Consider the following 42,734-nt stretch of genomic DNA (forward strand, 5'->3'; position numbering starts at 1 on the left):
GCAAGACTTCCGTCCCGGCCATTGCCGAGCAAAGCCGGAATGTGCATGGTTCTGGCGACAACATGATAAAGGAGCAGGCGATGATCCCGGTTTTCGACGGCCATAACGATTTCATCCAGCGCGTCGTCGCGGCGGGAGCGAATGGCTCCCAGGTTTGGCTGGAGGGAGATGGCACTGGTCATCTGGACTTGCCGCGCATGAAGGCAGGCGGAATGATCGGTGGCTTCTTTGCGATGTGGGTGCCCTCGCCGAACGGACCCAATGACGACGAGGCAATAAGGCTGATGCAGAACCCGCCCTTCGCGATGCCGTTGCCCGATGAGATCCCGCATGATCGCGCCCTGCCACATGCCTTCCAGCAAGCCGCCGCTCTGCGCGCATTGGAACGGACGGGCACGCTGGACGTCGTGACCTCGGCCGCCGGGCTGCGCCAAAGCGTGGCAGAGGGGCGTATCGCCGCGATCATGCATATGGAAGGGGCCGAAGCGATCCGCGACATGGATGCGCTGCATCTGTGGCACGCGGCGGGCCTGCGCTCTCTCGGGCCGGTATGGTCGCGGCCCACGGCCTATGGCCACGGAGTGCCTTTCGCTTTTCCATCCTCGCCCGATACGGGTCCGGGGCTTACGGATGCGGGACGGGCGTTGGTGCGTGAATGCAACCAGTTGCGGATCATGCTGGACCTGTCGCACCTGAACGAAGCTGGGTTCAACGATATCGCCGCGCTATCCGATGCTCCGCTTGTTGCCAGTCATAGCTGCGTCCACGCCATCTGCGAAAGCGCCCGCAACCTGACTGACCGGCAGTTGGAGGTGATCGCCGATAGCAAGGGGCTGGTTGGGCTGAATTACGCATCAAGCTTCCTGCGCCCCGATGGCAAGCGTTTTCCGCTGGAGGAACTTGATGTGATGCTTCGGCATCTGGATCATCTTCTGGAAATTCTGGGAGAAGACGGAGTTGCCCTTGGCTCGGATTTCGACGGAGCATTGATGCCGCGTGACCTGGCCGATGCGGCCGCGCTGCCGAATCTTCTGCGAGCGATGGAACCGCACGGCTACGGAAATGATCTGATCACGAAAATCGCCAGCGAGAACTGGATCTCACTGCTGGAACGCAGTTGGGGCGCGTGATTCCAACGCGCCCCCTCATGTAAAAACCATCGGGAAAGAATCAGGTGACCGGGAAAACCTTACTCGGTCACCGCAGAGCCTTGCGGGTCATCGCCGGTATCGGCCTGCGCGACGGCCATCATTTCGGCAAGCTCGGGATCGGCTTTGAGATCGGCAACCGAATATCTCGATGTCAGATTTGCGGGTGACAATTCGATATTCTTGACCACCTGCGGCCCCGGCGCCGCCGGCCCATAGGTCCGGCCACTCACCGCGAAATAAACCGCGCCGGAATTACCCGTCCGCAGAGTCGGAGCCTCTTCGAGTTTGGGCAGGGTGAACCGCTCGCCCGCATCCATGATTTTTTCCAGCAATACTGTTCCATCGGCCGAGGTCACACGAACCCATGCCGGGCGCGAGGCCAGCAATTGCAACTCGGGCGCATCCGGTGCGACGGTCCGGACCGCGATCTGTTCATCCGGCATTTGCGGGCCATATTGCATGGCCTGCGCCAGCACCGTGTTTGCGCCAGAAGTTTGCACCGGACTAACCTGTGTCTCGGAAACGGCAGATGAAGAAATGGAAGCCGCTTCAACGATGTCGGACAGGTTGGGATCGATCGAGGCGATCGGCCCATCCCGGGAATTCAGGACAGGCGCTTCCAGGATTTGCGGGCGATAGACGCGATCAAGCGCCTCTGGCTTGGGCAGATTGCTGACCAGAGTGCCGGCTTCCTCTGCCGTCATCTCCGAACCGGGCAGGCTTGCGCTCTGTGTCGGATCCAGTTCTACCGAAATCTCCGGGGCGTCATCCCCCGGCGCAAGCGTCACCCTTTGAATTTCCTGCAACGCGGTCCAACCGCCATAGGCAAGCCCACAGACAAGTACGGCCAGAACCAGAATCGAGCCGATGGCCTTTGGCTCGACCTCGGACCAGAAGCTTTGCCGCTGAGGGATGAAAAGCGCATGCGGATTCGCCAGTGCCTCGGCCGGATCGGATGGCCTGCGCGCGGGCTTGGGACCTGATGCAGCCGGAGCCATGCCATGAGTCGGCTGGAAGCCCGATTCGAGACAGAACCGGCGGAAGGTCCAGTCGGTATCCATATGCAGGTAGCGCGCATAGGACCGAACATAACCCGCGATAAAGCTGGGTGCATCGAAGGCACTGATATCACAGTTTTCTATCGCCGCGATATAAGAGGCGCGAATGCGAAGCTCCCGCTGTACATCCAATAGCGATTTACCCAGCGTGGCGCGTTCGCCACGCATGATATCGCCCAAGCGCGTATCGTCATCGAAGAAAAGACTGGTTTCCTCGATATGCGAAACTTCATCTGCCGGACTATCTGCCCGCAGTCTGCTCATGCTTTCTGCCTCTTCCCGTTTACTAGGTCACGCGAATCACTGCGACACTCACTTGTAAGTACGGGGATTTTATCACGGCTGCGAGAGCAGTTCACCAGTTGATATCATCAAGCACTCAATTCAGCGCGATTTAATGCACATTGTGACCAGAGTGCGTCCATGGCACGCACCAGATGATCGATCTGCTTTGGATCATGCACTGGCGATGGGGTAAAACGCAGGCGCTCGGTCCCGCGCGGAACGGTCGGGAAATTGATCGGCTGCACATAGATGCTGTAATCGCGCAGCAGCATGTCCGACAGAGACTTGCAATGCACAGGATGACCGACATGGACTGGCACGATATGGCTGCCGTGGTCGATGATCGGCATTCCCAATGATTTCAAGCGCATCTTCAGGATTCTTGCATGCAATTGCTGCGCATCGCGCAGCTCTTGTCCGCCCTGCCCCTTGAGGAAGCGGATCGAGGCGGCGGCCCCTGCAGCAACGGCGGGCGGCAGCGAGGTCGTGAAGATGAACCCCGGCGCATAAGAGCGTACGGCATCGCACATCCGGTTCGACGCCGCGATATAGCCGCCAAACACGCCGAATGCCTTGCCCAGCGTTCCATTGATGATATCGATTCTATGCGACAGGCGGTCACGTTCGGCCACGCCGCCACCGCGCGGGCCATACATGCCCACGGCATGAACTTCATCCAGATAGGTCAATGCGCCGAATTCTTCGGCCAGATCGCAGATTTCGGCAATCGGCCCGAAATCGCCATCCATGGAATAGATCGATTCAAAAGCGATCAGCTTGGGTGCGGCGGGATCGTCAGCCTCCAGCAACTCGCGCAGATGCACCAGATCGTTATGCCGGAAAATCCGCTTGGCGCCGCCGTTGCGCTTGATCCCCTCGATCATCGAGGCATGGTTCAGGGCGTCGGAATAGATGATCAGGCCGGGGAACAGCTTGGGCAGCGTCGAAAGCGTCGCGTCATTGGCGATATAGGCGCTGGAAAACACCAATGCGGATTCTTTACTGTGAAGATCAGCCAGTTCGGCCTCAAGCCGCTTGTGATGGACCGTGGTGCCCGAGATGTTCCGCGTGCCCCCCGAGCCGGCGCCGACAGCATCGATCGCCTCATGCATGGCCGAAAGCACGACCGGGTGTTGACCCATGCCCAGATAATCATTGCCGCACCAGACGGTAATCTCCTGCTGCTTTCCGTCCGGGCGTGTCCAGACCGCCTGAGGGAACCGACCCTTCGCACGCTCGATATCGATAAAGGTGCGATAGCGTCCTTCCTCGTGTAGCTGTTCAATTGCCCGGTCCAGAGCAGCGTCGTAATTCATATCTGGCGTTTCCCTTGCCTTGCCTGCTGGGTGCGATCATTCTTCCGATCAAGCGCGCTTGCCGTTGATACCTGCCGATTCCCGAAAATGACAGGTAAAAATTGTCGCAGCACAACTAAAGGCCAATACGAAAAACCAAGTGTTTCAGTCGGAAAGGATATGGAAATGACGGACAAGGCACGACTCGACGAAGTGCTTGCACAACTTGACGCTGGACAGGACGACGCCTTGGCGCGGCTGCTGGACTTTCTGCGCATTCCGTCGGTTTCGACCGATCCAGCCTATCGCGGCGATGTCCGCAAGGCGGCGGAATGGCTTCAAGGCGAATTGCAGCAACTGGGTTTCGAGGCTAGGGTTCACGATACGACCGGGCATCCGATGGTCGTTGCCCACTCGCCCCGGGGCAATGCGCGTTCGCTGCTGTTCTATGGTCACTATGATGTGCAGCCGGTCGATCCGCTTGAACTCTGGGACCGTCCGCCCTTCGAACCCGAGCTCCAGACAGGCGATAACGGCAAGGTAATCCGTGGGCGGGGCGCCTCTGACGACAAAGGCCAGCTGATGACCTTTGTTGAAGCGTTCCGGGCGTGGAAAGCGGTGCATGGCAGCCTGCCCACCGACCTTATCCTGCTGTTCGAGGGCGAAGAGGAATCGGGTTCACCCTCGCTGCGTCCCTTCCTTCGGGAACATGCCGACGAGCTGCGCGCATCGCTGGCGATGATCTGCGACACCGGCCTGTATTCGGATGGCCGCCCCGCCATCACCACCCAGCTTCGCGGGCTTGTCGGCGAAGAGGTCGTCATCCGCGCTGCCGACCGCGATCTGCATTCGGGCATGTTCGGAGGTCTGGCCGCCAATCCGATCATGATCCTGGCGCAGGCTCTTGGCGCGTTGAAAGACAGCGACGGGCGGGTCACCCTGCCCGGCTTTTATGATGGTGTGAACGATCTTGACGACTCTCTGGCGCGGGACTGGGCGGCGCTTGGTTTCGATGCGACGGATTTTCTGAGTAAAGTCGGACTGAGCCAGCCTATCGGTGAAAAGGGCCGGACATCGCTGGAAATGGTCTGGAACCGCCCCACGGCCGAGATCAACGGCATCGCGGGGGGCTATGCCGGCGACGGGTTCAAGACGGTTCTTCCCGCAGAGGCCCGCGCCAAGGTCAGCTTCCGCCTGACCGGCAAGCAGGATTCTGAAAAGATCCGCGCCGCCTTCCGTGAGCATATCCGCGCCCATGTCCCGGAGGATTGCAGCGTTGAATTCCACGAGCATGGCGGCGGGCCGGCCAGTGTCATGGATATTTCCGATCCGGCATTCGCCCTGGCCAAACAGGCACTGACCGATGAATGGGAACGCGAGGCGGCCTATATCGGTTCGGGCGGCTCGATTCCCATCGCGGGGGATTTCAAACAGATCCTCGATATGGATTCGATGCTGATCGGCTTTGGGCGCGACGACGACCGGATTCATTCCCCGAATGAGAAATACGATGTCGAAAGTTTTCAGAAAGGCGCAAGAAGCTGGGCCCGCATTCTTGCATCCTTACGCTGACATTCATCCATCGGCATGATCCGGGTCCGGTCAGCAATTGTGCATCCGCTCCGGCTCATGCCGCGATGGCACTCGGAAATCACTTGACTTATCGCCCGCCACCCTCCATCTGAGCCAAGTCGCCGCTCGCTGCCGCGTGAGCAGCCGCGTCTTTAACGCTACAAGCCGCGACATATCATCCAGTTTCCCATTCACGCGGGGAGGCATGCGGGCATCCTCGTATCGCGCCCGCACCACTCGTGTTTACCGCAGCTTTACGCCGCGGCATCTGCCCACGCGTCCGATACGGGGGATGCGGGGATGAAAGTATTTTATGGAACAGAACAGACCACGCCGCCAATTCCGCGGCAACAAAAACACCCCCCGCCCCGCCCGGCATCACGCCGCTGCGAATGAGGGCCGCCGGGCGCCGTCGCGCGATCCGCTTCCAACCGGACCCTTCGCGGAGATGGGGATCGATCCGCGCATCAATGCGAATATCGTAGCAATGGGGCTGAACCAGCCCACACCTATCCAGGATCAGGCCATTCCGGCAGTCGTGGAAGGCCGCGATGTGCTGGGGCTGGCGCAAACCGGCACGGGCAAGACCGCCGCTTTCGGCCTGCCGATGCTGACACGGTTGATAAAGCATGGCAGGAAACCCGATCCGAAGACCTGCCGCGCATTGATCCTTGCGCCGACCCGCGAACTGGCAACCCAGATCGCACAGAATATCGATGCTTATGCCGAAGGCACCCCGATCCGCAGCTTTCGTGTTGTCGGCGGCGCCTCGATCAATGTCCAGACCGAACGGCTGTCGCGCGGGGTCGATGTCCTGATCGCCACGCCGGGCCGTCTGATCGACCTGATCGAGCGCCGGGCGATTTCGCTTGAAGCCACCACCTATCTGGTGCTGGACGAGGCCGACCAGATGCTGGATATCGGCTTTATTCACACCTTGCGCCGCATCGCGAAGATGCTGCCTCCACAGCGTCAGACATTGCTGTTCTCGGCCACCATGCCCAAGCTGATGTCCGAACTGGCCGCCACCTATCTGAAGGATCCGGTTCGCGTGGCGGTGAACCCTCCGGGCAAGGCCGCCGAAAAGATCGAACAGGGCGTGCATTTCGTCACTCAGGGCGACAAGGCGGCGTTGCTGGCCGAATATCTGTCCAAACATCCGGGCGAATTGGCGATGGTCTTCGGCCGCACCAAGCACGGCTCGGACAAACTGGCGAAACTGCTGGACAAATGGGGCTTCAAGGTCGCCGCGATCCACGGAAACAAGTCTCAGGGTCAGCGGGAACGTGCCCTGCAGGCGTTCCGCAAGGGTGAAACCCAGATATTGGTGGCGACCGACGTGGCCGCGCGTGGACTGGATATTCCCGAGGTTGCGCATGTCTATAACTATGACTTGCCGAATGTCCCCGAGAATTATGTCCACCGGATCGGCCGCACTGCCCGCGCCGGGCGCGATGGCCGGGCCGTGGCATTTTGCGCTCCGGCAGAAGTCGGAGAGCTTCGCGCAATCGAAAAAGCGATGAAATCCGCAATCCCGGTGATCGGAGGCGAGGTGCCCGCAAATATCCCCCGGGCCGAGCGCAATCCGTCACGGAACCGGGGCAGACCGGGCAATAATGGCGGGCAGCAACGTCCTGCCCGCCGGCCTTCCCGTCAGCCCAAATCGCAGAAGGCCAAGGGCTGATCAGCCCTTGCCGCCTGCCAGTCGCGCCGCCTCTGGCAGGCGGCGCAGACGCAGCATCGCCCATATCCCGACCAGCGGGCCGGGCAGCAATACGACGTATGCCCATTGCCATCCGCCCAGAAACGCCGCGACATGCGGCATCATCCAGATGGTGAATACGGTCAGTGCGAACCCGACGCTGACCTGAATCGTCAGTGCCGTGCCGACAAAGCGCGGATCCGAAAGTTCAGTCACCGCCGCCGAATATTGGGCGCTGTCCCCGATGATCGAGATCCCCCAGATAATCGCGATCAGAGCCAGCAGCCAAGCGGGACCGTCAAAGGCAAAACCGATCAGCAAGGCGCAGGCCCCCGATATCGCCATCATTCCCGCAGTTGTCAGGCAACGCCCGATCCGGTCCGACAGCATGCCGCCAAGCACGCATCCGATTGCCCCCGAAGCAACGACCAGAAACGCAAAGAACGAAGGGGATCCCAGCGTGGCCGTCCCCTCTTGTCTGGCCGCAGTGGCAAAGGCCAGGAACCAAGCCCACATGGCATAAAGTTCCCACATATGGCCGAAATAGCCCAGATTGGCCAAGAGCAGGCTCCGCTCGCGGAAGGTGGCAAAAGCGCGTCGCGGATCGAACACGGCACGGCCGAACGCATAGGGACCTTCCTTCACCAGAATAGCGAATATGATCACCGACAAGACCGCACCGGCGCTGGACAGGATGACCACAACGCGCCAATCCAGTCCGTCGCTGACGGCCCTGAACAGATGCGGCATGGACGAGCCAAGCGTTACCGCACCGATCAGCACGCCCATTGCCAACCCGCGGCCGTGCACAAACCAGGTTGCCATCAGCTTCATCGCGGGCGGATAAACTCCGGCCAATGCCATGCCGGTCACGAAGCGCGCGATAACGGCCACCGTCCAGCCCGGCTGTGCCAGCAGGACCGCATTGGCAGCCCCGGCAAGAAGGGCGGAAATAGCGATAAGCCGGGTCAGGCGCATGATATCGGGAAGGTTGACCAGCGATGCCGCAATCGCGCCGAACACGAAGCCCAGTTGAACGGAATTCGTCAGCCAACCGGCCTGTGCCGGCGTCAGCGACCATTCGAGAATCAGCTGAGGCATAATCGCCGTTGCCGAAAACCAGCAGGTCATGGCCCCGACGACACCGCTGCTTAACAGCACAAGCGCCCACCAGCGCCCTTGGGCTGGCGTTGCCATCACAGCGCTCAGTCTTCTTCTTCGTCAAGCGGCCGTTCGGGACGCGGAGGGCGGCCGATAATATCCCGCAATGCGTCAAGCTCGATGAAATTATCCGCCTGGCGGCGCAATTCATCTGCGATCATAGGCGGTTGGGACCGGATAGTGGAAACCACGGAAACCCGGACCCCCCGGCGTTGCAGCGCCTCGACCAGCGGGCGGAAATCCCCGTCGCCCGAAAACAGCACTGCATGATCAAGACGCGAGGCCAGTTCCATGGCATGGACGGCAAGTTCGATATCCATATTGCCCTTGACCTTCCGGCGGCCCATGACATCGGTGTATTCCTTGGCCGGCTTGGTCACGACGCAATAACCGTTATAGTGAAGCCAATCGACGAGCGGACGAATAGGAGAATATTCCTCTCCTTCGATAAGCGCGGTATAATAATAAGCCCGCAACAATTTCCCGCGACGATCGAACTCTTGACGCAACAATTTGTAATCAATGTCGAAGCCCAGGGATTTCGCTGCTGCGTAAAGGTTGGCACCATCTATGAAAATCGCCAACCTGTCGTCCTTGTAAAACATTTTTGTTGCCTTCAATCGAAAGGTGTTGGGTGAATAGACGTCCTTCGGCTGCCACATTATGCTGCAAGCAGACAGACAAGCGCCATCCTACGACATGAGGTTTAAGCAGGTTCAGATGATCAAACATAAACTTGCACTTATTGCCCTTGGCGCCAACCTGCCTTCTGCCATCGCCAGCGCGAGTGAAACGCTGCGTATGGCGGCATGTATTCTGCACGAAAAACGAGATACTACAATAAGCGCATGCAGCCGATTTTGGAAAACTCCGGCGGTTCCTGCAGAATCCGGTCCGGATTTCATAAATGGTGCAATTATTTTACGTACAATCCTGAACCCGCATGAGTTACTTACCCGGCTTCATGAAATCGAATCGCAATTCGGCCGTGATCGCAGCACGGGGCGCTGGTCGTCGCGCGTGATGGATCTGGACCTTATCGGATATGAAAACCTGATCCTGCCGGATCCGGAAACTCATCTACAATGGGTCCAGCTGTCGCCCAAGCGCCAGTTGACCGATACGCCCGACACCCTGATCCTGCCGCATCCGCGCCTGCAGGATCGCGGTTTTGTCTTGGCGCCTCTGGCGGAAATCGCGCCGGATTGGATCCATCCCGCAACAGGGCGCAACGTCGCGGAAATGCTGGCCGCGCTGCCGCGCTCGGCACTGGCGGGAATGACGCCGTTCGAGATACAGGAAACGCCAGTATTGCCTTGACATTTCGTACCATGATCGCCAGATATTCTGTTTCGTTCTAGAACTCCGATTCGTAACTCTACAGGTGAAGAATGGCCCGCGTAACAGTCGAAGACTGCGTCGACAAGGTTCCCAACCGCTTTGATCTGGTGATGCTGGCCTCGCATCGCGCGCGCGAAATCGCGTCAGGCAGCGCGGCCACGGTTGATCGCGACAACGATAAGAACCCGGTCGTCGCGCTGCGCGAGATCGCCGACGAAACCCAGCCGGTCGATGATCTGCGCGAACGGATGATCGAAGCCAGCCAGACCCAGATCGAGGTGGATGAACCTGAAGAGGACGCCATGGCGCTGCTGCTGGGCGCCGAAGTGGACCGCCCCAAACCCGCCGATGAAGAATCCGAAGAGCGGATGCTGCGCATGATGCTGGAAGCCAGTCAGCGCAGTTAAGCGGATCGCGGGGGTCTTCGTCATAGCATGATCGACGTCGAAGACCTTATCGCGCTGATTCGTAACTACAATCCGCGCAGCAACCTGCAACTCATCCGGGATGCCTTTGAATACGGCATGCGGATGCATGAAGGGCAGTTCCGCCAATCGGGCGAGCCCTATTTCACCCATCCCATCGCCGTCGCCGCCATTCTTACCGAAATGCGCCTGGATGACGCGACGATCGCCACCGCGCTTCTGCATGACACGGTCGAGGATACCCGCTCGACCATGCCCGAGGTCGAGGCGATGTTCGGGCACGAGATCGCCAAGCTTGTCGATGGCGTCACCAAGCTGACGAATTTGCAGCTCAGCTCTGCCCAATCCAAGCAAGCCGAGAATTTCCGCAAGCTTTTCATGGCGATGTCGCGCGATCTTCGTGTGATATTGGTCAAGCTTGCCGACCGGCTGCACAATATGCGCACGATCCGTTCGATGAAGCCGGAGAAACAGCTTCAGAAAGCCCGCGAAACCATGGATATCTATGCCCCGCTGGCCGGGCGGATGGGGATGCAGTGGATGCGCGAAGAGCTTGAGGATCTGGCCTTCAAGGTCATAAATCCCGAAGCCCGGAACTCGATCATCCGCCGCTTCGTCAGCCTTCAGAAGGATTCCGGCGACGTGATCAGCCAGATCACCGCCGATATCCGCACCGAACTCGAGCGCGAGGGGCTGGATGCGGATGTCTTTGGCCGCGCGAAGAAACCTTTTTCGGTTTGGCGCAAGATGCAGGATAAACAGCTTGCGTTTTCCCGTCTTTCAGACATTTACGGCTTTCGGATCATCACCCATACCGAAGGCGATTGTTATCGCGCCCTTGGGCTGATCCATCATCGCTGGCGGGCTGTGCCCGGGCGCTTCAAGGATTATATCAGCCAGCCGAAATCGAATGGGTATCGCTCCATCCACACCACCGTTTCAGGACGTGACGGCAAGCGGGTCGAGGTACAGATCCGCACCCGGCAGATGCATGAGGTCGCCGAGGCCGGGGTCGCCGCGCATTGGGCATATCGTGACGGCGTGCGGACCAAGAACCCCTTTGCCGCCGATCCCGCCGACTGGCTGGAGAAACTGACCGCTCAGTTCGACGGCGAGGATCACGATGAATTTCTCGAGAATGTCAAACTCGAGATGTATCAGGATCAGGTCTTCTGCTTCTCGCCCAAGGGCGACGTCATCCAGTTGCCGCGTGGCGCCACGCCGATCGATTTTGCCTATGCCATTCATACGAGGCTGGGTCATGCCTGCGTCGGCGCGAAAGTCGACGGTATCCGCGTGCCGCTGTGGACCAGGCTCAAGAATGGTCAATCCGTCGAAATCATCGCAGCCTCGGGCCAGCGTCCGCAGGCAACATGGCTGGACGTCGTGGTCACGGGTCGTGCGAAAGCGGCAATCCGGCGATCCCTCCGACAAGAAGACCGCGATCGTTTCATCCGGCTGGGACGCGAACTCCTGCGTGTCAGTTTCGAGCATGTCGGCCGCAAGGTAACCGACAAGGCGCTGCGTACTGCCGCGAAACAGATGGGCGTGGAAGATGCGGACGAGCTGCTTGCCCGGATCGGCAGCGCCGAGAACTCTGCGAAAGAGGTTCTGGATGTCCTTTACCCGGATCTGGCCGACAGTTCCGACGAGTTGGATGGCAGCCGCCCCATTGCAGGGCTGGACGCCGATCAGCATTTCACTCGCGCGCCCTGCTGCAGCCCCCTGCCCGGCGAACGGATCGTTGGCATCACCTATCGCGGCCGCGGGGTGGTAATCCATGCGATCGACTGCCCCGTATTGGCGGAATTCGAGGACAATCTGGATCGCTGGATTGATCTTCGCTGGCAGGAGGGGCGCCATCCTCCGGCCTATTCAACCACGCTGCGCCTGACCATCCGGCATGACGCGGGTGTGCTTGGCCGGATATGCACGCTGGTCGGACAGCATGGCGCGAATATATCGAACCTTGAATTCCTGGACCGCAAACCAGATTTCTACCATATCTCGCTTGAAGTGGAATTGCGGCACCATGAACATCTCCACGCGCTTCTGACCGCGCTCGAGGCGGAAAGCGACGTGGCGCAAGTTGCCCGGTTCCGCGATCCGTCGCGGAAGCCGTAAGCAGGTTGTGACAGAATATTCGCAGGCAGGGATAAACAGGCAAGAGGATCGGAGTTCAAGGTGTTCAAACGCCGTAAACCGCGCAGCTATAGTCAAATGGCCAGCGATATGTTCTATCCTCGCGGCGGCTGGCGGCGGGCCGGAACCTATGTGGTTTACCGTTTGCGTCGTCTGCCCGATCAGCCCCATCGCATCAGCCGCGGAGTCGCCGCAGGCATATTCGTTTCGTTCACGCCGACATTCGGGCTTCATTTCGCGCTTGCCGCAACATGCGCATGGTTGATCCGGGGCAATATCCTTGCCGCATTGCTGGCGACATTCGTCGGAAACCCCATCACCTTTCCTTTTATCGCCGTCCTGGCCGTCAGTCTGGGACGCGAGCTTCTGGGGCTTGGGGGTCAGTTGTCGCCGCAATTGATTTTCAGCGAGTTCACGCGCGCCAGTGCCGAATTATGGTATAATCTCCGCTCGGTCTTCGGACCCGAGCAGGCTCAGTGGGAAAATCTCGGCCATTTTATCAGGGATGTCTACTGGCCCTATTTCGTCGGCGGGACGATCATCGGCCTGCTGGTCAGCACTGCAGCGCATTACATGACCGTGCCGGTGATCCGCGCCTATCACAAACGCCGAGAGAAAAAGATGGCTGCCCGTATCGCGCGGGTCAGGCTTCATCAACAGGCCGCAGACACGCATCTATCCGAAGGCTTGACGAAACCGGAAGGACCCGGCGGCAAAGCGGGGCACATCCCACCTGAATCATCGGGCAAGGACTCCGCTCAGTAACCTTTCGAGCGATCGACAAGATGCAGGATCTGCTCGCCCCGCATCGCCCGGCGCAGATTTTCGGCCACGACCAAAGCAGCCGTTCCGGGACGTGTTTCCGCAGCAATATGCGGAGTGACGGTAATTTTCGGGTGTGTCCAGAACGGATGGTCGGACGGTAAGGGCTCGGTTCTGAAAACATCCAGAACCGCATGGCCAAGATGGCCTGAATCCAGCGACTTGATCAGCCCTTCATCATCCAGCACCGTCCCTCGCCCCGGATTGACAAGCCACGCACCGCGCGGCAGGTGGTGAAGGCTGTCAGCATTCAGCAGGTTCCCGGTTGCAGAGGTGTCGGGCAGAAGCGAAATCAGGATATCAGCCCGGGCAAGAGCCTGATCAAGCTGATCCCCGGCAAGAACATCCATCCCCTCGACCGGGCGGCCGGAAGCGCTCCAGCCGGTAACGCGAAATCCGATCCCGCTCAGCATCCGGCCAGCGGCGCGCCCCAGTTCTCCTGTGCCCAATATGGTGACCCGGCGTTCGGTCGCCAGCGGTGGAATCTGACCATGCCGCCAGATGCCGTCCTGCAGGTAGCCGTCCATGCCCAGATGGGCGCGCATCGCCCAGCCGGTACAGAACTCCGCCATGCCCTGCGCAAGCCCCGGATCGACCATGCGCGCCAATGGTTGCGTCAGAGTGGGATTGCTGATGATCCGCTCGACCCCGGCCCAAAGGCTTTGGACAAGCCGGGCGTTACGATAGGGCGTCAGATCCTCGATCTCTCCCCCGGGGGCATAAATGATCGCGTCGATAGCTGCCGGATCGCCGTCCCGGACAAGAGACATTTCCGGACATGCCGCCATCAATGGCGGGGACCACCCGTCCCACATGGAAGCCGGAGCTGCGAAAAGAACCTGCATCTGATCACCTTGGTCTGTGGACATGGGCGGCCTGCATCATACCGAACCCCATCAGCAATATCATCATCGCCGTCCCGCCATAGCTGACAAGCGGCAAGGGAGAGCCGACGACCGGCAGCATCCCGGTTACCATGCCCATATTGATTGCGAAATAGACGAAAAACGTGCCTCCAACCCCGATCGTCAGTAATGAACCGAAACGGTCACGGTTGGTTATGGCCGAAAACAGGCAGAAGCCGATGATCAGCGAATAAAGCACCAAAAGCGAGATTGCACCGACAAACCCGAATTCCTCGGCCAGAACGGTAAAGATGAAATCGGTATGTTTCTCGGGCAGGAAATTCAGCCGCGATTGCGTGCCTTGCATGAAGCCTCGCCCCGACCAGCCCCCCGATCCCAGGGCGATCTGTGCCTGCGTGATGTTGTAACCATCGCCCAGCGGATCGACAGATGGATCAAGAAATGTGTCGATGCGGCGATATTGATAATCCTTGAGCAATTGCCACTCGGTATCTCGGCTTTCCATCACGGCCGTCACGAGGGCTGCGATCAGTAATAACACTCCGGCGAAATACCACAGGGATACGCCTGCGGCGAACATCACGATCCCCCCTCCCGTGATCAGCATCAGCGAGGTTCCCAGATCGGGCTGCATCATGACGAACCCGGTCGGGGTCAGGATCAGAAGCACCGGGATCAGTACCCAGAACGGATGCGAGACCTTACGGGCATCCAGCCAGTCGTAATAGGCCGCGAGCAGCAGAACCAGCGCGATCTTCATCAGCTCGGACGGCTGGAATTGAATGGGACCAATATCTATCCAGCGCTGTGCACCCATTCCGATATCGCCGAACAACTCAACCGCGGCAAGAAGCACAAGGCACAGCACATAAGCGAAAACCGATACGCCGCGCCAGAACCACATCGGCACGAAAGCAAGCCCGATCATCAGGATCATTCCGACGATGAAGCGATAGATCTGCGGTTCGGCCCAGGTTTCGAAATCCCCCCCCGCCACCGAATACAGCATGACAAAGCCGTAACAGGCGACGGCAAAAATCAGGAAAACCAGCGGCCAGTTCAAATGCAGGATCTTGCGCCAGCCGGTCGGGATCTGTGCAACCTGATAATCGAGATACGCCATCCTTATCCCTCAGGCCTGCGACCGCCCCTGCTTGGGCGGCTGAGGGCTATAAAGTTTCATGGCGTTGTGCCGGGCTTCCATTTCGCCACGCTGCGCCTCGGGTACCGCAGTCAGTGGCGGCAAGCCGCCGGCCAATGTGAACAGAAGAATATCACGGGCAATCGGCGCGGCGACCGCCGAGCCTCCACCGCCATGCTCTACCACGACGGAAACGGCATAGCGCGGCGCTTCGTAGGGCGCAAAACAGACAAACAACGCATGATCACGCCGTTCCCAGGGCAGCTGTTCGTTCGAGACCACGCCCCGGGCACGTTCGGCCGCAGTGATGTTCCGGACCTGACTGGTGCCGGTTTTTCCAGCCATACGCCATTCTTCCGCAACGATGCGGGCACTGCGGGCCGTGCCCCGGGCCGAATTCATGACCGCATCCATCCCGGCCTGTACCAGCTTCAGATTTCGGGGGTCCACACCAAGGTCGGGAAGTTCCTCGTGCAATTGCGGCACCCCGTCGATCGCGCGGATCAATCGCGGCTCGATCAATTTCCCGGTCGCCACGCGCGCGGTCATCACCGCAAGCTGCAAGGGCGAGGCCAGTACGAAACCCTGCCCGATCGCCGCATTCAAACTATCGCCAATCTGCCATTCCTGATCATATTTTTCGCGCTTCCACGCACGGTCAGGGGCAATGCCCTGCGCGATTGCCGACAAGGGCAGTTCGTGCCTTACGCCAATTCCAAGCTTGCGCGCCATCTCGGCAATACGGTCGATGCCGACACGTTGCGCGAGTTCGTAGTAATAGACGTCACAGCTGTGTTCGAGGCTTTGGATGGCGTCCATTTGCCCATGCCCGCCGCGCCGCCAGCAGTGAAACCGCCGCCCTCCGACTTCAAGATGTCCCGGGCAGAAAAAGCGCGAACCACCATTGATGACCCCCGCTTCAAGCCCGGCAAGCAGCGTCGCCAGCTTGAAGGTTGAGCCTGGAGGATAGACGCCCTGCACGGTCTTGTCGGCCAATGGCCTGTGATTATGCTCCAATAACGACGTGTAATCCTTCGAGGAAATTCCGCGCACGAATTTGTTGGGATCGAAACTCGGCGAGGAACACAGGCACAGCAGCTCGCCGGTCTGCACGTCGATGACCACGGCAGCGGCGCTTTCCGTGCCAAGGCGCTGTTCCGCATAATTCTGCAGCCCCGCGTCGATGGTCAGTTGCAGCGTGCTGCCCTGTTGCCCCTCTTTCCGGCTGAGTTCGCGCATCTCACGTCCCGAGTTATTGACCTCGACCCGCCGCTGACCCGCGGTGCCACGCAAGACATCCTCCATCTTGGCCTCGACACCAAGCTTGCCGATCTGGAATTCGGGCAACATCAGGACAGGCTCCGGGTTCTCGATCTTGGACAGGTCGTAATCCGACACGCGGCTGACATAGCCCAGCACATGCGCCAGATCATACGCGCGCGGATAATAGCGCGATAATCCCGATTCCGGCGTCACACCGGGAAGCGCGGGCGCATTCACGGCGATCGAACTGAACTCTTCCCATGTCAATCTGTCAGCAAGCACGATCGGCGTGATCGCCCTTTCCTTGGAGAATTCCTTCAGCAATTCCTCCATGCGCGCGTCGCTCATCGGTATCAGCTTCGATAGCCGCCGCAAAACCGACTCGACATCGCCGCCGGCCTCTTCGCGGGTCAGGGTCACGCGATAATTCTGTTCGTTCCCGGCAATCAGAACGCCCTTGCGATCATGTATCAGGCCTCGGGCGGGTGGCAGAAGCCGGATCTTGATCGAGTTTCCGTCCGACAGCATCCGATATTCATCGGCATGCTTGATCTGCATCCCATGCAACCGGAGCCCCAATGTCATCACCACGCCAAGCTGGATGCCGCCCAGCAAAAGTCCCCTGCGGACCACACGGCGACTGTTCTTCAAAGCATCATGCGGCGATTTCGTCATCGGTTATGTCTCATCATCTCAGCATCGGCTGCGGTGATACGGCGCAATCCAAACAGCCAGCGTGATCCCAGAACCACCAGCGGATAGAATCCGACAGTCTGAATATATTGCAATGAGATTTTGGTCAGCGAAGGGACGGGAAGAACAAAAACCAACTGCAACACACGATATCCCAACATCATCACCCCGATCATGATTGAGACCCGCAGCCATTCAACCATAAATGGCTGATCCCGCCAACGCGCCTCACGCGAGCGTGTATACTCGCTTGCCAGAAGAACAATTGCGGTCCAAAGGCCCAAAGGACGAAGCAACAGGATATCTTCAAGCAGGAAAACTCCGGCGATGCCCACCGCCGCAAGCTGATCCGGGCGGCGCAAGAGCCATGCGAATAACAGGCAGATGGCCAGGTCGGGACCGGGCTGACCGATTTCCCCTGCCCGAAGCGGCATCAGCCGCGCAAACAGGATCACAAGCTGGCAAAGGATGAACAGACCCGAACCTATCAGGATCTGTTTGCGCATATTCTCGATCACTGCCCGGATCCGTCCGGCTGCAATTCCGCATTCAGATCGTCAACGGGTGCATGTCCGGGCCAGTTCGGTCCCATGGGAACCGGCTCGTTTCCGGGCAGGACCAGCCCGCCTGCGTCATTCATCTGCTCTTCCGGATGTGAGCGAATGACCCGCAAAAACTCCAGTCGCCCATAATCCGCAGCCAACCGAAGCCGTGTTCGGCCATCGGCGCCCTGAGCAACCTGACCGACCAGCAATCCCGAAGGGAAAACGCCGCCATCGCCAGAGGTCACGGCCCTGTCGCCGGCACGGACGTTATCGGGCTGTTCGATGAATTCCAGCAAAGGGTAAGAACTGTTATCCCCCACAAGCAGGGCATGCACCCCGGAAGGCTGGATCGTCACGGGCAACCGCGATGACGGATCGGTCAGCAACATAACCCGGCTGGTTCGCTGCCCGATACCCGAAATCCGTCCCACCAACCCCAGACCGTCCATTGTTGCCCAACCATCGATGATCCCGTCGCGCTTGCCGACATTCAGCAGCACCGATTGCCGGAAGGCCGATCCCGAATCCACCATGACGACCCCGGTCACACTGGTCAGAGCCGGATCGATGCGCACTTCGTTAAGCGCCAGAAGCTTGGAGTTTTCCTCTTGCAGGGTAACTGCCGCTTCCTTCCACTCTGCGGCTTTCCTCAGCTCCCGGCGCAATTCCTGGTTCTGTTCATAAAGCCGCGCATAGGACTGGAACCCCGCGACCATCTCACTGACACGCGTGACCGGCACCATTGCCCATTCGAAGCCGGGCACGATCCGATCTACCAGCGCGGTCCGCATTCTCTCGGCACGCGGGCTATCGATCCGCCAGAACAGGAAAAGACCAATCAGTGCAATCGCCATCAGCGCGATCAGAACGCGGCGAATGGGTGCGACAAAATCCGGTCCCTTCTGCGCCATTCAGCGCCTCCGCGCCAATATTTCAGCTTTCGTAGTCTATCACATGACGCAGCTGTTTTTCATATTCCAATGCCTTGCCCGTGCCCAGCGCCACGCAGCTCATCGGCTGATCGGCAAGGCTGATCGACAGGCCGGTCTGTTCGCGCAGCGCCAGATCCAGCTCTCCCAGCATCGCGCCGCCACCGGTCAGGATCACGCCGCGATCAACGATATCCGCCGCCAGATCCGGAGGTGTGGATTCAAGCGCAACCATCACCGCTTCACAGATCGACTGCATCGGCTCGGTCAGGGCTTCGGCGATCATCGCCTGACTGATCTCGATTTCCTTCGGGATCCCGTTCAGAAGATCGCGGCCACGCACCATCAGCGTTGCCCCCCTGCCGTCATCCGGCATCCGCGCCGTTCCGATCGAGGTCTTGATACGCTCGGCCGTCGAATCGCCGATCAGAAGGTTCTGGTTGCGGCGCAGGTAATTGATGATCGACTCGTCCATCCGGTCGCCGCCGATCCGGACCGAGCGCGCATAGACCACATCACCCAAAGACAGAACCGCAACTTCGGTCGTGCCGCCGCCGATATCCACGACCATACTGCCGGTCGGTTCGGTAATCGGCATACCCGCACCGATGGCCGCAGCAATGGGTTCCGCGATCAGCCCGGCCTTGCGGGCACCTGCCGACAGAACCGACTGCCGGATCGCCCGCTTTTCCACCGGGGTCGCGCCATGAGGTACGCAAACGATGATCTTTGGCTTCGAGAAGGTCGTGCGCTTGAACACTTTCTTGATGAAATGCTTGATCATCTGCTCGGCGCTGTCGAAATCGGCAATCACGCCTTCACGCATCGGCCGGATCGCTTCGATGCTGCCCGGCGTCCGGCCCAGCATCAGTTTGGCGTCCTCGCCCACGGCCAGAACCTGCCGCTTTCCATCTTTGACGTGATATGAAACGACCGAGGGCTCGTTCAGAATGATCCCTTTGCCCTTGACGTAAATCAGCGTATTCGCTGTTCCAAGGTCGATTGCGATATCGGTCGAAAACAATCCCCCGAATGCCATGCCTGTCTTCCTTTCGCGCCGGTTTTTCCGGCCTTGCCCCATTTTTACCGCCACTACCGCCCTGCCCGTGGAATCGCACGGGATAAAGAAGCGTTGCCCCATATAGAGGCCTAATGCAGGTGACGAAAGCCCCAGTTGCAGCAGTTTGCGGCAATGTGCCCGGGAAGTCGGCCTAATTCACTCTTCCGCATCCGCTGCCACGTCAATCATGTTTCCGGGTTAACAGCACGGAAACAGAAATCGCGGACCGGATGACCGGGCCTGATCGGGTCCGGTCCGCGAACGCGCTAATGCGAATACATGCTGATCTGTTTCGCGTCGCTGTCCTTGCCAGTCTGCGCGCGCCGTACGATCAACCGGTTCAGGGCCCCGACATAGGCCTTGACCGAGGCAAGGATAGTGTCGGTATCCGCAGATTGCCCGGTCACGATCCGGCCCTCTTCCTCCATCCGCACGCTGACGGTCGCCTGTGCGTCGGTGCCTTCGGTCACGGCATGAACCTGATACAGCTGCAATACCGCCTGATGCGGGAAAATATCCTTCACCGCGTTAAAGCAGGCATCCACCGGCCCGTCGCCGGTCGCGTGAACCGTCTTTTCCTTGCCATCCACGATCATCGTCAGATCGGCCGACTGGCCATCGCTGCCGCAAACCACCCGCAGATGCTTGACTTGCAGATAATCGTCGCCGGTATTCGCGGCGGCATCCTGCACCAGGGCGACGATATCATCGTCATAGACCTCTTTCTTGCGATCGGCCAAAGCCTTGAAGCGCACGAAGATATCCTTGAGCTGGTTATCACCCACCTCATAGCCCAGTTCATTCAGCTTCGATCGCAGGGCGGCGCGGCCCGAATGCTTACCCATGGCGATATTGGCTGCGTTCAGACCAATATCCGCGGGTTTCATGATCTCGAATGTCTCGACATTCTTCAGCACGCCATCCTGATGGATGCCGGATTCGTGCAGGAAGGCGTTCTTGCCGACGATGGCCTTGTTGAACTGCACCGGAAAGCCCGAGACCTGAGAAACCCTGCGCGACAGACCCATGATTTTCGTCGTGTCGATATTCGTGTTGTACGGCATGATGTCATTGCGTACCCGCAGCGCCATCACCACCTCTTCCAGCGCGGTATTCCCCGCACGTTCGCCCAATCCGTTGATCGTGCATTCGATCTGCCGCGCACCGGCTTCGACGGCCGCCAGCGAGTTCGCCGTGGCCATGCCCAAATCGTTATGGCAATGGGTGGCGAAAATCACCTCATCCGCGCCGGGCACCCGTTCCCGCAACATCCGGATCAGATCGGCGCTTTCACGCGGCGCGGTATAACCTACCGTATCGGGAATATTGATCGTGGTCGCACCGCATCTGATGGCGATTTCGACCACCCGGCACAGGTAATCATGCTCGGTCCTTGTCGCATCCATGGGTGACCATTGCACATTGTCGCAGAGGTTGCGGGCATGGGTCACGGTTTGCTCGATCCGTTCGGCCATCTGGTCCTGGTCCAGATTGGGAATGGCTCGATGCAACGGTGAAGTACCGATAAAGGTATGGATTCGTGGCTGTTTCGCGTGTCTTATCGCTTCCCAGCAGCGATCGATATCGGGGATTTGCGCCCGCGCCAGCCCGCATATGACGCTGTATTGCGCCTGTTTTGCGATATCGCTGACGGCGGCAAAATCGCCCTCGGACGCAATGGGGAAGCCCGCCTCGATGATATCCACCTTCATCTCGTCCAGCATCTGGGCGATTTCCAGCTTTTCGGCATGGCTCATCGTCGCGCCCGGCGATTGTTCGCCGTCGCGCAGGGTGGTGTCGAAAATATAAACACGATTCTGATCGGTCATGGTCGTCTCTTACGCTTGAGTTTCAGGAACCCGGGCCGATGACCAGACTGAGCGGAGGCCCGGAGACCCGCTCAGCGCAGCGTAAGAAGAAGCAGACCACGGAAATTCACGGCCGGAAACGCGCCCCACGGGGCGGCAGAGGCAGTGATGATGTGTCGTTTCCGAGTCATGCCGCAGAATATGCCGCTAAGATTCCGGTTTGAAAAGAGGAAAAACATATCTTGTCCCGGCGGGTCATCCTGCGCTGAGCGGCAGCACCTGGCGCGTTCAAGTACTTACCGACCGCCCGGACCGGCACGTTTTCACTTAAGCGTTACATTTTTTCTGGCCCAAAAGCCTTTCCCCGGCCTATCCTCGATCCATCAACAATAATGATAAACGTTATCAGGAGGTAGAATGTCACGCAAAATCATCGTTGGTTTTGACGGAAGTCCGGCATCCCAGCGTGCCCTGGATTTCGCCATCACCCGCGCCAAGGCGCAGGGCGATGGCATCGTCATCGCGCATATATTGGAATGGTCTCCCTACAGTTTCCTGACTCCGGAAGAGCTGGCAGAGCGACACAAACGCCGCAAGAACGAGTTGGAGCGCGCGGAGAAGGCAATCCTTGCTCCGATGGTGGCGCGGGTCGAAGAACAGGGCGTCCCGGTCACGACGGCCCTGAAATACGGCCATATCGCCGAAACGCTCGTGCAAATCGCAAAAACCGAGGATGCAGCCATGATCATGATCGGCAGAATGGGGCATTCGGGCCTGTCGTCACGCATCTTCGGCTCGGTCGCCGGTACGCTGGCACAGGTCGCCCCGGTTCCAGTCACGATTGTGCCCTGAACGGCAAGGAGTTTCCATCATGACATTACGTGCAGCACAACTGCTTTTCGCCGCGATTGCGTTGACCATTGCTGGAACCGCGCCCACGCTGGCACAAGGTTTCGAAGAACAGTTCGACACATATTTCGGCCACGCAACGGGTTGGTTCGTCAATATCATCTTCTATTCCTTCGATATCGGAGGGATTTCCATCCCGTGGATCGTCGGATGGCTGGTTATCGGCGCGACCATCTTCACGATTTATTTCGGCTTTATCCAGTTCAGGATGGTGTCTCATGCCATTGCGCTGGTCAAAGGCGATTATTCCGATCCGAACGATGCGGGCGAGGTCAGTCATTTCCAGGCGCTCGCGACCGCGCTTTCCGGCACTGTCGGGCTTGGCAATATCGCCGGTGTGGCGGTCGCCGTCGGGATCGGCGGACCCGGAGCCACATTCTGGATGATCGTGGCGGGCCTGCTGGGCATGGCCTCGAAATTCACGGAATGTACGTTGGGCGTGAAATACCGCAATGAATACGAAGACGGTACCGTCTCGGGCGGCCCGATGTATTACATGACCAAGGGTTTTGCCGAGCGCGGCCTGCCCGGCGGTAAATTCCTGGGCATCATGTTCGCGATCTTCTGTATCCTTGGCTCCTGGGGCGGGGGCAATATGTTCCAGTCCAATCAGGCCCATGCCCAGATCGCCAATGTGATGGGGTCGTTCGGAATCGAAAGCTTTCCCGGCTGGATTACCGGGCTGATCTTTGCGGTCATCGTGTTTCTGGTCATCATCGGCGGGTTGAAATCGATTGCGCAGGTAACCGAAAAGGTCGTGCCTTTCATGGGCATCCTGTATGTCGGAACCGCAGTGGTCATCATCCTGATGAACTACGATATGATCGGAACCGCTTTCTCGCAGATCTTCGCCGGTGCCTTCACCGAAACCGGTATCGTCGGCGGCGCAATCGGCGCACTTATTCAGGGTTTCCGTCGCGCCGCGTTCTCGAACGAGGCGGGCGTCGGCTCCGCCGCCATCGCGCACTCGGCGGTGCGCACCAAGGAGCCGGTTACCGAGGGTTTCGTATCGCTGCTTGAACCCTTTATCGATACGGTGGTTATCTGCACCATGACCGCCCTCGTCATCATCATCACCGGCCAGCTTGTCTCCGACCCGGAAACCGGGCTGTTCGTTCTGAACGAAGCCGGCGACGCGATCAAGACAGTGGATGGCAGCAGCGGCGTTGAACTGACATCCGCCGCCTTCAGCAGCAACTTCAGCTGGTTCCGCTACCTGCTGGTCATCGCGGTGGTGCTGTTCGCCTTCTCGACCATGATTTCCTGGAGCTATTACGGCCTGAAAGCATGGACCTATCTGTTCGGTGAGGGGCAGACGAAAGAGATCATCTACAAACTGCTGTTCTGCTTCTTCGCCTTTCTGGGAGCGACAATTCAACTGGGTTCGGTGCTTGATTTCTCGGATGCGGCGATTTTCGCAATGGCCATACCCAATATCATCGCGCTGTATTGCCTGCTGCCGATCGTCAGAAAGGATATGAACAGCTATATCTCGCGCCTGCGTTCAGGCGAAATCAAGAAATTCGTCTGACGGCATCGGCAGACGAAGCGAACGGGGCGGGCGCAGCAAAGCGCCCGCCCTTTTCGGATCCGGGGGCCGTCGGAAACGATCAGGCCCTGGTTGCTCCGGCTTACGCTAGCGCCCGAGAGAGCAGATTGCCCCTTTTTCAATGGTATATTCCCGCGCCCCTTCACCCAGCTCCCGCGTCGCAAGCAGGCGATGCCCACCTTCCGCGCAGAAATGCGGCACATCGATTATGGCTGCCGGATCCGTCGCGATCAGCCTCAGCCTTGCCCCTTGCGGCAAGGGAAGCAACCGCTTGCGCAGCCGCAGCACCGGCAGCGGGCAAAGCAGGCCACGGGCATCCACAAGATCGTTTTCACACATGAAAAGGCACCCAAATCTCGGGCGGATATGGCATTATACGCCACTTTCCAGCGCAAATTTCATCAGCCCGTTGATCCCGTCGACATCCAGTTTCTTCTTGAGAGAAGAAGACGTGTTGGCCGCCGTCTTGTAGCTGACGCCCAGTTCATCTGCGATAGCTTGCAGACTAAGGCCGCGTCCGATCAATGTCAGTACCTGCCGTTCGCGATCGGATAACGCACCCAGCGGATCGGCCGATGCCCCGGCACGCAGAGTGGCCAGCGCAACCGCCTGCTTGGCCGACAGATAGAACTCTCCGGCTTCCAGCCTGTATACGGCATCGCGGAACTCGGCAGGTGGGGCGTTTTTCGACAGGAAGCCATGCGCGCCGGATTGCAAGGCCCGCGCAGCGAAACCGGTCTGATCGTTCATCGAGAAGATCAGGATTCGCGCATCCGGAGCCGCTTCCTTCAAAGGAGCGATAAGATCCAGCCCATCCTTTCCGGGCAGGCTGATATCCAGCACGATCAATGCGGGCGCAGACCCATCGGCCAGCTGTGCCAGCGCTTCCTCGCCAGACATTGCTTGTCCGACCGGATCATATCCCAGGTCGCGCAGCAGCCGGCTGGCACCGAGATGGGTGATCGGATGATCGTCGATGACTAATGCGCTTTTCATATCATGACCTCACGCGGTCCCAGGCCCGAGGCAGACTTGCCTTGATCGTGGTTCCAGTATCTCCGGACGACAGCTCCAGTATCCCGCCCAGCAAGGTGATCCGCTCGCGCATCCCGGTCAGCCCGGTGCCTTCGCGGCTGTCTTCGGCGAAGCCTTTGCCATCATCGCTCAGGATCATGCGCCAATGCGCCGGATCGGTCCAGAGGCGGATCGTCACATTCTGCGCCTCGGCATGACGCAATGCGTTGGTTGTGCCCTCCTGCAATATGCGGAACAGCGTCAACGCGGTCGCCTCGTCAGGTTCGGGCAGACCGGAAACGATATCGAGATGAATATGGATATCGGGGAAACGCCGTTCCAGATCGTCGACATAATCGGACATGACCGTGGACAGGGGCAACTGACCAACCGCGCCCGGACGCAGATCGTCCAGCAGAGTGCGGTTCACACGGGCGATTTCCTCGGCAATCGAGGCGATTGCGCTGGCATGTTCGGCAACGGCGGGATCCGAGGCAGCTTCGGCCAGGGCATCCGCCTCGACCCGCAACCCGAAAAGGCAGGGGCCCATTTCGTCATGCAGATCCCGGGCGATGGCCTTTCGCTCTTCGTCGCCGCGGCTGACCACCCGGCGCTGCAACCGCCTGCGATCCTCCTGCGCCTGTTCAAGGGCCGCGGCAAGCCTGTCCACACCCTCGGCCACGGGAACAAGATCGGGCTGGGACAAGAGCCCGATCCGGGTATCAAGCTCACCATTGGCCAAATCTTCAAGCCGGGCGGCGATGATGCCAACGGGGCGCAGCGCATGTCTGGTGGCCAGAATTATCAGCAAAGCCTGCGCCACCGCGGCCAGCGCAGCAAGCCCAAGCGTCGTCCGGATGCTGTGCCATGCATCCGCGATCCCTATTGTGGGATCGGTGGCGATATGCACGAAACCACGCAGCCGCCCTCCGGCGGTGACCGGTACACGGGTTTCCTGCAGCTCCGGCGCGACCAGGGTGGCGAACCAAGCGGGCGCCGAAACAGGAGAATCGTTTTCCGCCTGCGGTTCACGAATGACACCTTCGCGCGGGTCAAGAATAAGGATACTGGTATGACGGGGCGGAACCAGTCGTTCAGGCAGCGCCGTCATCAATTCTTCGGGCGGCACCGCAGCTTGCAATGTCCCGATGGTCGCAAGCACCAGCGAGCGCGCCGTCTGTGCGCCCTTGCGCGTCTCGAGCGCGATTTCCGCTCGCAGGCTGCCCAGATTGGCGGCGGCCAACGCTGCGAACAACATGACCTGCATGGCGAGGATCACCAGAAAGATGCGTGTGATAAGGGGCAAACGGCTCATGGCCGCAGCTTGGCGCAAGCAAATGGCGGCGTCCATGCCGATATTCAGCACACCGGATCCGAGACCGCTTTTCACAGGCACCACCGGGTTTCAGCCGTTGCTCGCGCAGGCAGACAACGTCTCTGTAATTTCCTGTCCGGATCATGCAAAGTGATCTGATCCGGCCCCGAAATGCCGGCAGATCATCAAGCCGTCATTCGATGACGTCACCGTCCGATACGATACGGGATGCAGCGTAACATGCTGCCTGCACGCAACCAATCAAGGGAATCGCCATGACTGTCAAAACCCCGCAAGATGTTCACGAATTCTGGTTCTCGGACGGGATGAAACCTTACTGGTTCCAGAAATCCGACGAGATCGACCGCCAGATCATCCAGCTTTTCACCCCCACCTACGAGGCCGCCCATGCAGGGCGTCTGGATCACTGGGCGGGGAATGCACAGGATGCGCTGGCGCTTGTCATCACGCTCGATCAGTTTCCGCGCAACATGTTCCGCGGCAATGCCCGGTCATTCGAAAGCAACGATCTGGCGCTTGGTCATGCTCGTCATGCATTGGAGCAGGGTTTCGATCAGGAATGCGACGTGACCGCACGCGCGTTCTTCTATCTCCCATTCATGCATAGCGAAGACCTGGCGGATCAGGAGCAATCGGTCAAACTGTATGAAGCACTCGGCAATGCCAATTCCTTGCATTTCGCCCGCGAACACCATGATATTGTTCAGCGTTTCGGCCGCTTTCCGCATCGCAACGCAATACTGAACCGCGAGAATACGGATGACGAAACCGAATTTCTGAAAACCCATAGCGGTTTCTGACTGACGCGCGCGTAAGGCCGGGACCGGGATCGGGCATTCCCGGTCTCTTCTGATCCGGGCCGGATACAGATGAACGGAAAGGAATGCCGATGACCACCCTGCCCTGCTTCTATGCTCCTGAAACCGTGGCACATAATCCACGCTTCTGGATACTGCGCGGTGTGCCTTCTCCCAACAAGGAACTGCCCGAGCGGGCCGACCGTCTTCTGGCCGGGTTGGCGCGGCTGGGGTTGGAGCCCCTGACGCCTCCGGAATCCGACCGCGCCGCGATGCGTGCGATACATACACCGAACTATCTGGATTTTCTGGAGAATTGTTGGAAAGAATGGCAGAGTTTTCCCGGTGCGGGGGCCGAAGTGGTCGCCAATCTGCATCCCCAGAAATCCACGCCAACCTATCCCGAAGGCATAGTCGGCCGCGCCGGATGGCATATGTCCGATACGGCCTGCCCGATCGGGCGCGACACATGGGCGGCGGCGATACGCGGCGTCGACACGGCGCTTGCAGCGGCGGGCGCGGTGATGGACGGCGCGGATTCCGCCTATGCACTTTGCCGGCCGCCGGGTCATCACGCCGATGCGGATACCGCGGCAGGGCATTGTTTCCTCAACAATTCGGCCATCGCGGCGCAGGCCCTGCTTGAGCAGCATGACCGGGTGGCTATCCTTGATATCGACGTGCATCATGGCAATGGCACGCAGGAGATTTTCTACGACCGGGCGGATGTCCTGACCGTCTCCATTCATGCCTCGCCCGAGGATTTCTATCCCTTCTATCTCGGTTACGCGCATGAGACCGGACGCGCAGCAGGAGAAGGCTGCAATCTCAATCTGCCACTGCCAAAGAGACAGGGAGACGAGGACTGGCTTGCCGCAATCTCGTCAGGATTGAACCGGATCGAGGAATTCAATCCCGGCGCGATGGTTCTTGCGCTTGGGCTGGACGCGCATGAAAATGATCCCCTGCGCGGCCTGTCGGTCACGACCGGGGGGTTCGGGCGGGCCGCCAAACTGATCGCGGAGGCTGGATTGCCGACCGTGATGGTTCAGGAGGGCGGATATCTGTCCGACGACCTGACGGAAAACATCCACGCCTTCCTTGCCGGCTGGATCGGGGCAAGACAGAACCGCTGACCTGTCAGCGTTTCCATCATCTTCGGGCAGTGCGAAGAGCTGCCTCGTTAAGATGAGGCAGCACCACCATTCCCAGCATCACCCGCCGCCCTGAACCGGGCTATCCGTCGACTGGCCCCTTTGCCGCTCGATCTCGCGCCAGCGGGCGACATTGGCCTCGTGCTCTTCCAGAGTGCGCCCGAATGCATGTCCGCCCGAACCGTCCGCCACGAAGAACAGATAATCCGTCTCGGCCGGATTCAGCGCCGCCCTGATCGAGGCGCGGCCCGGATTGGCGATAGGCGTAGGTGGCAATCCGTCGACGCGATAGGTATTATACGGTGTCGTCTGGTTCAGTTCCGAACGCCGCAATCCCCGATCCAGCACACCCTCGCCTCCGGTAATGCCATAGATTACCGTCGGATCGGTTTCGAGACGCATTCCCTGTTCCAACCTGTTGACAAAGACGCTGGCAACCTGTGGCCTTTCGTCCGGTACCCCGGTTTCCTTCTCAACGATAGAGGCCATGATCAGCGCCTCTTGCTGGGTTTCGTATGGCAAGCCGAAAGGACGCGCCTCCCATTCCTCGGCAAGGATCGTGGCCTGACGCTGGGCCATTCTGGTCAGAAGCGCCTCACGATCTTCGTTCTTCTCGATCTCGTAAGTATCCGGGGCAAGGCTGCCCTCATCGGGTATTTCGTCAATCTCGCCCGACAGGAATCCGGCGCCTTTCAGCCCCTGGACAACCTGCCAGCTCGTGGCCCCTTCGGCCAGGGTCATGCGTATCCGGGAATCTTCCTTTTCCTGCGCGGCAATAATTGCTTCCGGCGCATCGCCCTTACCGGGATCATACCGGTCCCGCTCTTCATAGGCGCCGGTTTCGGGATTGATGTCGCGCAGAAGTATCGTGTTCTCGCGCACACCGATGCGCAGAATCACCTCGGTGCCGCAGGTCGAGGGACCACCGCGGGTAACCGTTTCCACGATATCTTCCATGCTGGCGCGCGGGGGCATCAGATAACTGCCAAAGCGCAAGTCACGCGACTTCTCCATGTAATCGGCGCCTGCGCGGAAGATATAGGCGCTTGAAATCGCGCCCTGTTCGGCCAATTGCTTGCTGACTGCATTCAGGCTCGCGCCGGGCGCGATCTGGACGCATTGCGCAATCTCGCTGGGCCCGGCACCGCTGAATTCACGCTTGGCCCATGCCACCGCGCCCGCAAGCACCACCAGAAGCACGACCAGCAGCGTGAAAAAATTCGAGGCGATATTGCGCCAGATCATCCATCAACACTCCTCAGCACCAGCGACGCATTGGTGCCACCAAAGCCGAAGGAGTTCGACAGCGCGATGTTCACTTTCCGGCGAACAGCCGCGTTGGCAGCGAGATCCAGCTTGGGCTCTACCGCCGGGTTGTCCAGATTGATCGTCGGCGGGCAAATCTGGTCGCGGATAGCCAGCACGCAGAAAATCGCCTCGACCGCCCCGGCAGCACCGAGAAGATGCCCGATGCTCGATTTGGTCGAGGACATGACCACGTTCCCGACCGCATCACCCATCAGCCGCTCGACCGCGCCCAGTTCGATAGTATCGGCCATGGTACTGGTGCCATGCGCATTGATATAATCGATCTGATCCGCGCCAATCTCGGCCGAACGCAGCGCGTTCTGCATCGCCCTGTAGCCGCCATCGCCATCCTCGGCAGGGGCGGTAATATGATAGGCATCGCCCGACAGGCCATAACCGATCACCTCGGCATAGATTTTTGCGCCGCGTGCCCTGGCATGTTCGTATTCCTCCAGCACGACGACGCCTGCGCCCTCGCCCATCACGAATCCGTCACGGTCCTGATCATAGGGACGGCTGGCGGCCTGCGGATCATCGGTTCGCTTGGTCGACAGGGCCTTGCAGGCATTGAAGCCGGCGATCCCGATCTCGCTGATCGGCGCCTCGGCTCCGCCTGCAATCATGACATCCGCATCTCCCAGCATGATCAGCCGGGACGCATCGCCGATGGCATGCGCACCCGTCGAACACGCCGTCACCACCGCGTGGTTCGGCCCCTTGAAACCGTAACGGATCGAGACCTGCCCCGAGATCAGGTTGATCAATGCGCCGGGAATGAAGAAGGGCGATACCCGCTTGGGTCCGCGTTCCTTGATCAGCACAGCCGTTTCGGCGATCGAGGTCAGCCCACCAATGCCCGAGCCGATCATGACCCCGGTACGCAACCTTTCCTCTTCACCTTCAGGCTCCCAGCCGGCGTCTTTAACCGCTTGCTCGGCGGCAGCCATGCCGTAAAGAATGAAATCATCTACCTTGCGCCGATCTTTGGGCGGCATCCAGTCATCGGGATTGAACGTGCCGTCGCTGCCATCTCCAAACGGAATTTCACAGGCGTATTTCGTCACCACCTCAGAGGGATCAAAACGCGTGATCGGCCCCGCGCCGGATTTACCCGCCAGAAGCCGTTCCCATGTCGCATCGACGCCCGAGGCGAGTGGCGTGACCATTCCAAGACCGGTGACAACAACCCTGCGCATGCGGATATCCTTCAAGCAAATTCACATTCCCGACCTGATACACGCGGGCAGTGAAACGCGCAACGCCAGTTCATCAGGCGGGTTCGACAGGTCTGTCGGCATCACGTCCGGCGGGAAGGTCGAAATATGCCAATGCAACATCAGGCAAACTGCAAAGGCGCGCCGGGCAGGTCCTGCCTATTCCGGACGCCTGCCCAGTATCGGAGGATCAACCCTGTCGGCTGGTGAAAGCGGAGCGGGGGGCACATGCCGGAACAGCCATATCCCCAACCAGATCAGCAAGGCGCAAATCGCGATAATGGCCCAGTATGGCCACCCGTCGGAAGAGGTAACAGCTCGGAAAAACAACCGATCGGCGGGCGTCTTGCAACCTGCGGTAGCCATCCCGCAAGCATATGCCAGCAGCATGTAATATCCCGCCGTGACCGCAAGCGCCCCGGCCGTGCCCAGCAGCGTCAGGATAACTCCGAAAACCCTGCGCAATCCTGAATCCTTTACCGCCGTCCCGATCACCGCCTGAGACGGTCATGCCGATATAGATGTCAGCTATCTGTTTGTTAAGAAAAAATGCTGCGAGCTTCGAGAGGAGCAGATTGCTTCTATCGGCCCTGTCGATGACCGCCCTGATCGCGCATGGGATCAGGGCGGCTGTCCGATCTCGATTATCTATCCGCCAGAACGGGCTGTTTGTTGCGTGCATGGCGCATACCGAGTTTGCGCCCCGCTCTGCCATTGCTCAGCGGACGCACGGTGGCCGGGGCTGCGCCGGTAACCTGTATATTGCCCAATTCCGGAAACAGGCTGAAGATTTCCTCTCTTGCAGCCTTGTCCAGTGTTTTCAGCGCTTCAGGGCCGGTGTAAAGGCTCTCTGCCTCGGCGCCATTCGCCAGGATGACCTCATGACGGTCGAACAGCATGTGAAAATATTCGACATCCGCGATGTCCCCGGCGATCTCGATCCCGTCAATTTCCAGCAGATGCTTGGCGGCGACCAGAACCTCCAGCGCACCGAACATGCGCTGCGCGATCTTTGAGCGGACCAGCATGCGATGCTGCGGGCTGACCAGAAGATCGCATGACGGACGGTTTTGACCCAAAGCATCCCGGCGAATACGGATCGGCTGCATCCGAGGCATTCTCTGCAACTCGTCAGCGGACAATTTGCGCGAACCGATCCACCGGACCGGCTGCAACCCGTGATCGCAGGTGAAAACCAGATCACCTACGCGCAGTTCTTCAATCGCCACCGCGCCACGATCGGTCTCGATCAGCGTTCCCCGGACAAAGCAGGGAAAAGCCGCTCCGCCATCCGAATCCATGATGGTCGAAGCAAGCAGCGCGCCTCTGCCGCCATTCAGCGGGGACTCTCCGTCATAAGAGGTATATCCGGCATCGATACTGGCCTGCTGACCGTGTTCAGCCATCGACGCGCCAAGATTATCCATGAAATCTTGCGAATACTGGATCAACAATTCCTCGGGACCACCCGATGCAGGACGCACAATCGCAAACTGCCAGGTTCCGGGAACATAGACCCGTTCGCCGTCGTCGAAGGTCACGAACATGAAATGCGTTCCGCCCCCAGCGGTATAATAGGGAGCCTGATTGCCCGTATCCTCATATTTGATGTTATGGGCGAGATATTGTTCGCCTTCGACATAGACCGGCACGTTATTGTATTCGTGCGGATCCTGTTCACCGGTATTGTTATAAGGATTTGCGGGATCGTTGGTATAAGGCAGACGCGCCTCGGTACCGGCTGAATCTGCGGTCACCTCGACGGCTTCGCTTTCCCAATCGGCCCTGAACTTGAAGGTGCTATATTCTGTTGGATAAGACGGGTTGGGTTCGACCTGCCGTTCGAATGCGGTCATGGTGAGCAGGAAATGATTGCCTGACATGGCGACTCCTCCACTGGTTAACGCGATTACTCAGAAAACCGCCCGCTACTCGGATCACATGACGATTCCCGTCGCACAAAATGCTTACACAGCAGTAAGCGAAAATCACAATCATGGTTAACAGTCAAGCGAACACAACCTGGCACAGAATCGTTTTTGTGATCACAACTCAAGACTGTGGGAAAATACCCCTTGGGAGGCGCCTCATTCAGAGATGCGAAGGCTCGTCATTCAGGCTGACAGCCTTGTATAAAATGCGGAAATTCGGCTCTTTGCGCCGGTCAAGCCAGTCCCGCCGCGCGGAAATCGGCCATCACGTCGCGCTCGGGCCTGGGTCCGACATGGCCGATCACTTCGGCCGCAGCGATGCAGCCCATACGTCCCGCGACTTCAAGCGAGGCGCCCGTGGCCAACCCATAGATCAGGCCGGCGGCAAACTGGTCGCCCGCGCCGGTCGCATCAACCGGGACCACCTTCTGCACCGGCGCGATGGCACGCTGACCGTCACGAATAAGAATCGCATCCTCGCCCGAGCGTGTGCAGATCACCGTACCGCAATCGGCAACGGCTTGTTTCAACGCGGTCTCGAGATCTTCGGTCTGGTAAAGCGACGTCCATTCCTGGGCATTCCCGATCACGTAATCCATCGGACCGGCCACCAGCCGCCTGAAATCCTCGCGATGCCGGTCCACGCAGAACGGATCCGACAGGGCGATCCCGGCGCGCCCGCCAGCTTCGTGACAGCATTTCGCGGCTTTCAGAAACGCCTCTTTTCCCTTGGGCTTGTCGAACAGGTAGCCTTCCAGAAACAGCCAGCCCGCGCCATCGAACACTTCGGGTGCAACATGCTCTGGCCCCAATTCTGTCGAAATACCCAGATAGGTATTCATCGACCGCTCACCGTCCGGGGTGACAAGGATGATGCTGCGCGATGTGGGCAGCACATCCCCTGGAACCGGAGGATTGACAAAGCGAGTCCCCGCCTCTTCGGTCTTGCCGGCATAGATACGGCCCAGCGTGTCATCCGCAACCCGTCCGATAAAGGCGGTGCGCAGTCTGAATGCGCCGATCCCGGCCAGAGTATTGGCCACCGATCCCCCCGGCACCAGCCGCGCAGCATCCCGCCCCGGCCCGTGATCATCGGCCTGCGCGGCCATCAGGAACTCGGACCGCTCGCGCTCGATCAGTTGCATGATGCCCTTCTGCACGCCCAAATCCTGCAGCCGGGCATCGCTGGTGGGAGAGATCACATCCATCACCGCATTTCCGATGCCGATCACATAGGGGGTTGTCATATCGTCTTCTCCTCATAGGGGCACAGGTCGGCGATGATACAGACCGCGCAGCGCGGGCGGCGGGCCTGGCAGATATAACGGCCATGCAGGATCAGCCAGTGATGGGCATGCTGCTGGAATCTTACCGGTACATTATCCTCGATCGCGCGCTCGACCTCGTTCACGTCGCGACCCGGAGCAAGACGAGTTCGGTTCCCAACCCGGAAGATATGCGTGTCCACGGCCTGCGATGGATGGCCAAAGGCGCAATTCAGAACGACATTCGCAGTCTTGCGTCCGACACCGGGCAAAGCGGTCAATGCGGCCCGGCTGTCCGGCACTTCACCACCGTACTCATCCACGAGGATCCGCGACAAGGCGATGACATTCTTCGCCTTTTGCCGGAAAAGCCCGATGGTTTTGATATACGCGGTCACGCCCTCAAGTCCCAGTTCAAGCATCTTTTCGGGCGTATCCGCCACGGCGAACAGACCCTTCGTCGCCTTGTTCACCCCCACATCGGTCGCCTGTGCCGACAATGCGACGGCCACGACCAGCGTATAGGGATTGGTGAATTCAAGCTCGGTTTCGGGATGTGGATTCGCCTTTTCGAGCCGCGAGAATATCGCGACCTGATTGGCAAAGGGCAGTGCAGAGGGCAAGCGTCGTGACTGAACCATGGCATCGCGGTTTTGACCCTGCCCGCGCCGTAATGCAAGCTGCTGATGCATCAAATGCGGGATGAATTTGCCCTTTTCTTCTTTGGGGCAGCCTCGCTATTCCGGATCCGGGCGAAGCTTCGGCATGATCCGGCAATGCCGGAAAACCTGCAGCTGCAGGAAGTTTCTCACAGACGATCGTCTGGAACGCCGAATGGCAGGATCATCTCGATCTCCGGTGCGCCGCGGGCATTGACAAGGCCCTCTCTCCCGGTTTCCACAAACCCCAAGCGACGATAAAGCGATATCGCATGGCTGTTCTCAGCAAGAACATGCAGCCCGGCCGAAGTCATGCCTGCGGAAACTGAGTCGTTCAGCACTGCACGGATCGCTGCTTCGGCAAAACCGCGTCCTCGCGCTTTTGGGCGGGCATAAACCGATAACAGCCAGCCACGCTGGAGATCTCGTGCATCCAGTTGTGCCTGCCACGATGCGACGGCCAAAGGCGATCCGATCTCGGCCCCCGCCGCGAAAGTTGGAACCTTATCCAGCCTTGCCGCGAAATCCGCAAGAGGACGGTCCTGCCAGTCGGTCAAGACCGTGTCGAATGATTCTGCCGCAACTCTCAGGCTTTCGAGGCGGATTTCACGCCATTCCCCGGCGCGACCGGAAGAAAGCCGCCAGTGTCTGATCACCTCTTCTTTGCTCAAATATCCGCTCAGTCCGGATGCTCCGGCGCCTTGCCTGACGGAGCAAGATATGGCTGCGTCACATCCCGCAGGTCCAGATTGATGCATTCGACATCGGCAAGCAGAGTCCCGTCACCGGCAAATTGCAGTGACAGCCGTCCGGTACCATCCTCCCCCGGCTCCCATGTCAGTGCCAGCAGCTCCAGCACCGTCCCGTCGCTGCGGTCGATGCCGTCGCTTTTCAGCGACATCACATCCCCGATGACCAGAACCGACCGGACCCGTTCGTATCCCCTTCCCTCTGCGCGTGCCTGATCGGCATCCTCCCAGCGGAACCGGTTCAGCAACAGGGCCAGCCGCCGCGCCTGCGGGTCATGGCTGATTTCCGAACCCGGCAGGATCGCGTCCTGAACAAGCGCCGAGATGATCCGCAGATCGGTCTCATCCTCGGCTTTCAGCGCCATCGGACGCGGATCAGCATCAGCGAAACGGGCATCTTCCACCATGGTCTATTCCTCCTTTACGCGCTCGATAAGAGCCCCAACCCCACGCAGCTTCCGCACGACATGTTCATAGCCCCGGTCAAGATGATAAACGCGGCTTACCGTGGTTTGCCCCTCGGCAGCCATCCCGGCAAGGATCAGGCTGACCGAGGCGCGCAAATCCGTCGCCATGACCGGAGCACCGCGAAGCTGCCGGACGCCGGTGACCTTGGCCTGACCGCCATGAACCTCGATCTGCGCCCCCATGCGGGTCAGTTCAGGAGCATGCATGAAGCGGTTCTCGAAGATCGTTTCTTCCAGCACGCTGCTTCCCTCGGCCAGGCACATCAGCGCCATGAACTGCGCCTGCAAATCCGTGGGGAATCCCGGATAGGGCGCGGTTGCCACATCGACCGCGCGCACGCGGCCATTCTTGCGGGCGACCTTCAGGCCGCGCGGCGTCTCATTGATGCTGATCCCCGCCTCATCCAGCTTTTCACAGAAAGCCGCCAGCAGATCGATCCGCCCACCCAGAAGCTCGATTTCACCGCCGCACATGGCCGGGGCCAGCATATAGGTTCCCAGTTCGATCCTGTCGGTCACCACGGGATGCGTCGCTCCATGCAGGCTGTCGACGCCCTGAATGGTGATGGTACCCGTGCCCTCACCCTCGATCTGCGCCCCCATCCTCCGGAGACATTGGACCAGATCGACGATCTCGGGCTCTCGAGCGGCATTCTTCAGGACCGTGGTACCGCGTGCCAATGTGGCCGCCATCAGCGCATTCTCGGTCGCGCCCACGGAAACCAGCGGAAATTCGAATTCGGCCCCTTTCAGCCCCGCGGAAGGCGCCTTGGCATAGACATAACCGTCACGCAGATCCAACTCGGCGCCCATCGCCTGGAGCGCGGACAGATGCAGATCCACCGGCCTCGCGCCGATTGCGCAGCCGCCGGGAAGCGAGACCTCGGCCCGACCCTCCCGCGCCAGCATCGGCCCCAGAACAAGGATCGAGGCCCGCATCTTGCGGACGATGTCATATTCGGCCCGGTGGCTGGTCAGCGCATGGCTGGACATGGCCAGAACCTGCCCGTCCTGCAAGCTGGTCACCTCGACCCCCATGCTTTGCAACAGCGCCGTCATGGTGCGGATATCCGACAATCGCGGCGCATTGGTCAGCGTCAGCGGCTGATCCGTCAGAAGCGTCGCGGGCATCAGGGTAAGGCAGGCATTCTTCGCCCCGGCGATCGGGATTTCGCCCTGCAGGGGGCCGTTTCCCCGAACGATAATCTGGTCCATCTAGCTTTCGTCTCCGCCTGTATCGTTACTGCCGCCGGTCTCTTGCGCGCCTTTCCCGGAACGGGCCCGCGCCTGCGCCTTGCGCCGCGCCAGATTGGCGCGCAGGGCCGCCCGCAGCCTGCCCTCGCGGGTGTCTTCCGCGTTTTTTCCCCTTCCGGGTCGGCGTCTTTCCTTTGACCGGTCTTCCATCTGTTCCTGTTACCGCCCTCATGCGTCACAGTCCAGCGATGCCGTCAATGCATTCGCCCGGTTTTTCCCGCATTGCCCCCTTGCGTGCCGCCTGGACATTGTCTAAACGCCCTGCACGGCGCTGCTGTAGCTCAGTGGTAGAGCACTCCCTTGGTAAGGGAGAGGTCGACAGTTCAATCCTGTCCAGCAGCACCATATTTTTCAATAGCATAGCGGTCATTTTAGGGATTGCTTTCTGGTTCATTGAACCGTTCGAGGTTTCAGAAATTCCAGGGCGTCAGATGCTTTGCGCAGGTATTCCGGCGAGAATCGGGCGTAAGTTGAACGGGTTACGTTTGGATTCGTATGCCCTAAATACTGCGCGACTTCCTCAATATCGACGCCAGCTTCAACCATGAAGCGCCCAGCAGTTCGGCGCAGATCATGCGGGGTGCAATGCGCGATGCCAGCACGTTTCACGGCAGCATTGAAACCGGTCTTTATCGACTTCACCTGTCCCCCACCCCATTCGATCACATAGCGTGACAGCGCGGTTTCCTGCGCAGATTTAAGGGCGGCCATGAGCGTATCGTTCATTGGTACCGTTGCGCGGCCTTTCTTCGGGCCAATGTCGTTCGTCGCCAGCTTTATCAGGCGCCGGTCGAAATCTACCCGATCCCATGTCAGTTCGAGAAGCGCGCCGATCCGACCGGCAGTGGTCAGCATCAGGAGCATGGCCAACTTGATGTGAGGTTCGGCGGCGGCTTCGAGCAGCGTCGTCACTTCGGTGTGTGACAGATACCTTTCCCGCGGCGGCGGTGTCTGTGGCAGTTCAATGCGCGGGACAATAGAAATCGTACGGTTCATGGAGGCCCATTTCAGCGCAGTGCGCAGGCAACCCAATTCGCTCCTGATTGTGGCGTCCTTCCGGCCGGCGGCACGGCGATCCGCGATATATTTCCGGCTATCCTCGATAGATAGATGATCCGGGGACAAATGGCCTAGGGCAGGAAGGAGGCTGCGGCCAGCATATTCCATCTTGGATTCTTGCCGCCTGCCCTTCATTTCCGACTTATATGCGTCCCAGATCTGCGCCACGGTTATGCCCTGCCTTGGGGCAGTGTGCTTGATGATGGCGTCTCGGGCTTCTCGCTCGGCCTCTTTTGCCGTGTGTGCCGCAAGGCGATAACGTCGCCGGGTTCCGTCGTCGTCATTCCACATGACGACAAAGCGCCCCTTGAGTCGCCCGATTCGATAGTCCCGCATGACTCGTATTCCTCCACTGTAGCTTGAGTGATCCTCATCATGCGTCCAACGCGGAACGCAGACAACTTTCCCGTGCGGATCAGGGAACGGACGGTTTCACCCGAGCAGCCCCAACGCTCGGCAAGCTGGTCTGGGGTATATGGGCGGGCCGGTTCTGCCATGCTTTGCCTCACTCACTGTCGCGCAGGACGGTCTGACCGTTCAGCTTGCGCTTGAATTTTGAGCCCCGGCCGCCCGGAATGACCACTCGGCGCGCGCTCTTCGCACCGAAATGCTTGGCTCTGACCCGATTCGCCTTGGCGATCTGTGCAGCGTCGGCGCCGGTTTTGGTCCGGTGGCAGGACTTGTGCGCGGGAGCAACATTAGACTCATCGTCAGCACCACCCATCGCGAGCGGAATGATATGTTCCCGCTCCCATGCTTCCCCGGCATAGATCTTCACCCCGCAAATATGACAGATTCCGCCATGGGCTTCGAATAATGCTAGGCTGCGTTTCGCTGTCCAAGTCTTACGCCGAGCCATCATCACATCCCCAACGCTTCGCGGTACAGGTCCAGCACGGCCTGTTCCTCGGCCAAGCTGTCCTTGTCGCGGCTGCGTTCCTTGATGATCTGGCGGAGTGCCTTTGTGTCGAAGCCACGGCTCTTGGATTCCGCGAATACTTCCTTGATCTGCAAAGCAACGTCCGCCTTCTCCTGTTCAAGCCGTTCGACGCGCTCGATGAACTGGCGCAACTCCGAGGCCGTCACCTCATAAGCTTTGCTGTTGTGGCCCTGCCAATCCGGATCGTCTTTCATCTTGGTCTTGTCGGTCACCTTTGTGCCTCCTGATCGGAGACGCGCCAGCGCACTGCGCTGCGGCCAGAGGCGTTGGTACCGCGCTTACCGGAATCGACCAGCTTACCGGCCTTTGCCAATTCGGAGATCCGTGGGCGGACGGTTAAAACCGATAGGTTCATGACCTTGGCGATCTCATCCGCAGTCAGCGGGCTGCCTATCGCGATCATCAGCCTAATGATCTTGTGGCGCAGTATGTGGGTCCTGGAGGCCGCATGATCTGCTGCCGCCATGCTGCTGAGCTGGCCTTTCCAGCCGACTTCAGTATCAGTGTAGGGCATCACTCACCCCCTTCCCCATCCCGCTCCGCGACGAACGCCTTGAACTCATCGATCATGGCTTCATATTCGTCAGGCTCGGCGTTCCGGATATCGGCCAGCTGGACCTCATACATTTCCAGCGTCTCATCGAGCGGTGCGCCGTCAGTCAGATCATTCTTGATCAGATCGGCAATCTTCTGGATCATCTCGGAAACAGAGAAGCCACCAAACATGGAGCCCTGCCCTTCATCGTCCTCCTGCGCCTTGGACTGACGGCTCGGGCGATCTTGATGCGGGGTCTTGTCGGTGTGATCCGGAGCCTTCGCAGTGCTGCGCTTGGGCTTCTCGGCCTCTTTCTTCGGCGCAGGTTCTGGCTCCTTGGCTTCAGCCTCCGGTTCGGACTGTCCCTCGTCCTCTGTCGTTTCATCCTCGATGAAGTCGCCTTCGATGGTCGGCCCGTCACTTGGGTTCTGAGCGAAGGACGAAAAATCGACATGCTGATCATCCACGGTCAGCGCATCGCCAAGCTTGCCGCCATCCAGCTCTATGCTGATCGGCAGATACTTGAATAGCGACCGGACGGCCGTCTTGGCTGCCATTTCATGCTGGTGCGCGATCCACGGGCTGTCCTTCTTGTCGTATTTGATCGCGGTCCTGTAACCCTGCGACGCATCGCGAATGGCCATGACCTCATCCCAAGGCAGGACAACAAATGCCTCGCCGTCGGTCAGCTTCGCATGGCAGTACGCATAGATCGGGTTCTCGCGCTTGCCCTTGGGCCGGTGGCGAAGATGTTGATCGGAACCATATTCGAAGCTGAACTCATCATCCGCGTAGACCACGTCGCCATGGATGTTGACGATGTGCCCGGAACGACGGGCCAGATCGATCATGCCCTTGTAACCCAGGACAAGCTGAACCTCGGTGATCCCTTTCCGCTTGTTCTTGAACGGAATCAGATACGCATGACCCAGCGGCGTGTTCGGTTCCAAGCCGAGGCTGGCACAGGTCATCATTGAGCCAAGGAGCGACAGCGGATCACAATCGCCAAGCTGCGGAGTTGTGCGCATAGCATTCGCCATCAGCCTCATCATCCGCTCGGGCTTCATATGCGATGCTGCGACCGCGGAAAGCTGTCCTTTGGCCTGATCGTTGACCAGCAATTCGCGCACATTCGCAACCTGCCGAAGCGGTTTGGCGGCCGCGCTGTTGCGTGGCCCTGTGGTGACGGGGGCGTTCATGCGACAGTCCTTTCCTCAAGCCACGTGACGCCCGGAATGTCGGACGGGCCGTCCTTGCGGCGGCGCGCGGCGGTGCAAAGCCGCTCGATCTCGGCACAAATGACGGGTGAACTATCCGGATCATTCAGCAAGAAGCTAAAAGCCCGGCGCGCAGCGCTGTGATCGTCGATCTTGGCGCGATAGGTGGTGCGCGCGGACATCGTACGTCCTCCGCCGGTGGCACTGGCAATCTGCGCCTTCACTGGCCGAGCGGCGGCTTTCGTGGCCTTGGCAGCGGCTTTGGCGGCTTTTTCCGCTTCGGCCTCAGCAATCACGTCGTTACGGGCCTCTGCTTCGCGGCGCAACCGATCGGCTTCCTCCTGCTGACGGCGGGCTTCTTCCTGCTTTTTCAGACGTTCCTCATCCAGCTGGCGCTGCTTTTCAGTCTGAAAGGCAGCAAGAGGCTTTTTCAGTTTTTCAGCCAACTTTTCGAGCGGGGCAGTCAGAGACTTGAACTTGACATCAACAGCAGTGCCCGCGTCCAAATGCGGCTGTTTGGCCTTCTTCCGGGCAGCCTCGACATCCTTGTATGCCGCGCGTGCCTGCGTAAGAAAATCGTTAACCTTTCCCGCCTGCTCATCGTCAGAAATCACTTTCAGATCGAGCCAGGCGCCGCCGGCATCGGCAAGTTCGCGGATCCGGGCCTGCAGCTTCTCGACCACTTCGGGATCATAGGGAAGCTGGCTGTTGTGACCGATTCCGGCCGGGTTCAGATCGTCCATTAGAATCTCCTATTCAGGGACGGATGGCGGCCATGTTGGCCAGATCGACAGCGACATGGGTTGCCGCCATTTTGGGAATGCTGATATGCGCGCCGGTCAGGCCGTCATATTCCTCGGCAGTGATGGCGCGGCAGTACAGCCAGAGTTTGGCCGGATCGCGGGGTTCACCGTTGCAGATCGCGCGTAGCCTCTCATCTGTGACGAGTTCGCCGGTGTCTGGATCCACCTGTTGCTCAAGCCAGATTTCGACAGCAACAAACGGGCCGTTGCGAACCATACGGATCTTGTAAAAACCGGGCTGTGGCTCATCCTCAGTGCGCGGGACGCGTTCGCCTGCAACGGTGCGGGACCAAAAATCGTACTGTGCTTCGCGTGAGGTGGGCTGGCGGATCGGCATCAGACCAGCCCGGCGCGTGTGGCAAGCCATTCGGGAACCTGCATCAAATGAAACTCTTTGATCTCGTGACGATCTTCGATTTCAACCTGCGATTTCGGAACCCACTCGGCCTGGTGTTTCGCATCCGGCGTCACGAGCCATGCCTTATCCGTCTCGTTGAGGATCCGGACTTCGACAGTGATTATATCGCCGCTCATTCGCCGGTCCCCCGTTTCCCTGACAGCCGCGCGATCAGGGTCGAAACCTCGAATGGCAGGAGCGCGAGAAGCGTCACCCAGAGCGGGATTTCATGCGAAGTGGCGCCGTGGCGGTCCACATCCCAATCCAATTGTTCTTCGAGCTCACGCAGCCGCATCAGTTCGACTCCGCCATGCAGACCGCAAAATAGTATTCCGCGAAGTCGGCCGGTTCTTTCGTTTGCAAGAGGCCAACGGAATAGCCTGACAAGTAAGACGATACCGCCATCCGCTCGGCCCAAATATTGCCACCCACGTTGGCCGCGGTAATCGCCTCATCAGCACCGTCGATGATCGAATACATTTCGATCCCGTCTTCGACACCGATGTAGGCAAGGTTTGCAGACTGCGTGCAGATGCTTTCCTTGACTTGCGCAGTTCCAGCCAATGCAGGCTGACAAGCTGACAACACGCAGATAGCGAATAGCGCCGGTTTCATGCCGTCACCTCATCATCGGCCGGAAGCCAGCCGCGGCAGAACGCGGCAACGTCGCCCATGTGATAGTCCGCGCCATCTTCCCCGTTGTTGCCGTCGAGGAAGAAGTATCCGCCGGAGAAGGTCGCCTTGCGCGGCTCCTTCTGGATCAGGTTCGCGTCGGTTGGATGCAAAACGATCTGTCAACGGCGGAGTAAAACCCGGCCACGCGGCGGCGCAAAAGTCTGCCAGTTAGCGGCACAAGCACGGAACGTCGGGAGGGCGTAGCCCGACCAGAGTTCCGTGCTTGTGCCGTTGGCATTTTTT

General features: G+C 59.4%; 46 protein-coding genes, 1 tRNA gene and 1 pseudogene. 12 read left to right on the forward strand and 36 right to left on the reverse strand.

Translation table 11 applies throughout. The features are described 5' to 3' along the window. Window positions 1-80: 80 nt before the first annotated feature. On the forward strand, window positions 81-1,130 hold the full coding sequence (locus D3P04_RS18060) for a dipeptidase (protein ID WP_119751256.1): 1,050 nt from the start codon (window positions 81-83) through the stop codon (window positions 1,128-1,130). Window positions 1,131-1,189: 59 nt separating this feature from the next. Here the strand turns inward: D3P04_RS18060 and D3P04_RS18065 are convergent, their stop codons facing one another. Both D3P04_RS18065 and hemA read right to left on the reverse strand, forming a co-directional pair. Then, window positions 1,190-2,473 carry a helix-turn-helix domain-containing protein gene (locus D3P04_RS18065; RefSeq protein WP_119751257.1) on the reverse strand — a complete coding sequence of 428 codons (1,284 nt, stop codon included), beginning with the start codon at window positions 2,471-2,473 and terminating at the stop codon, window positions 1,190-1,192. 107 nt (window positions 2,474-2,580) lie between these two features. Continuing rightward, complete coding sequence (gene hemA, locus D3P04_RS18070; RefSeq protein WP_119751258.1) at window positions 2,581-3,810, reverse strand: 5-aminolevulinate synthase; 1,230 nt, start codon at window positions 3,808-3,810, stop codon at window positions 2,581-2,583. A gap of 165 nt (window positions 3,811-3,975) precedes the next feature. Here hemA and D3P04_RS18075 point away from each other — a divergent pair, with 165 nt between their 5' ends. Together D3P04_RS18075 and D3P04_RS18080 are read left to right on the forward strand one after the other, a co-directional pair. Further along, on the forward strand, window positions 3,976-5,361 hold the full coding sequence (locus tag D3P04_RS18075) for a dipeptidase (RefSeq protein ID WP_119751318.1): 1,386 nt from the start codon (window positions 3,976-3,978) through the stop codon (window positions 5,359-5,361). Between the two features lie 448 nt (window positions 5,362-5,809). After that, the gene (locus D3P04_RS18080) at window positions 5,810-7,045 is read left to right on the forward strand and encodes a DEAD/DEAH box helicase (protein WP_182912926.1); all 1,236 of its coding nucleotides are present in this window, start codon (window positions 5,810-5,812) and stop codon (window positions 7,043-7,045) included. On the opposite strand, the gene D3P04_RS18085 is transcribed toward D3P04_RS18080, so the two are convergent. Further along, window positions 7,046-8,260, reverse strand: coding sequence for an MFS transporter (locus tag D3P04_RS18085; RefSeq protein WP_119751260.1), 1,215 nt, complete (start codon window positions 8,258-8,260; stop codon window positions 7,046-7,048). A gap of 8 nt (window positions 8,261-8,268) precedes the next feature. Next, window positions 8,269-8,829 (reverse strand): LabA-like NYN domain-containing protein, encoded by a 561-nt coding sequence (locus D3P04_RS18090; RefSeq protein ID WP_119751261.1) that lies wholly within the window; start codon window positions 8,827-8,829, stop codon window positions 8,269-8,271. 58 nt (window positions 8,830-8,887) lie between these two features. On the opposite strand from D3P04_RS18090, the gene folK reads away from it, so the two are divergent. The 4 genes from folK (at window position 8,888) to D3P04_RS18110 (ending at window position 12,897) form a co-directional block, all read left to right on the forward strand. Further along, the gene (gene folK / locus D3P04_RS18095) at window positions 8,888-9,544 is read left to right on the forward strand and encodes a 2-amino-4-hydroxy-6-hydroxymethyldihydropteridine diphosphokinase (protein ID WP_232845076.1); all 657 of its coding nucleotides are present in this window, start codon (window positions 8,888-8,890) and stop codon (window positions 9,542-9,544) included. Window positions 9,545-9,615: 71 nt separating this feature from the next. Further along, window positions 9,616-9,972 (forward strand): DNA-directed RNA polymerase subunit omega, encoded by a 357-nt coding sequence (rpoZ, locus tag D3P04_RS18100; RefSeq protein ID WP_119751263.1) that lies wholly within the window; start codon window positions 9,616-9,618, stop codon window positions 9,970-9,972. Between the two features lie 27 nt (window positions 9,973-9,999). Beyond that, on the forward strand, window positions 10,000-12,114 hold the full coding sequence (locus D3P04_RS18105; RefSeq protein WP_119751264.1) for a RelA/SpoT family protein: 2,115 nt from the start codon (window positions 10,000-10,002) through the stop codon (window positions 12,112-12,114). Between the two features lie 60 nt (window positions 12,115-12,174). Next, window positions 12,175-12,897: a DUF2062 domain-containing protein gene (locus D3P04_RS18110; protein WP_232845077.1), complete on the forward strand. Its 723-nt coding sequence runs from the start codon at window positions 12,175-12,177 to the stop codon at window positions 12,895-12,897. On the opposite strand, the gene D3P04_RS18115 is transcribed toward D3P04_RS18110, so the two are convergent. The 7 genes from D3P04_RS18115 to D3P04_RS18145 form a co-directional block, all read right to left on the reverse strand. Further along, window positions 12,891-13,799 carry a 2-hydroxyacid dehydrogenase gene (locus D3P04_RS18115; protein ID WP_119751319.1) on the reverse strand — a complete coding sequence of 303 codons (909 nt, stop codon included), beginning with the start codon at window positions 13,797-13,799 and terminating at the stop codon, window positions 12,891-12,893. The genes D3P04_RS18110 and D3P04_RS18115 overlap by 7 nt on opposite strands. 4 nt (window positions 13,800-13,803) lie before the next feature. Next, window positions 13,804-14,943, reverse strand: coding sequence for a rod shape-determining protein RodA (rodA, locus tag D3P04_RS18120; protein ID WP_119751266.1), 1,140 nt, complete (start codon window positions 14,941-14,943; stop codon window positions 13,804-13,806). A 9-nt stretch (window positions 14,944-14,952) separates the two neighbouring features. Continuing rightward, a complete protein-coding gene (mrdA, locus tag D3P04_RS18125) occupies window positions 14,953-16,899 on the reverse strand; it encodes a penicillin-binding protein 2 (RefSeq protein ID WP_119751267.1) in 1,947 nt (648 codons plus the stop codon). Next, a complete protein-coding gene (locus tag D3P04_RS18130) occupies window positions 16,896-17,435 on the reverse strand; it encodes a rod shape-determining protein MreD (RefSeq protein ID WP_119751268.1) in 540 nt (179 codons plus the stop codon). Before D3P04_RS18130 ends, mrdA begins: the two co-directional genes overlap by 4 nt. Then, entirely contained in the window at window positions 17,432-18,373 is a 942-nt protein-coding gene (mreC, locus tag D3P04_RS18135) for a rod shape-determining protein MreC (RefSeq protein ID WP_119751269.1), read from the reverse strand. The genes D3P04_RS18130 and mreC overlap by 4 nt, the downstream gene beginning before the upstream one ends. A 22-nt stretch (window positions 18,374-18,395) precedes the next feature. Further along, window positions 18,396-19,430 (reverse strand): rod shape-determining protein, encoded by a 1,035-nt coding sequence (locus D3P04_RS18140; RefSeq protein WP_119751270.1) that lies wholly within the window; start codon window positions 19,428-19,430, stop codon window positions 18,396-18,398. Window positions 19,431-19,717: 287 nt separating this feature from the next. Beyond that, entirely contained in the window at window positions 19,718-21,280 is a 1,563-nt protein-coding gene (locus tag D3P04_RS18145) for a 2-isopropylmalate synthase (RefSeq protein WP_119751271.1), read from the reverse strand. 396 nt (window positions 21,281-21,676) lie between these two features. Between D3P04_RS18145 and D3P04_RS18150 the strand changes: the two genes are divergently transcribed. After that, window positions 21,677-22,111 carry a universal stress protein gene (locus D3P04_RS18150; RefSeq protein ID WP_119751272.1) on the forward strand — a complete coding sequence of 145 codons (435 nt, stop codon included), beginning with the start codon at window positions 21,677-21,679 and terminating at the stop codon, window positions 22,109-22,111. A 19-nt stretch (window positions 22,112-22,130) separates the two neighbouring features. Next, complete coding sequence (locus D3P04_RS18155) at window positions 22,131-23,699, forward strand: alanine/glycine:cation symporter family protein (protein ID WP_119751273.1); 1,569 nt, start codon at window positions 22,131-22,133, stop codon at window positions 23,697-23,699. A 105-nt stretch (window positions 23,700-23,804) separates the two neighbouring features. Here the strand turns inward: D3P04_RS18155 and D3P04_RS18160 are convergent, their stop codons facing one another. Genes D3P04_RS18160 through D3P04_RS18170 form a run of 3 tightly spaced genes read right to left on the reverse strand, consistent with a single transcriptional unit; the run spans window position 23,805 to window position 26,046 of the window. Then, window positions 23,805-24,056, reverse strand: coding sequence for a sulfurtransferase TusA family protein (locus tag D3P04_RS18160; protein WP_119751274.1), 252 nt, complete (start codon window positions 24,054-24,056; stop codon window positions 23,805-23,807). 33 nt (window positions 24,057-24,089) lie between these two features. Then, the gene (locus D3P04_RS18165) at window positions 24,090-24,713 is read right to left on the reverse strand and encodes a response regulator (protein ID WP_119751275.1); all 624 of its coding nucleotides are present in this window, start codon (window positions 24,711-24,713) and stop codon (window positions 24,090-24,092) included. A 1-nt stretch (window position 24,714) separates the two neighbouring features. Continuing rightward, window positions 24,715-26,046 carry a histidine kinase gene (locus tag D3P04_RS18170; RefSeq protein WP_182912920.1) on the reverse strand — a complete coding sequence of 444 codons (1,332 nt, stop codon included), beginning with the start codon at window positions 26,044-26,046 and terminating at the stop codon, window positions 24,715-24,717. A 275-nt stretch (window positions 26,047-26,321) separates the two neighbouring features. Between D3P04_RS18170 and D3P04_RS18175 the strand changes: the two genes are divergently transcribed. Continuing rightward, window positions 26,322-26,867, forward strand: coding sequence for a DUF924 family protein (locus D3P04_RS18175; protein WP_119751277.1), 546 nt, complete (start codon window positions 26,322-26,324; stop codon window positions 26,865-26,867). An 89-nt stretch (window positions 26,868-26,956) separates the two neighbouring features. Further along, window positions 26,957-28,000 carry a histone deacetylase family protein gene (locus D3P04_RS18180; RefSeq protein ID WP_119751278.1) on the forward strand — a complete coding sequence of 348 codons (1,044 nt, stop codon included), beginning with the start codon at window positions 26,957-26,959 and terminating at the stop codon, window positions 27,998-28,000. Window positions 28,001-28,078: 78 nt separating this feature from the next. Here D3P04_RS18180 and mltG read toward each other — a convergent pair whose 3' ends face one another. From mltG to D3P04_RS18230, 10 genes are all read right to left on the reverse strand, one after another. Next, window positions 28,079-29,260 (reverse strand): endolytic transglycosylase MltG, encoded by a 1,182-nt coding sequence (mltG, locus tag D3P04_RS18185; protein WP_182912928.1) that lies wholly within the window; start codon window positions 29,258-29,260, stop codon window positions 28,079-28,081. Further along, window positions 29,260-30,522: a beta-ketoacyl-ACP synthase II gene (gene fabF, locus D3P04_RS18190; protein ID WP_119751280.1), complete on the reverse strand. Its 1,263-nt coding sequence runs from the start codon at window positions 30,520-30,522 to the stop codon at window positions 29,260-29,262. Before fabF ends, mltG begins: the two co-directional genes overlap by 1 nt. Window positions 30,523-30,699: 177 nt before the next feature. Beyond that, on the reverse strand, window positions 30,700-31,005 hold the full coding sequence (locus tag D3P04_RS18195; protein WP_119751281.1) for a hypothetical protein: 306 nt from the start codon (window positions 31,003-31,005) through the stop codon (window positions 30,700-30,702). 179 nt (window positions 31,006-31,184) lie between these two features. Further along, window positions 31,185-32,423, reverse strand: a complete 1,239-nt coding sequence (locus tag D3P04_RS18200) for a Hint domain-containing protein (protein ID WP_119751282.1) — start codon at window positions 32,421-32,423, stop codon at window positions 31,185-31,187. A 281-nt stretch (window positions 32,424-32,704) separates the two neighbouring features. Continuing rightward, window positions 32,705-33,718 carry an adenosine kinase gene (locus D3P04_RS18205; protein WP_119751283.1) on the reverse strand — a complete coding sequence of 338 codons (1,014 nt, stop codon included), beginning with the start codon at window positions 33,716-33,718 and terminating at the stop codon, window positions 32,705-32,707. Continuing rightward, window positions 33,715-34,377 (reverse strand): endonuclease III, encoded by a 663-nt coding sequence (gene nth / locus D3P04_RS18210; protein WP_119751320.1) that lies wholly within the window; start codon window positions 34,375-34,377, stop codon window positions 33,715-33,717. The genes D3P04_RS18205 and nth overlap by 4 nt, the downstream gene beginning before the upstream one ends. A 167-nt stretch (window positions 34,378-34,544) precedes the next feature. Further along, on the reverse strand, window positions 34,545-35,066 hold the full coding sequence (locus tag D3P04_RS18215) for a GNAT family N-acetyltransferase (protein ID WP_182912921.1): 522 nt from the start codon (window positions 35,064-35,066) through the stop codon (window positions 34,545-34,547). An 8-nt stretch (window positions 35,067-35,074) separates the two neighbouring features. Next, complete coding sequence (locus D3P04_RS18220; RefSeq protein WP_119751285.1) at window positions 35,075-35,551, reverse strand: DUF2948 family protein; 477 nt, start codon at window positions 35,549-35,551, stop codon at window positions 35,075-35,077. Between the two features lie 3 nt (window positions 35,552-35,554). Beyond that, window positions 35,555-36,826, reverse strand: coding sequence for a UDP-N-acetylglucosamine 1-carboxyvinyltransferase (gene murA / locus D3P04_RS18225; RefSeq protein ID WP_119751286.1), 1,272 nt, complete (start codon window positions 36,824-36,826; stop codon window positions 35,555-35,557). Then, window positions 36,827-37,015: a hypothetical protein gene (locus tag D3P04_RS18230; protein ID WP_119751287.1), complete on the reverse strand. Its 189-nt coding sequence runs from the start codon at window positions 37,013-37,015 to the stop codon at window positions 36,827-36,829. Window positions 37,016-37,135: 120 nt separating this feature from the next. Between D3P04_RS18230 and D3P04_RS18235 the strand changes: the two genes are divergently transcribed. Further along, a tRNA-Thr gene (locus D3P04_RS18235) sits at window positions 37,136-37,210 on the forward strand. A gap of 45 nt (window positions 37,211-37,255) precedes the next feature. Here D3P04_RS18235 and D3P04_RS18240 read toward each other — a convergent pair. The 12 genes and pseudogenes from D3P04_RS18240 to D3P04_RS23455 form a co-directional block, all read right to left on the reverse strand. Continuing rightward, window positions 37,256-38,260: a tyrosine-type recombinase/integrase gene (locus D3P04_RS18240; RefSeq protein ID WP_119751288.1), complete on the reverse strand. Its 1,005-nt coding sequence runs from the start codon at window positions 38,258-38,260 to the stop codon at window positions 37,256-37,258. Between the two features lie 17 nt (window positions 38,261-38,277). Continuing rightward, window positions 38,278-38,421, reverse strand: a pseudogene (locus tag D3P04_RS23980) (helix-turn-helix domain-containing protein); the annotation flags it as partial. An 8-nt stretch (window positions 38,422-38,429) separates the two neighbouring features. Continuing rightward, a complete protein-coding gene (locus tag D3P04_RS18250) occupies window positions 38,430-38,786 on the reverse strand; it encodes an HNH endonuclease (protein WP_119751290.1) in 357 nt (118 codons plus the stop codon). Then, window positions 38,786-39,058, reverse strand: coding sequence for a DUF2312 domain-containing protein (locus tag D3P04_RS18255; RefSeq protein ID WP_119751321.1), 273 nt, complete (start codon window positions 39,056-39,058; stop codon window positions 38,786-38,788). Before D3P04_RS18255 ends, D3P04_RS18250 begins: the two co-directional genes overlap by 1 nt. A 14-nt stretch (window positions 39,059-39,072) precedes the next feature. Beyond that, complete coding sequence (locus D3P04_RS18260) at window positions 39,073-39,378, reverse strand: helix-turn-helix domain-containing protein (RefSeq protein ID WP_119751291.1); 306 nt, start codon at window positions 39,376-39,378, stop codon at window positions 39,073-39,075. Continuing rightward, entirely contained in the window at window positions 39,378-40,598 is a 1,221-nt protein-coding gene (locus D3P04_RS18265) for a recombinase RecT (RefSeq protein ID WP_119751292.1), read from the reverse strand. The genes D3P04_RS18260 and D3P04_RS18265 overlap by 1 nt, the downstream gene beginning before the upstream one ends. Then, complete coding sequence (locus tag D3P04_RS18270) at window positions 40,595-41,359, reverse strand: CCDC34 family protein (protein WP_119751293.1); 765 nt, start codon at window positions 41,357-41,359, stop codon at window positions 40,595-40,597. Before D3P04_RS18270 ends, D3P04_RS18265 begins: the two co-directional genes overlap by 4 nt. A 13-nt stretch (window positions 41,360-41,372) precedes the next feature. Next, a complete protein-coding gene (locus D3P04_RS18275; protein WP_119751294.1) occupies window positions 41,373-41,756 on the reverse strand; it encodes a hypothetical protein in 384 nt (127 codons plus the stop codon). After that, window positions 41,756-41,953: a hypothetical protein gene (locus D3P04_RS18280; RefSeq protein ID WP_119751295.1), complete on the reverse strand. Its 198-nt coding sequence runs from the start codon at window positions 41,951-41,953 to the stop codon at window positions 41,756-41,758. The genes D3P04_RS18275 and D3P04_RS18280 overlap by 1 nt, the downstream gene beginning before the upstream one ends. Continuing rightward, window positions 41,950-42,111 (reverse strand): hypothetical protein, encoded by a 162-nt coding sequence (locus tag D3P04_RS23450; protein ID WP_182912922.1) that lies wholly within the window; start codon window positions 42,109-42,111, stop codon window positions 41,950-41,952. Before D3P04_RS23450 ends, D3P04_RS18280 begins: the two co-directional genes overlap by 4 nt. Further along, complete coding sequence (locus D3P04_RS18285; RefSeq protein ID WP_119751296.1) at window positions 42,111-42,431, reverse strand: hypothetical protein; 321 nt, start codon at window positions 42,429-42,431, stop codon at window positions 42,111-42,113. Before D3P04_RS18285 ends, D3P04_RS23450 begins: the two co-directional genes overlap by 1 nt. After that, window positions 42,428-42,601, reverse strand: a complete 174-nt coding sequence (locus D3P04_RS23455; RefSeq protein ID WP_182912923.1) for a hypothetical protein — start codon at window positions 42,599-42,601, stop codon at window positions 42,428-42,430. The genes D3P04_RS18285 and D3P04_RS23455 overlap by 4 nt, the downstream gene beginning before the upstream one ends. Between the last annotated feature and the right edge of the window lie 133 nt (window positions 42,602-42,734).

Source organism: Paracoccus onubensis (genome assembly GCF_003591515.1).
In the GTDB taxonomy this organism is placed as follows: domain Bacteria; phylum Pseudomonadota; class Alphaproteobacteria; order Rhodobacterales; family Rhodobacteraceae; genus Paracoccus; species Paracoccus onubensis.

Bases quoted from the DNA above. Each gene is read 5' to 3' on its own strand.
- D3P04_RS18060 (WP_119751256.1), top strand. From the start codon at position 81: ATGATCCCGGTTTTCGACGGCCATAACGATTTCATCCAGCGCGTCGTC.
- D3P04_RS18065 (WP_119751257.1), bottom strand. From the start codon at position 2,473: ATGAGCAGACTGCGGGCAGATAGTCCGGCAGATGAAGTTTCGCATATC.
- hemA (WP_119751258.1), bottom strand. From the start codon at position 3,810: ATGAATTACGACGCTGCTCTGGACCGGGCAATTGAACAGCTACACGAG.
- D3P04_RS18075 (WP_119751318.1), top strand. From the start codon at position 3,976: ATGACGGACAAGGCACGACTCGACGAAGTGCTTGCACAACTTGACGCT.
- D3P04_RS18080 (WP_182912926.1), top strand. From the start codon at position 5,810: ATGGGGATCGATCCGCGCATCAATGCGAATATCGTAGCAATGGGGCTG.
- D3P04_RS18085 (WP_119751260.1), bottom strand. From the start codon at position 8,260: ATGGCAACGCCAGCCCAAGGGCGCTGGTGGGCGCTTGTGCTGTTAAGC.
- D3P04_RS18090 (WP_119751261.1), bottom strand. From the start codon at position 8,829: ATGTTTTACAAGGACGACAGGTTGGCGATTTTCATAGATGGTGCCAAC.
- folK (WP_232845076.1), top strand. From the start codon at position 8,888: ATGCTGCAAGCAGACAGACAAGCGCCATCCTACGACATGAGGTTTAAG.
- rpoZ (WP_119751263.1), top strand. From the start codon at position 9,616: ATGGCCCGCGTAACAGTCGAAGACTGCGTCGACAAGGTTCCCAACCGC.
- D3P04_RS18105 (WP_119751264.1), top strand. From the start codon at position 10,000: ATGATCGACGTCGAAGACCTTATCGCGCTGATTCGTAACTACAATCCG.
- D3P04_RS18115 (WP_119751319.1), bottom strand. From the start codon at position 13,799: ATGCAGGTTCTTTTCGCAGCTCCGGCTTCCATGTGGGACGGGTGGTCC.
- rodA (WP_119751266.1), bottom strand. From the start codon at position 14,943: ATGGCGTATCTCGATTATCAGGTTGCACAGATCCCGACCGGCTGGCGC.
- mrdA (WP_119751267.1), bottom strand. From the start codon at position 16,899: ATGACGAAATCGCCGCATGATGCTTTGAAGAACAGTCGCCGTGTGGTC.
- mreC (WP_119751269.1), bottom strand. From the start codon at position 18,373: ATGGCGCAGAAGGGACCGGATTTTGTCGCACCCATTCGCCGCGTTCTG.
- D3P04_RS18140 (WP_119751270.1), bottom strand. From the start codon at position 19,430: ATGGCATTCGGGGGATTGTTTTCGACCGATATCGCAATCGACCTTGGA.
- D3P04_RS18145 (WP_119751271.1), bottom strand. From the start codon at position 21,280: ATGACCGATCAGAATCGTGTTTATATTTTCGACACCACCCTGCGCGAC.
- D3P04_RS18150 (WP_119751272.1), top strand. From the start codon at position 21,677: ATGTCACGCAAAATCATCGTTGGTTTTGACGGAAGTCCGGCATCCCAG.
- D3P04_RS18155 (WP_119751273.1), top strand. From the start codon at position 22,131: ATGACATTACGTGCAGCACAACTGCTTTTCGCCGCGATTGCGTTGACC.
- D3P04_RS18160 (WP_119751274.1), bottom strand. From the start codon at position 24,056: ATGTGTGAAAACGATCTTGTGGATGCCCGTGGCCTGCTTTGCCCGCTG.
- D3P04_RS18165 (WP_119751275.1), bottom strand. From the start codon at position 24,713: ATGAAAAGCGCATTAGTCATCGACGATCATCCGATCACCCATCTCGGT.
- D3P04_RS18170 (WP_182912920.1), bottom strand. From the start codon at position 26,046: ATGAGCCGTTTGCCCCTTATCACACGCATCTTTCTGGTGATCCTCGCC.
- D3P04_RS18175 (WP_119751277.1), top strand. From the start codon at position 26,322: ATGACTGTCAAAACCCCGCAAGATGTTCACGAATTCTGGTTCTCGGAC.
- D3P04_RS18180 (WP_119751278.1), top strand. From the start codon at position 26,957: ATGACCACCCTGCCCTGCTTCTATGCTCCTGAAACCGTGGCACATAAT.
- fabF (WP_119751280.1), bottom strand. From the start codon at position 30,522: ATGCGCAGGGTTGTTGTCACCGGTCTTGGAATGGTCACGCCACTCGCC.
- D3P04_RS18200 (WP_119751282.1), bottom strand. From the start codon at position 32,423: ATGTCAGGCAATCATTTCCTGCTCACCATGACCGCATTCGAACGGCAG.
- D3P04_RS18205 (WP_119751283.1), bottom strand. From the start codon at position 33,718: ATGACAACCCCCTATGTGATCGGCATCGGAAATGCGGTGATGGATGTG.
- nth (WP_119751320.1), bottom strand. From the start codon at position 34,377: ATGGTTCAGTCACGACGCTTGCCCTCTGCACTGCCCTTTGCCAATCAG.
- D3P04_RS18220 (WP_119751285.1), bottom strand. From the start codon at position 35,551: ATGGTGGAAGATGCCCGTTTCGCTGATGCTGATCCGCGTCCGATGGCG.
- murA (WP_119751286.1), bottom strand. From the start codon at position 36,826: ATGGACCAGATTATCGTTCGGGGAAACGGCCCCCTGCAGGGCGAAATC.
- D3P04_RS18230 (WP_119751287.1), bottom strand. From the start codon at position 37,015: ATGGAAGACCGGTCAAAGGAAAGACGCCGACCCGGAAGGGGAAAAAAC.
- D3P04_RS18240 (WP_119751288.1), bottom strand. From the start codon at position 38,260: ATGCGGGACTATCGAATCGGGCGACTCAAGGGGCGCTTTGTCGTCATG.
- D3P04_RS18250 (WP_119751290.1), bottom strand. From the start codon at position 38,786: ATGATGGCTCGGCGTAAGACTTGGACAGCGAAACGCAGCCTAGCATTA.
- D3P04_RS18255 (WP_119751321.1), bottom strand. From the start codon at position 39,058: ATGAAAGACGATCCGGATTGGCAGGGCCACAACAGCAAAGCTTATGAG.
- D3P04_RS18260 (WP_119751291.1), bottom strand. From the start codon at position 39,378: ATGCCCTACACTGATACTGAAGTCGGCTGGAAAGGCCAGCTCAGCAGC.
- D3P04_RS18265 (WP_119751292.1), bottom strand. From the start codon at position 40,598: ATGAACGCCCCCGTCACCACAGGGCCACGCAACAGCGCGGCCGCCAAA.
- D3P04_RS18270 (WP_119751293.1), bottom strand. From the start codon at position 41,359: ATGGACGATCTGAACCCGGCCGGAATCGGTCACAACAGCCAGCTTCCC.
- D3P04_RS18275 (WP_119751294.1), bottom strand. From the start codon at position 41,756: ATGCCGATCCGCCAGCCCACCTCACGCGAAGCACAGTACGATTTTTGG.
- D3P04_RS18280 (WP_119751295.1), bottom strand. From the start codon at position 41,953: ATGAGCGGCGATATAATCACTGTCGAAGTCCGGATCCTCAACGAGACG.
- D3P04_RS23450 (WP_182912922.1), bottom strand. From the start codon at position 42,111: ATGCGGCTGCGTGAGCTCGAAGAACAATTGGATTGGGATGTGGACCGC.
- D3P04_RS18285 (WP_119751296.1), bottom strand. From the start codon at position 42,431: ATGAAACCGGCGCTATTCGCTATCTGCGTGTTGTCAGCTTGTCAGCCT.